The organism is Streptomyces sp. NPDC056452, assembly GCF_042796085.1.
GTDB lineage: Bacteria > Actinomycetota > Actinomycetes > Streptomycetales > Streptomycetaceae > Streptomyces.
Genome location: NZ_JBHTRI010000008.1, coordinates 57,672 through 115,342, shown reverse-complemented (window position 1 = coordinate 115,342; position 57,671 = coordinate 57,672). Strand labels below are relative to the sequence as shown.

The window sequence follows — 57,671 nt, the reverse complement described above, 5'->3', positions numbered from 1 at the left end:
GAGGGCCTGGAGCTCGGCGCGGACGACTATCTGCCCAAGCCCTTCGCCTTCAGTGAGCTGACCGCTCGGGTACGGGCCCTGGGGCGCCGCACCACGGTCGCTCTGCCGCCCGTCCTGGAGCGGGCCGGCATCAAGCTCGACCCCAACCGCCGCGAGGTCTTCCGGGACGAGCAGGAGATCCAGCTGGCCCCGAAGGAATTCGCCGTGCTCGAGGTGCTGATGCGCAGCGAGGGCGCGGTCGTCTCGGCCGAGCAGCTCCTGGAGAAGGCCTGGGACGAGAACACCGACCCCTTCACCAACGTGGTGCGTGTGACGGTGATGACCCTGCGGCGCAAGCTCGGGGAACCTCCCGTCATCGTCACCGTGCCCGGCTCCGGATACAGGATCTGAGCGCCCCGTGGCAGCCTCCCCGGCGCCCGTGAAGGCGCCTCCGAAGCCGACCTGGGAGCCCAAGCCGCAGGAGCCGCCGTACCCCTGGCTGCGCCCGACCATCCGGATACGGCTCACCCTGCTCTACGGCGGCATGTTCCTGATCGCGGGCATCCTGCTGCTCTCGATCATCTACATGCTGGCGGCACAGGCGCTGAACGTGGGCAGCGACCTGCCGTTCCGGATCGTCACCGGCCAGGTCACCAGCGAGGTCTGCGACCTGCCGAAGAATGCGAGCCCGGAGACCTTCAACGCCTCCATGAACGCCTGCGTCAACCAGCAGCGCCAGCAGGCGCTCGACTCCCTGCTGAACCGTTCGCTGCTGGCCCTCGTGGGCCTCAGCATCATCGCGTTCGCCTTCGGCTACGCCATGGCCGGCCGCGTCCTGTCCCCGTTGGGCAGGATCACCCGCACCGCACGCAGGGTGGCCGGGACGGACCTGTCCCGCCGGATCGAGCTGGACGGCCCGGACGACGAGCTGAAGGAGCTCGCCGACACCTTCGACGAGATGCTGGACCGCCTGGAGCGGGCCTTCACGGCCCAGCAGCGATTCGTCGGGAACGCCTCGCACGAGCTGCGCACGCCGCTCGCGATCAACCGCACCCTGCTGGAGGTGCACCTCTCCGACCCCGAGGCCCCTACGGAGCTCCAGCAGCTCGGCAAGACACTTCTCGCCACCAACGAGCGCAGCGAGCAGCTGGTCGAAGGCCTGCTGCTGCTCGCCCGCAGCGAGAACCAGATCGTCGAGCGCAAACCGGTGGACCTCGCCGAGGTCGCCGACCGCGCCATCGACCAGGCCCGCGCCGAGGCGGCGCAGAAGGCGGTGGAGATCCGTGGCGAGCGTGCTCCGGCCGTCGTCCAGGGCAACGGTGTCCTCCTGGAGCGGATCGCGCTGAACCTCGTACAGAACGCCGTGCGCTACAACGTGGCGGAGGGCGGCTGGGTGGAGGTCACCACGGAGCTCCAGCCCGGACAGGCGCTCCTGGTGGTCTCGAACACAGGTCCTGTGGTGCCCGCCTACGAGGTCGACAACCTCTTCGAGCCGTTCAGGCGGCTGCGCACGGAACGCACAGGCAGCGACAAGGGGGTGGGGCTCGGCCTGTCGATCGCGCGGTCCGTCGCGCGGGCGCACGGAGGCCGTATCATCGCGGAGCCCCGCGAGGGCGGTGGTCTCGTGATGCGCGTCACCCTGCCGGTCTGAGAGGCTTCGCGGTGTGAAGCCGCATTGGATCGCTCTGTTCGCTTTGGGCGGAATTTTCGGGCGCCAGTCCCGTTGACTCCCTGTGTGATCGATCACAGGAGCCATTTTCGGTCCTTCTACTCTCGGTGATCACGTCTCTGCCGGAAAGCCGGGAAACGTCCGGGTTTCCGGGGGTCGATATCACGGGAAGTACACGGGGTGGCACCCGTGAACTGCAGCAATCGGACCGTGTACGGTCCCCATCGCCACCCAAGCTGATCGCTCTCGGGAGATCCGGTTGGGTGTCGATTGAGTAACAGACCTTGATGTGAGGCAAAATCTCCGCCTCAGGTCGGGCACAAGTCCGGCCTCTCACGCGTTACGTGCGCTGAGACACCGCAGACACCCAAGAGGGGGAGAGCGACATGGCAACGGATTACGACACCCCACGCAAGACTGACGACGACGTGGACCAGGACAGCCTCGAAGAGCTCAAGGCTCGTCGGAGCGACAAGACGGCATCCGCCGTCGACGTGGACGAGTTCGACGCGGCAGAGGGCCTTGAGCTGCCCGGCGCGGACCTGTCCAACGAAGAACTGGCCGTGCGGGTCCTGCCCAAGCAGGCGGACGAGTTCACCTGCATGAGCTGCTTCCTGGTCCACCACAGGAGTCAGCTGGCGCGCGAGAAGAACGGCCAGCCCATCTGCCGCGACTGCGACTGAGGCAGGCCGGCCGTGGCAGGCGACACACCGTTCCGGAAGCGGCGCTTGCGGCGCACGAAGTCGTCGGAGGCGCATCAGGGCGGCACAGGCCCGGCAGAGGGCGCAAGCACTCCTGCCGAGCACCAGGCCGCCCTGCCGCCCTCTCCCGGCACATCTGACGACGAGCGGGGCCGGTCGGCCTCGCTCGAAGCGGTCCGGGCAGCGGCATCTCCGGAGATGCCCGGACAGGACGGCACGACGGAGCCCACGACCGGGGCAGGCCGTCTGAGAAGACTGAAACGGGGCGTACACAAGGGCGGGGAGAGCGCCAGAGCGGCGGTCGGCCAGCTGGCCGACCGGATCATCGACACGGCTCCCCGCATCCCTGTGCGCGACCTCGCCACACTGCGCAAGCAGTTCCCGGGACTCGGTCCCGAAGAACTCGCCGACAAGCTCGTCGCGGGCGCGTGCAACGCGACCGCCACCGTCGGCGCAGGTATCGGGGCGGCGGCCATGATGCCCGTACCCCCCGCCATGCTGGCCGAGCTGGCTGCCGAGATCACCGGCGTGGCAGCCATCGAGATGAAGCTCGTCGCCGAGCTCCACGAGGTCTACGGCCGGCGCCCGCCGGGCAACCTGGGGCAGCGCAGCACCGCGTATCTGACGTCCTGGACGGAGGAGCGCGGCATCGACGTGTCACGCCCCACCACGCTGAACGCGGCGCTGGGCGGGCAGATGAAGCGCGAACTGCGTCAGCAGATCATGAAGCGCATGGTGCGCGACCTGCCCAACCTCATTCCGTTCATGATCGGCGCCGCCGTGGGCGCGCTGATGAACCGCAGGGACACCAGGAAGCTGGCCGACCGGGTCAGGGCCGATCTGCGCAAGCAGCAGGTCACCTGGGACCGGCTCCCCGAGCTGCCCCCGCTGGAGCAGCCCGCGGTGCCCGCGAAGGAACTGCCGAAGGGGCTCGACGAGCCCGGCGTCTAGGGCCTCGGGCCGGGGCGCCCCGCCGGTGCCTCAGGCAGGGACACCCGCGAGGGCGGCCACCAGGGCCTGCGGCTCCCGGGTCGAGAGATAGACGTACGGCGTCGGGTCGTCCGGATCCGTGACCTTCACCCGCACGGCGGTCGGGATGTAGCTGCGCAGCAGCATGAAGGCGCGGGGATCCGCCTTGTACGAGCGCCAGGCGCGCGCCTCCTCCGCATCCAGTGCCTCGGCGTCGCCGAGCGCCGACAGCGGGATACGCGCGTCGCCCGCGACGAGGGCGCCGGCCACCACACGGACGCGCGCCGAGCCGTACTGGCTCACCACCACGGCAGCCGCGGCCGTGCCGCCGGCCAGCCCACCGAGCATGGGCAGCGTGCCGAGCGGCAGGAGCATCAGGGCACAGGCGACTCCGACCCCGAAGGCGATGAGCCACCACGTGCGGGGTGCGGTGAGACGTTCGTCGAAGGGCGGTGCGGAAGGCTGCATGGAGCCAAGCTTGGCACGGCGCGACCTGCGATCGGCCGCGCGGGTAAGGTCTGCGCCTGTGAGTGGAACATCAACACGTCTGACACCCCCGGCCGATGCCGCGAAGCCGGAACGGCACCCTGATGCCCCGGCGCCGGGCACGCTGCTGGGGTCGCACTACGAGCAATGCTTCGGCTGCGGCGATGAGCAGCCCCACGGGCTGCACCTGCGGGCACGGGCCGGAGAAGGTGTGAGCGTCACCGCCGAGTTCACCGTGAAGCCCGCGCACCAGGGTGCTCCGGGGCTCGCGCACGGCGGTGTGCTCGCCACGGCGATGGACGAGACCCTCGGCGCCCTGAGCTGGCTGCTGCGGGTGATCGCGGTGACCGGACGGCTGGAGACCGACTACGTCAGGCCGGTGCCGGTGGACACGGTGCTCTTCCTGGACGCCGAGGTCACCGCCGTGCACAGGCGGAAGATCTTCTGCCGGGCCACCGGCCGGATCGGCGGCCCCGACGGGCCCGTCGCGGTCCGTGCCGAGGCCCTCTTCATCGAGGTCAAGATGGACCACTTCATCGACAACGGCCGGCCTGAGGAGATCCGGGCGGCGATGGCCGACCCGGACCAGGTCAGGCGTGCCCGTGCCTTCGAGGTGAACCCGTGATGCGCCATCCCGTCGACGTACTGATCCGCCGGGTCGACCCGGACGTGCCGATCCCCGCCTACGGACACCCGGGCGATGCCGGTGCCGATCTGGTGACCACCCAGGCTGCCGAGCTCGCCCCGGGCGAGCGGGCGGTGCTCCCCACCGGGGTGTCGATCGCGCTGCCCGACGGGTACGCGGCGTTCGTGCACCCCCGCTCCGGCCTCGCAGCCCGCTGCGGAGTGGCCCTCGTGAATGCCCCAGGGACGGTTGATGCCGGGTACCGTGGGGAGATCAAGGTAATCGTGGTCAATCTCGACCCGCGCGAGACCGTGCGGTTCGAGAGGTTCGACCGGATTGCCCAGCTGGTCGTCCAGCAGGTCGAGAAGGTGCGCTTCCACGAGGTGGCGGAACTTCCCGGTTCGGCGCGGGCCGAGGGGGGCTTCGGGTCCACCGGCGGTCACGCCGCCGTGGACGGCGTCAGGGGCGGTAACACCCAGGGTGGGAACAGCTACGCTTCGGTCGTATCCGACCGGGAAGGACAGTGACGTGTTCGGACGTCGCAAGAACAGTGGTTCCGCCGAGGACACGGCGGACGAAGCGCGCGAGGCCGAGCAGGTCGCCGACGAGCTCGATGGCACCGACGGAGCCGCATCCGGCTCGCGCCGGACGAACCTTCCGCCGGCCCCCAGGCCGGACGGGCCGTGGGACATCTCCGAGGTCTCCCAGCCCGGTGAGGGACGGGTGGACCTCGGCGGCATCTTCGTGCCCGGAGTCGAAGGCATGGAGCTGCGGGTGGAGGTGGCCGGTGACGCGATCGTCGCCGCCACCGTCGTCCTGCGCGACAGCGCGGTCCAGCTGCAGGCCTTCGCGGCCCCCAAGAAGCAGGGCATCTGGGGCGAGGTCCGCGAGGAGATCGCCTCGGGCATCACCCAGCAGGGCGGGATCATCGACGAGGTCGAGGGCCCGCTGGGCTGGGAGCTGCGCGCGCAGGTCCCCGTACAGCTCCCCGACGGGAAGAACGGCGTACAGCTGGTGCGCTTCATCGGTGTCGACGGACCTCGCTGGTTCCTGCGCGGAGTGATCTCCGGTCAGGGTGCCGTGCAGCCGGAGGCGGCCGGACTCCTGGAGACGATCTTCCGGGACACCGTGGTCGTCCGTGGCGACGGCCCGATGGCCCCGCGCGACCCGATCGTCCTGAAGCTTCCCAACGACGCCCAGATGGTGCCGGAGGGTGTGCAGCAGGAGGACCAGGAGAGCTCGAAGTTCTCCGGCGGCATGGGTCAGCTCCAGCGCGGACCCGAGATCACCGAGGTGCGCTGAGCGACTCGCACAGCATGATTCGGCCGGTGGGCCGTACCCCTTGCGGGGTGCGGCCCACCGGCCATTGCCCGTGCGTGTGCCTCGTGCACATACTGGCGGCGACGAGAGCACGTACGTACCGGGGAGAGACATGACCGAGAGCGCCACCGGACAGAGCGGCACGGCAGTGGCCGAGGACCCGGCCGGCGGGCCCATGGTGCGGATCGAGGACCTGCACCGCTCGTACGGAACCGGCGCCGCCGCCGTGCACGCCCTGCGCGGCGTCTCCTTCGAGATCCCGCGCGGGGAACTGGTCGCGCTCAAGGGCCGCTCGGGCTCCGGCAAGACGACCCTGCTCAACCTCGTCGGCGGCCTCGACTCACCGGACAGCGGCCGGATCACCGTCGACGGTACGGACCTCTCCGAGCTCGGCGAGAACGGCCTGCTGGAGCTGCGCAGGGACCGGATCGGCTTCATCTTCCAGTCGTTCGGCCTGATCCCGATCCTGACCGCGGCGGAGAACGTCGGGGTGCCGATGCGGCTGCGCCGGGCGGAGCCGGGGGAGCGCGAGGACCGGGTGGCGCTGCTGCTCTCCCTGGTGGGCCTCGGCGACCACGCCCAGCAGCGCCCCGGCGAGCTCTCCGGCGGCCAGCAGCAGCGCGTCGCCATCGCCCGCGCGCTGGCCAACCGGCCCGCGCTCCTGATCGCCGACGAGCCCACCGGGCAGCTGGACGCGGAGACGGGCCTTGCGGTCATGGAGCTGCTGCGGGCCGTGGTGCGCAGCGAGGGCGTCACCGTTCTCGTCGCCACCCACGACGCGCAGCTGCTCGGCTTCGCCGACCGGGTCCTGGAGCTCAGTGACGGGCACATCGTCGAGCAGGTGTGAACAGCGGGCACCCCGCGGGGCCGCATCAGAATCCCGTCAATACGGACCCTGCGTCCGCCCCTGGTCCCATATGCCGGAAATTCTCGGGGTAGCTTCTGAAGCAGCCGCCGGATACACGGCGGCCGGTCAGAGAAGACAATGGGGCCATGGCACGCGGCAAGCTTCGGATCTACCTGGGTGCGGCACCCGGCGTCGGCAAGACGTACGCGATGCTGTCCGAGGCGCACCGCCGGGTGGAACGGGGCACGGACTGCGTCGTCGCGTTCGTGGAGCACCACGAACGGGAACGCACCGAGGTGCTGCTGCACGGCCTCGAACAGATCCGCCGGCGCGAGATCGAGTACCGGTCCGTCGTTTTCACGGAGATGGACGTCGAAGCGGTTCTGGAGCGGGCCCCCGCCGTCGCGCTGGTGGACGAACTGGCCCACACCAATGTGCCGGGCTCACGCAACGCCAAGCGCTGGCAGGACGTCGAGGAGCTCCTGAAGGCCGGCATCGATGTGATCTCCACCGTGAACATCCAGCACCTGGAGTCGCTCGGTGACGTCGTCGAGTCGATAACCGGTGTACGGCAGAAGGAGACCATCCCCGACGAGGTGGCACGCCGGGCCGACCAGATCGAGCTTGTCGACATGTCGCCCCAGGCGCTGCGCCGCCGCATGGCGCACGGCAACATCTACCGGTCCGACAAGGTCGACGCGGCCCTGTCCAACTACTTCCGCCCGGGCAACCTCACCGCCCTGCGCGAGCTGGCCCTCCTGTGGGTCGCCGACCGCGTCGACGAGTACCTCCAGCAGTACCGGGGCGAGCACAACATCCGCACCACCTGGCAGGCCCGCGAACGCATCGTGGTGGGACTGACCGGCGGCCCCGAAGGCCGTACGCTCATCCGCCGCGCGTCCCGGATGGCGGCCAAGGGCTCCGGCAGCGAGATCCTCGCGGTGTACATCGCCCGCAGCGACGGGCTGACCTCCGCGTCGCCCAAGGAGCTCGCGGTCCAGCGCACCCTCGTCGAGGACCTCGGCGGCACCTTCCACCACGTCATCGGCGACGACATACCCTCGGCGCTCCTCGAATTCGCCCGGGGCGTCAACGCCACCCAGATCGTTCTCGGCTCCAGCCGCCGCAAGGCCTGGCAGTACATCTACGGCCCCGGAGTCGGCGCCACCGTCGCCCGCGAGTCCGGACCCGACCTGGACGTCCACATCGTCACGCACGAAGAGGTCGCCAAGGGGCGCGGCCTCCCCATCGCCCGCGGAGCCCGGCTCGGGCGCACCCGGATCATCTGGGGCTGGACGGTCGGCGTCCTCGGACCGGCCCTGCTCACCCTGCTGCTGCTCCGCCTGGAGAACGGCCCGGGTCTCGCCAACGACGTCCTGCTCTTCCTCTTCCTGACCGTCGCGGCGGCCCTGCTCGGCGGACTGGCGCCCGCGCTGGCCTCGGCCGCCGTCGGCTCCATGCTCCTGAACTACTGGTTCACCCCGCCCACCCACACGCTGACGGTGCAGGACCCCGAGAACTTCGTCGCCATCGTGATCTTCTTCGCGGTGGCCGTCGCGGTCGCCTCCGTGGTGGACCTGGCGGCGCGCCGCACCCATCAGGCGGCACGGCTGCGCGCCGAGTCGGAGATCCTCTCCGCCCTGGCCGGGAGCGTCCTGCGCGGCGAGACGGCCCTGGACGCCCTGCTGGAGCGGGTCCGAGAGACCTTCGGCATGGAGTCCGTCGCCCTGCTGGAGCGGCAGAGCGACGTGGATCCGTGGACCTGCGCCGGATCCGTCGGCCCCGCCCCGGTGGCCCGGCCGGACGACGCCGACGTCGACATGCCGGTCGGCGACAACATGGCGCTCGCCCTCTCCGGCCGGGTACTGCCCGCCGAGGACCGCCGGGTGCTCGGAGCGTTCGCGGCGCAGGCCGCGGTGGTCCTGGACCGGCAGCGCCTGGTGGGGGAGGCCGAGGCGGCACGCCGGCTGGCCGAGGGCAACCGGATCAGGACCGCGCTGCTCGCCGCCGTCAGCCACGACCTGCGTACCCCTCTGGCGGCCATCAAGGCCGCCGTGAGCTCGCTGCGAGCCGACGACGTCGCCTGGTCCGACGAGGACGAGGCCGAGTTCCTCGCGGCCATCGAGGACGGCGCCGACCGGCTGGACCACCTGATCGGCAACCTCCTCGACATGTCCCGCCTGCAGACCGGCACCGTCACCCCGCTCATCCGTGAGATCGACCTCGACGAGGTCGTGCCGATGGCCCTCGGAGGAGTACCCGAGGGCAGCGTCGACCTCGACATCCCCGAGACGCTGCCGATGGTCGCCGTCGACCCCGGGCTGCTGGAGCGGGCCGTCGCCAACATCGTGGAGAACGCGGTCAAGTACAGCCCCGGCCGGGACCGCGTCACGGTCGCCGCCAGCGCCCTGGGCGAACGCGTCGAGCTGAGGGTGGCCGACCGCGGCCGAGGTGTCCCCGACGAGGGCAAGGAACGCATCTTCGAGCCCTTCCAGCGCTACGGCGACGCCCCGCGCGGCGCGGGAGTCGGCCTCGGGCTCGCCGTTGCCCGGGGCTTCGTGGAGTCCATGGGCGGAACCCTCGGGGCCGAGGACACCCCGGGCGGCGGACTCACGATGGTCCTCACGCTCAAGGCGGTACCCGGACAGGTCGGCGTCGGCCCCGGCCTGCCCGCCCAGGTCACCTCGTGAACCCCTCGGGGCGGAACCCCACCTCGTACACATGTTCAGGAAAGGCAGGATCGAGATGACCCGGGTGCTTGTGGTCGACGACGAGCCGCAGATCGTACGCGCCCTCGTGATCAATCTGAAGGCGCGCAGGTACGAGGTGGACGCGGCGCCGGACGGGGCGACAGCCCTGCAGCTTGCCGCCGCCCGCCATCCCGACGTCGTCGTCCTGGACCTCGGACTGCCCGACATGGACGGCGTCGAGGTGATCAAGGGCCTGCGCGGCTGGACACGTGTGCCGATCCTCGTGCTCTCCGCCCGCCACACCTCCGACGAGAAGGTCGAGGCCCTGGACGCCGGCGCCGACGACTACGTCACCAAGCCGTTCGGCATGGACGAGCTGCTGGCCCGGCTGCGCGCGGCGGTGCGCAGGGCCGAACCGGTCGGCCAGGACGGGGCCGACGACCTCGTGATCGTCGAGACACAGGGCTTCACCGTGGACCTGGCGGCGAAGAAGGTCCAAAGGGAGGGCCGCGATGTGCGGCTCACCCCCACGGAGTGGCACCTCCTGGAGGTCCTCGTCCGCAACGCCGGCCGGCTCGTCAGCCAGAAGCAGCTGCTCCAGGAGGTGTGGGGGCCCTCCTACGGCACCGAGACCAACTACCTGCGGGTCTACATGGCGCAGCTGCGCCGCAAGCTGGAGGCCGACCCCTCGCACCCCAGGCACTTCGTGACCGAGCCGGGCATGGGCTACCGCTTCGAGAAGGGCTGAGAACGGGGTCCGGGGGCGACCGTTGTCACCCGTTCGGGTGGCACCCCCTCGGGCCAGCCCTTACCACAGGAGACCGGTACCCTTCGGGTATGAGCGCTGTTCCCCGATTCGAGAAGGCCGGCAGGGCCGAGAAGCCGTCCGGCCGCTTCCGCCGCATGCTCGACCGGCTGTCCAGTTCCCAGGAGGACCTGGAGTCCGAGGAGCTGCAGGAGGACACGCACGCCTCGGGTTGCACGCGCATTTCCGAGTGCTCGGACCGCCAGATCGTCAAGGTGGCTGGTACCTTGCGGACGGTCACCTTGCGCCCGCGCGCCGGAGTGCCCGCCCTGGAGGCGGAGCTCTTCGACGGCACCGCGCCGCTCGACGTGGTCTGGCTGGGCCGGCGTTCCATCATCGGCATCGAGCCCGGCCGCAAGCTCATAGCCTCGGGCCGCATCGCCATGAGTCACGGGCGCCGGGTGCTGTTCAACCCCAAATACGAACTCCGACCACTCGGCAAGGAGTAGCCGGTGACGTCTCTCGACAAGCCGACGCCCGACACGGACCAGCCCCACAGCACCGACCAGCCGGCAGCCGACGCGAAAGCGGTCACGGAAGCCGCGCTCTTCGAGGCCTTCGGCGGCGTGCGCGGCATGGTGGAGACAGTCCTTCCCGGGCTGCTCTTCGTCACGATCTTCACCGTCAACAAGGACCTGAAGGCCTCGGCCATCGCCGCGCTGGCACTGTCCCTGGTGCTCGTCGTCGTACGGCTGATCCGCAAGGACACCGTCAAGCACGCCTTCAGCGGTGTCTTCGGCGTCGCCTTCGGTGTGGTCTTCGCGATGATGACGGGCAACGCCAAGGACTTCTATCTGCCGGGCATGATCTACACGCTCGGCCTGGCGCTCGCCTACCTCATCACGACCCTCGCCGGGGTCCCGCTGATCGGACTGATCCTCGGTCCGGTCTTCAAGGAGAACCTCTCCTGGCGCACCAGGAACCCCGGTCGCAAGAAGGCCTATGCCAAGGCCAGCTACGCGTGGGGGCTGATCCTGCTCGCCAAGTGCGCGATCCTCTTCCCGCTGTACTGGTGGGCCGACACCACGCAGCTCGGCTGGGTGCTGGTCGCGCTCAAGATCCCGCCGTTCCTGCTCGCGGTGTACCTGACCTGGGTCTTCCTCGCCAAGGCGCCGCCGCCCATCGACGTCTTCGCGGAGATGGAAGCGCAGGAGGAGGCCGAGAAGGCCCGCAAGGACGCGCAGAACGCCCGGGCCGCCGAGGCCCGCAACTACGAAGTCTGACCCGGCCCGTACGCACTGAACACGTGAGGGGCCCGGAACCGTGACACACGGTTCCGGGCCCCTCACGTGTGCAGTGCCTCAGCTGTCGGAGGGCTCGCGGCGGACCGACAGCAGGTCCTCCAGCTGCTCCTCACGGGCCTGGGCGGCCACGAACAGCAGCTCGTCACCGGCCTCCAGGGTCTCCTCGGGGCTCGGCGTCAGGACGCGCGTACCGCGGATGATGGTGACCAGCGAGGTGTCCTCGGGCCAGGCCACATCGCTGATCGGGGTGCCGGCCAGCGCCGACTCCGGGGGCAGCGTCAGCTCGACGAGGTTGGCGTCGCCGTGGCTGAAGCGCAGCAGCCGGACCAGATCACCGACGCTCACCGCCTCCTCGACCAGGGCGGACATCAGACGCGGCGTGGAGACCGCGACATCGACCCCCCAGGACTCGTTGAACAGCCACTCGTTCTTCGGGTTGTTGACCCGGGCGACGACCCGCGGAACGCCGTACTCGGTCTTGGCGAGCAGCGAGACGACCAGATTGACCTTGTCGTCGCCGGTCGCGGCGATGACCACGTTGCACCGCTGCAGCGCCGCCTCGTCCAGCGACGTGATCTCGCAGGCGTCCGCGAGCAGCCATTCGGCCATCGGGACCCGCTCCACCGAGATGGCGGTCGGCGCCTTGTCGATCAGCAGCACCTCGTGCCCGTTCTCCAGGAGCTCGGCCGCGATGGAACGCCCCACCGCGCCGGCCCCGGCAATCGACACGCGCATCAGTGACCGCCCTCCTCAGGACCTTCGGCAAAGGCCTCCTCGACCTTCGCGATCTCGTCCGTACGCATCATCACGTGGACCAGATCGCCCTCCTGCAGAACCGTCTGCGACGAGGGCAGAATGGCCTCGCCCAACCGGGTGATGAACGCCACGCGGACGCCCGTCTCCTCCTGCAGCGTGCTGATCTTGTGGCCGATCCAGGAGGGCGTCGTGTGCACCTCGGCGAGCTGGACACCACCGCTCGGGTCGCGCCACAGCGGCTCGGCACCCGACGGCAGCAGCCGTCGCAGCATCTGGTCCGCCGTCCAGCGGACCGTGGCCACGGTCGGGATGCCGAGACGCTGATAGACCTCGGCACGCTTCGGGTCGTAGATGCGCGCCGCGACGTTCTCGATGCCGAACATCTCGCGGGCCACCCGGGCCGCGATGATGTTGGAGTTGTCGCCGCTGCTCACCGCTGCGAACGCACCGGCCTCCTCGATCCCGGCCTCGCGGAGGGTGTCCTGGTCGAAACCGACCCCGCTCACCCGCCGGCCGCCGAACCCGGAACCGAGCCGGCGGAACGCCGTGGGGTCCTGGTCGATCACGGCGACCGTGTGCCCCTGCTGCTCCAGGGTCTGTGCGAGTGCGGCTCCGACTCGGCCGCAGCCCATGATGACGATGTGCACCTTGCGCCTACCTCGCAGTCCTGGTCGTCCGGATGACCTGCGAAAACACCCTGCTCACACTTCTCTCTCAGCTTGCGGGGCAAACAATGGGGCAACCACCTTCGGTGTTGCCCGGGGATGAGCTTATGCGGCGCCGCATCCACTGCCTCATCCGAGTGTGCGTACGCCGAGGCCGGAACGGCAAAGGGAACCCCGCGGGGGCCGTACGGCGAGGCCCGCGGGGGCTGGACCGAGAGGCCCGGGGAGCCCTCGCCCGGCCGCTCGCCCCGCAAGGATTCCGTTAAGGATTCCATGGACTTTTCCGGTGAGGGCGGGTAATTATGAAGGATTTACGGGCACCGAGGGGGTGGTGCTTCGGCGGCCCGTCTTCACAACGCTTACGATCCTCAGCGTGTCCAAACTGACCGACGTGCCCAAACGGATCCTGATCGGCCGGGCGCTGCGCAGCGACAAGCTGGGAGAGACACTCCTCCCCAAGCGCATCGCACTCCCCGTCTTCGCATCCGACCCGCTGTCCTCTGTGGCGTACGCCCCGGGAGAAGTCCTCCTCGTACTGTCCATCGCGGGCGTGTCGGCCTACCACTTCAGCCCGTGGATCGCGGCAGCCGTCGTGGTCCTCATGTTCACGGTGGTCGCCTCCTACCGGCAGAACGTGCGCGCCTACCCGAGCGGTGGCGGCGACTACGAGGTCGCCAACACCAACCTCGGCCCCAAGGCCGGTCTGACCGTCGCCAGCGCCCTCCTCGTCGACTACGTCCTCACCGTCGCCGTGTCGATCTCCTCCGGGGTGGAGAACCTCGGCTCCGCGATCCCCTTCGTGGTCGAGCACAAGACGCTCTGCGCCATCGCGGCCATCGTGCTGCTGACCCTGATGAACCTGCGGGGCGTGAAGGAGTCCGGAAAGCTCTTCGCCATCCCGACGTACCTCTTCGTGGCGGGGGTCTTCGCCATGATTCTCTGGGGCGCGTTCCGCGGGCTGGTCCTCGGCGACACCATGCACGCACCGACCTCGGACTACGAGATCAAGCCCGAGCACCAGGGGCTGGCCGGCTTCGCCCTCGTCTTCCTGCTGCTGCGGGCCTTCTCCTCCGGCTGTGCCGCGCTCACCGGTGTCGAGGCGATCAGCAACGGCGTGCCCGCGTTCCGCAAGCCGAAGAGCAAGAACGCCGCGACCACGCTCGCGGCGATGGGCCTGCTGGCCGTCACCATGTTCTGCGGCATCATCGGCCTCGCGATGGCCACCGACGTGAAGATGGCCGAGAACCCCGCCAAGGACCTGATCCACAACGGTGTCGCGGTCGGCGCCGGCTTCGTCCAGGACCCGGTGATCTCCCAGGTCGCCGCAGCGGTCTTCGGCGACGGAACGTTCTTCTTCGTGCTCCTCGCCGCGGCCACCGCCCTTGTGCTCTTCCTGGCCGCCAACACCGCGTACAACGGCTTCCCGCTGCTCGGCTCGATCCTGGCCCAGGACCGCTACCTGCCGCGTCAGCTGCACACCCGCGGCGACCGGCTGGCCTTCTCCAACGGCATCGTGCTGCTGGCCGGTGCCGCGATACTGCTCGTCTGGATCTACGGGGCCGACTCGACCCGGCTGATCCAGCTCTACATCGTCGGCGTCTTCGTCTCCTTCACGCTCAGCCAGACCGGCATGGTGCGGCACTGGAACCGGCACCTGAGGAACGAGCGGGACCAGGCCAAGCGCCGCCACATGATCCGCTCGCGCGCGATCAACACCTTCGGGGCCTTCTTCACCGGGCTGGTCCTCGTCGTCGTCCTGGCCACCAAGTTCACCCACGGCGCCTGGGTCGCGCTGCTCGGCATGGTGATCTTCTTCGGGACGATGACCGCGATCCGACGGCACTACGACCGCGTCGCCGAGGAGATCGCCGCCTCCGACACCCCGACCGACGACACCATGCGGCCCTCCCGCGTGCACTCGATCGTCCTCGTCTCCAAGCTCCACCGCCCCACCCTGCGTGCCCTCGCCTACGCCAAACTGGTCCGCTCCGACCACCTGGAGGCGCTCTCCATCAGCGTCGACCCGGCCGAGACCAAGGTGCTCAAGGAGGACTGGGAGCGGCGCGGCATCAACATCCCGCTGAAGATCCTCGACTCGCCCTACCGCGAAGTGACCCGCCCGGTCATCGAGTACGTGAAGGGCCTGCGCAAGGACAGGCCCCGCGATGTGGTCAGCGTGTACATCCCCGAGTACGTGGTCGGTCACTGGTACGAGCACCTGCTGCACAACCAGAGCGCCCTGCGGCTGAAGGGCCGACTGCTGTTCACGCCGGGCGTCATGGTGACCTCGGTGCCCTACCAGCTGGAGTCCTCCGAGGCCGCGAAGCTGCGGGCCAGGAAGCGCGCGGACTGGACCGCTCCGGGATCGGTACGCCGAGGCCCTGTGGAGCGGCGGAACAAGGAAACCGGTCACAAGGGCTGACTCGGTGCAACCGTTCGTGGTAAGCGGCCGGGCGACATCCACGTAGACTCGTGGGTTGTTGTCCGGCCGCTTTCCCCTTGATCTCTGGAGCCACCCCCTCATGCAGAACGAATCCACATCGTCGCTGGCCGGGGAGTCTCTGATCGGTCGGGAGTACGAGGTCGAGGTCGGCCCCGTGGCACACGGCGGTCACTGCATCGCGCGCACCGCCGAGGGCCAGGTCCTCTTCGTACGGCACACCCTCCCCGGTGAGAAGGTCGTGGCCCGGGTCACCGACGGCGAGAGCGACTCACGCTTCCTGCGCGCCGACGCCGTCCAGGTGATCGAGGCGTCCAAGGACCGGGTCGAGGCCCCCTGCCCCTACGCGGGCCCCGGCAAGTGCGGCGGCTGCGACTGGCAGCACGCCAAGCCCGGCGCCCAGCGCCGCCTCAAGGGCGAAGTGATCGCCGAGCAGCTGCAGCGCCTCGCGGGCCTCACCCCCGAGGAGGCCGGCTGGGACGGCACCGTCATGCCGGCCGAGGGCGACAAGCTACCGCCGGGCGAGGTGCCCGCGTGGCGCACCCGCGTCCAGTACACGATCGACGCGGACGGCCGGGCCGGGCTGCGCAAGCACCGCTCGCACGACGTCCAGCCGATCGACCACTGCATGATCGCCGCCCCCGGGGTCTCCGAGCTGGGCATCGAGAAGCGCGACTGGCCGCAGATCGCCTCGGTCGAGGCCATCTCCGCCACCGGCTCGCACGACCGCCAGGTCATCCTGACCCCGCAGGAGGGCGGCAGGCTGCCGCTCGTCGAGCTCGACAAGCCGGTCTCGGTGCTCCGCGTCGAGGAGAAGGACGGCGGCGTCCACCGCGTCCACGGCCGCGCCTTCGTCCGCGAGCGCGCGGACGACCGTACGTACCGCGTCGGCTCGGGCGGCTTCTGGCAGGTCCACCCGCAGGCGGCCAACACCCTGGTCCGCGCGGTCATGCAGGGCCTGCTGCCCCGCAAGAACGACACCGCCCTGGACCTGTACTGCGGTGTCGGCCTCTTCGCCGGCGCGATCGGCCAGCGCATCGGCGAGAAGGGCGCGGTGCTCGGCATCGAGTCCGGCAAGCGCGCCGTCGAGGACGCCCGCCACAACCTCCAGGACCTCGACCGCGTCCGCATCGAGCACGGCAAGGTCGACCAGGTCCTCCCGCGCACGGGCATCACCGAGTGCGACCTCATCGTCCTCGACCCGCCCCGCGCCGGTGCCGGCAAGCAGGTCGTCAAGCACCTGTCGGGGCTGGGCGCACGCAAGATCGCCTACGTGGCCTGCGACCCGGCGGCGCTGGCCCGGGACCTGGCGTACTTCAAGGACGGCGGCTACAAGGTCCGCACGCTGCGGGCGTTCGACCTGTTCCCGATGACTGCGCACGTTGAGTGCGTGGCGATTCTGGAGCCGGTAGTAAAGGGCGCCTGACCTGCTGTTTTGCTGTTTGGATGGGTTGCTCGACCTGTTTCGCTCTGCGCAACGGGTCGAGCAGGCGACATGACCCTTCTAAGCCACCTGACCTGCGAATTCATGAGGGATGGGATTGCAGCGGTGACGTCCTCAGACTCTCTTCCGGAAATTCTTGACGCTCGGATGGCGCTCGCAGCGAAAGGCTAAAGTTGCCGCACCTCTTCGGCTATTGCTGTGCTGACGGATGATCCGCACGAGGAGGAATCCGCGCGCACGGTATGGGACTCCTGGTGTCAGCAGTCGCATGGCCCGGGCCCGGAGCAAAGTCGTGTCTAGTGCCGGACGGGCCCGGACCCGGAGCCCAGTCATGTCCCGCGTCGCACGAGATGACTGTGGCGCTGCTGAACTCCGTTGGTGATGTACTGGTCAGCTGCCAAGCTCGTGTGGGTCTGGCTTTCCGCTTCCTGACGTCGGAAGTCGTGAGGTCCGACTGGAATTGCAGCCGAGCATTCATCACCACTGGCTGGCACAGAACTTCCCGCCCCGCCAGCCGTTGGCTCGGTATCCACGACATCAGCGCTGTCCCGGCCGACGCGTCCAACCTCCGCAAGCTGGCTGACAGGTAGATGGCTGCACTGGGCTTCCACTCGCGCCGTCCCGCTGCCGCCCCTCAACTACAGCAGGCGACTTGGCCCGCTGGTTGCGGACCCTGCGGAAGATGGAGGCTCGGGTGAGAGTGAGCACCAACCGCGCCCGCTCCACCCGGCGCTCGATCCCTCCGCCACGCGACGCGGACCCATGCGCGCGTGCCGCCACCACCGGGCTCGTGGCCTCGGGCATGTTCGCTTTGCCAATGGGCGGGCAAGAACCTGCAAGGCGTGGACTTTCGGCGACGCTCGGCAGTCACAGAACTTTGCCCGACCGCGTGGTGGCTTGCGCCTTGCCACGAGTCGAGTCTGGCGCTGCCGAGGGAGCGGCAGGGCCAGAATCTCAAGCTCCCCGCAACCTCTTGGGGTGCTCGACTGCTGCACGGTCGTGAAGGTCTCGTGTGGCCTCTTCACGGAGGGGCTGTCGAATGCTGAACATGCTTCAACCTGCAGGGCAACGCCCTCCGTTGGCCCGCTAAGGACTCTTGCAAACGTGACTTCAATCACGGGATGGTCGTCCGGTTTGGCGTGTGACGCCAGCATTTTCCCTCTGGATATTCACCTGTCCACTACATAAAGTCCCCATCAGGTCCCGCTCTCAGTGGATCTTCATCTCCTTGGAGCCGGGGTGGGTTTTGTGTGGAGTCATGTGTCTCGCCGACGTCGGGCGATGGCGTCAACTGCGCTGCTCAGCATGGTTGTCGTGATGCTGCCAGCTTCGACGGCTGCTTCCACCGGTGATGCCCCTGCGGCATGGGCAACCGCATCCGAACCTGATACTGGAGAGGCAGGCGTAGCGGCCGCGAGAGCCGCCGCGAAACGAACCGGCCAGCCGGTTGAGGTCCTGTCGCTGCGAGCCGAGAGCAGCGATGTCTTCGCCACCAGTGACGGAAATCTGGAAGCGCGCGAGTACCTACGTCCCGTGCGAGCCCGCGTGGATGGCGAGTGGAAGCCTGTGGACACCGACCTGGCGCAAGCCGTGGGCGGTGGAGTCGCACCCGAGGTCACTACGGTCGGCCTAACGTTTTCCGGCGGTGGCGACATGCCTCTGGTGAAGATGACGAAAGCAGGCCGCGAGCTTGCTCTCTCGTGGCCGGGAGAACTGCCGGCACCTGAGCTGAACGGTGCGACTGCCACCTACCGCGACGTGCTCCCGGACGTGGACTTGCGGATGCAGGCGCAGGAAGACGGTTTCACTCAACTCCTGGTGGTCAAGACCGCGGCTGCGGCAGAGAACGAGGCGCTGTCGATGCTGCGTCTGAAGCTTGCCGCTGAGGGAATGGACGTCAATGAGACGCAGGACGGAGGTCTCGAGGCGGTCGACAAGGGTGCGCAGGGGGCAGTCTTCGAAGCCCCGAAGCCGATGATGTGGGATTCCAGTACGGGACCTGCCGCAGCAATGACCAAGGACGCCGAAGACGTGCCTGAACGCGAAGCGCGAGCCGCTGACGCTGAGGCAGCATCGTCGACGGAGCCGACGGCGGGGGAGTCGGGAGCGCTCGCACCGGTAGAGGTGGACGTGCCGGCCGGCCGCGACGAACTGGTACTGACGCCGGACGCCGAACTGCTGCGGGGCCCGGACACCACATACCCCGTGTTCATCGATCCGCAGTGGTACTCACCCAGAGCATCGTCATGGACGATGGCATCCAAATACTGGGCATCGTCGCCGCAGTGGAAGTTCAACGGTGAGTCCACGTCAGGCATGGGCTACTGCAACTGGTCCTACTGTGCTCCGAACGACACCAAGCGGATCTTCTACCAGATACCGACGTCGAAGTTCGCGGGCAAGTCGATCCTCTCGGCGGAGTTCGTCGTCCGGAACACCTGGTCCGCCTCGTGCTCGGATCGGAGCGTCGAGCTGTGGAGGACGAAGGGCATCTCGTCGTCGACCACCTGGAACTCGCAGAACGCTTCGGGTTTCTGGATCGAGAAACTGACATCCTCGTCCTTCGCGTACGGCTACGACGGTTGCGCTGCCAAGGACGCAGAGTTCAACGTGCGCACCGCGGTGCAGAAGGCGGCCAACGACAAGGCGTCCTCGCTCACGTTCGGGTTGCAGGCTGCCAGCGAGACCGACGGCTACGCCTGGAAGCGCTTCTCCGACAAGGCATTCCTCCGGGTCAAGTACAACCTTGCGCCGACACAGGTCAAGATGTCCCAGCTCACCATGGAATACGGGGGCACCTGCAAGCGACCGGAGAGCGCCCCGCGTGTACGCACCCTCGGCAAGGTGTACGCGAACAACATCACAGACCCGGACGGCGACAACGTCGCCGTGCAGTTCCAGGCGATGTGGGACACAGGCGATGGACAGGGAGCGATCGCCAGATGGAAGCCCGCACTGACGTCCTACAAGGCGTCGGGTTCGAGCTTCGTGGTCAGCCTGCCCACATCGATCCCGCAGAACAAGACGGTGAACTGGTACGTACGCAGCTATGACGGGGCGCAGTACTCACCGTGGTCGTCGGCAGGCGATCCGACGGGCTGTTACTTCGTTTACGACACCACCGTTCCCAAGGCACCCGCCATCACCTCGGGCGACTACCCGGCATCAGACCCGGAGAACCCGGATGATCCTTGGTTCGACGGCGTAGGACGTTACGGTTCGTTCCAGATCAAGGCAGCAGACAGCGACGTCACCAAGTACTGGTACGGAATCAACGGCGATCCCTCGTCGAAGAACGTCATCACCACCGCAGCCGGAGCGGCGCAGGCCGTGAAGGTACTGCCGTCGAAAGCCGGACTGAGCTTCATCACCGCGCAGGCATTTGATGCCGCCGGCAACGGCTCGGAAGTGCGGACCTACCAGTTCAGAGTGAAGGCAGGTCAGCCAGAGAGAGCGAACTGGAAGTTCGACGATGCTGCTGACGCGACCTCCGCTTCTGGAGGCTCTGGGGCGAGGACGGCAAAGCTCTATGGAGGAGCTACCCCCGGTGCCTCAGGCACAATCGGGACAGCAGTTCACTTCGACGGCACGAGCGGCTATGCAGCGACGGACATACCTACGGTCAACACAGCCAACGGCTTCAGCGTCTCGGCATGGGTGAACCTGGACAAGATGCCCACGGACGCTGCAGTAGTGGCTGCACAGCCCGGCAACTATTCCCCGGGGTTCGAGCTGTACTACTCGAAGGGGTATGACCGCTGGGTCTTCAACCAGTACACCTCCGATACGGCAGGTGCCTCCATCGTCCGGGCTATGGCCCCCGTTGCCGGCGGAGTGACAGCCGGGCGATGGACCCACCTGGTCGGCGTCTACTCAGGTGGTGCGAAGGAGCTGCGGCTCTACGTGGACGGGTCTCTGGCCGGCAGCACCCCGTACACCACGGCCTGGGACGCGCGCCGCGGGCTCCAGATCGGGGCAGCAAACCTGCTCGGCACCCCGACCAACTACTTCCCCGGCAGCATCGACGACGTCCGGATCTTCGACAAGCCGGTCTCCGACGCGGAGGTCACCAACCTTCATCAGAAGAAGCCGATCGGCGGTGGGCGCACCGCCCGCGCGATCTTCCCGCTGGACGAAGCCGCCGGAGCCACCGAAGTGACCGGGCATGCAGACACCCAGAACCTGACACTGGCGGGTAACGCCAAGCTGGGCGCTGCTGGAGTGAGCGGCCGGGCGCTGCAACTGGACGGCGATGGAGACTACGCGCGCACGGCAGCCCCTCACGTGGACACAGAACGCCCCTTCACAGTCTCGGCCTGGGCGAAGCTGGACCGACTCCCCAACACGGGCGCCACGGTCGTCGCGCAGCTCGGGGTGAACAGGCCGGGCCTCGAGCTGGCCTACTCCAAGACCAGCAATCAGTGGGGATTCTTCCAATACTCCGCGGACGTGGTGGGCGCAACCCAGATCAGAGTTGTGCAGCCCCAGGGAACAACTGCACGCGTGGGCGAGTGGGCGCACCTCGTCGGTGTGCATGATCCAACTGCCGGCGCCCTGACCCTCTATGTGAATGGCGAGAAGGCGGGGACGGTCGCTCAGACCAATTCGTGGTATGCGGGCAAGCAGGTCCAGGTCGGCGCTCTGACCATCGACGGCGGCAACATGATCCAGCACTTCCCCGGGCAGATCGACGACATCCGGTTCCTGGACCGGGTGGTCGCTGCCGAAGAAGTGCAGCAGTTGTTCCGGCAGAGCCCGATTCTCAAGGGCCGTTGGAACTTTGAGGAGACGGGCACGGGAACTCCGGTCACCTCTCCGGACTCCACTGTCGAGAACCGCCCCATGAACCTGCACGGGGGCGCCCAGCTCGGAGCCGGCACGGTCGACTTCAACGGTTTGCAACTGGACGGCGTCGACTCCTACGCGGCAACCCCGACCATGCCCGTCGACACGGGAGCCAGTTTCACCGTCACGGCCTGGGCCCAGGCAGCGGCTCTGTCCGATCACAGCATGTCCGTGGTGAGCGCCGAAGGCACCACTCGCAGCGCGTTCGATGTGCGCTTCCAGCCCGAATCCGGGGATGCCGTTGGTCCGGGGAGATGGGAGCTCAGCCTTCCAAGTAGTGACAGCTCCACAGCACCGGTCAAGGCAGCGGCAAGCACTGAGTTCTACGACGTCCGCGACTGGAATCATCTCGCGGTGGTATACGACGGCTTCGCCAAGGAAGCCCGGCTGTACGTTAACGGGGTCCTCCAAGAAGTGGCCTGTGGTGATGCGGACGGGGATGGCAGCGCTGACGACGGAGCCTGCCAGGACCTCATCGCGTGGGCGGACAACGTGCTGACCTTCAAGGCGTCCAAATCCATCCAGGTCGGGCATGCCTCGGGGGATGCCACGGGCGAGTACTTCGCCGGTTCGATCGACGATGTATGGGCTTTCCAAGGCGCACTGAACGACATCCAAGTCGGCCTACTGGCTGGATCCCTGTTCGACGTCCCTACAGAGGTTCCTAACGGCAGCTGACCCCTGCACAGTCAGCGGGCCAGGCACGTCAGCAGTGCCCGAAACCTTGAAGCTTCAGTCCCGCGCCGCAGCCCGACAGGCACCCGGCGCCCGGCAGTGATGGACACCTTTCACATGGAACTCTCGAAAGCGTTCACCCCCAAGAACAGGGCATTCCGTCGAGCATCGCTAACAGTCTCCGCAGTCTTGGTAGCCACGCTGCTGCAGACGGCCGCAGCGCAGCCAGCGTCGACCACGTCTACTGCGGTAAGCAATCTGCCTGGGCTTCCAGCGGCAGAGAAGCCCGTAGCGAGAGGCCGCGGGGTCACGGTCAAGCCGCGCGTAAAGAACAAGGGGCCCAGAGTGCCGGCGGGTGCCCCGCGGGCCGGGCAACCTGACCCTGCAGAGGTCACGCTGACCCTGCCGCCGTCAGGTGCCAAGGGCGCCGAGCGCTTCACCTCTGCCAAGGGGCAGCCTATTGCTGTCGGCCGGGCTCAGGGCAAGGCTGATGCGAGCGTGACGACGGGACGCGCTCCCCGCACGGTGAAGTCGGAGGTGCTTGAGGGTAAGAAGGCTGAGCGAGCCGGGATCGATGGCCTGCTGTTCACCCTCAGGGCCGGCGAGCCGGCCCAGGCCACAAGCGCGTCAGCCGAGAGCACGAAGCAGCCGGTCGCTGTGGCGGTCGACTACGCACAATTCAGTGAGCTCTTCGGTGGTGCCTACGCGTCACGTATAAGCCTTGTCCAGCTGCCCGTGTGCGTACTCACCACGCCAGAAGTGAAGGCGTGCCGGTCCGGAGAGCCTGTTGCCGCTGTCAACGACACAGAACGCAAGACGCTGACCACGGAGTCAGTAAGCTTGCAGGTCGGAGCCCCCACGGTCCTGGCCGCGACTGCCGCGGCCGGCGGTGACAAAGGGGACTACAAGGCGACTCCGCTTTCTCCGTCCTCCACGTGGAACACCGCACTCAACACCGGCGACTTCACATGGTCCTACGACATGGAGGTCCCCGAGGTACCGGGGGCGCTGAAGCCGAGCGTCGGGCTTTCCTACTCATCCGGCGCGATAGACGGTCGAACCGGTGGGACGAACAACCAAGGTTCATGGGTGGGCGATGGGTTCGACCTATGGCCCGGCTTCATCGAGCGCAGCTACAAGCCTTGCGCCGATGACGGGGTCAAGAACGCGGACGGCAACAAGCCCGGCGACATGTGTTGGGCTTACGACAACGCGACCATCTCCTTCAACGGCTCCGGCGGTGAACTGGTCCCCGCGGGCAACGATGAGTTCAGGCTGAAGCGCGATGACGGTACTCGGATCAAACGTCTGGAGTCGGCTGACCGAGGCAACGGCGACAACGACGGCGAGTACTGGCGCCTCACCTCGCCAGACGGAACGCGCTACTACTTTGGCTACAACCGTCTGCCGGGCTGGAGCACAGGCAAGAGCACGACCGACTCCGCCTGGACGCTTCCCGTCTACGGAAACGACTCCGGCGAGGAATGCCACGCGGCGACGTTCGCCGACTCGTGGTGCCAGCAGGCATGGAGGTGGAACCTCGACTACGTCGTCGACACGTACGGCAACGCGATCAGCTACCACTACACCAAGGAGACCAATTCCTACGGCCGCAACCTGAAGTCCGAGGACGACACCCCGTACACACGTGGTGGATACCTCACGCGTATCGACTACGGACAGCGGACCCCCGACCTGTATGCGGCCAAACCCTTGGCACAGGTCGTTTTCGACAACTCAGAGCGCTGCATACCAGTGACCGGTGTCACCTGCGCCGCCGATACGATCGACACCAAAGCCTTCTACTGGTACGACACCCCGTGGGACCTGAACTGCAAGGCCGAGACCACCTGTGACAACGGCCGGCTGTCACCGTCCTTCTGGACCCGCAAGCGACTGACCGACGTCACCACACAGGTTCTCAAGACCGACGGCACCTACGGCAAAGTCGACTCCTGGAAGCTCGGCCACCGATGGGGTATGGCCGACACGGACTACCAGCTCCTCCTCGACAGTGTCCAGCACACGGGTCAGTCAGCGACCCCGACCATCACCCTGCCGAAAACCACTTTCTCCTACACCCAGCTCGCCAACCGGCTGGACAAGACAGGGGACGGATTCGCCCCGTTCATCAAGGACCGACTCTCCTCGGTGGACGACGAGTCCGGTGGCCAAATCAGTGTGAACTACACGGCTGCCGCCTGCGACTGGAACGCGCTGCCTACTCCAGCGACGAACACCACCCGATGCTTCCCCCAGTACCTCGGTGGCAGCGACACCGACCCCGCAGAACAACACTGGTTCAACAAGTACGTCACCAACTCCGTCACAAGCACCGACCGCACCGGTGGAGCGCCCGACCAGGTCACCACATATCAGTACCTCGGCAACGCGGCCTGGCACTTCGACGACGATGACGGCTTGACAAAGGAGAAGGAAAAGACCTGGTCCCAGTGGCGCGGCTACGGCCAAGTCAGGGTTCAGACCGGCGGACAGGGCGGCGCCGCCGCCATGAAGTCCCAGGAAGACCACTACTTCCTACGCGGCATGGACGGTGACCGGGCCACCACGACCGGCGGCACCAAGAGCGTCTCGGTCAGCGTCGGCACGGATGAGGGAGAGCCGATAACCGACCATGAGTCGGCGAACGGCTTCCCGTACAAAACAGTCACCTTCGATAAGCCGGGTGGCAAGGTACTGGAAAAGACGGTGGACAGGCCCTGGCACCACCAAACTGCCGAGAAGAAACGCAGTTGGGGCACCGTCACGGCCAATCTCACAGGGACCGCGAGTGCAAAGACCTGGACCTCCCTCGACGGCGGGGCCGGCTCCCAGTGGCGCATAACCTCCACGGCCAACACCTACGAAACAGTGGCTGGGCGGGTCACCGAGGTCGATGACCGCAGTGACAACTCAACCGCAGCCGACAACCAGTGCACACGCACCACGTATGCCACGAACAGCACCGACAACATCCTGTCGCTGCCGTCCCGGGTCGAGACCGTAGCCAAGGCATGCGACGTTGCACCCGACCGGGCCAAGGACGTCATCTCTGATGTGCGCACCGCCTATGACGGCGGCGCGTACGGAGCCGAGCCCACCAAGGGTGACGCCACCGCTACAGCCACGCTGAAACAGCACGACGGGACCAAGGCCACCTACCTGGAGGGCGGTGCTACGTACGACTCCTACGGCCGTCAGCTGAACATGACTGACCTGACCGCGAACGTCACAGCGACCGGTGACGCGGCCCCAGTTCGAACCGTGCGCAACGACGGACGGACCACCGTCACCACTTACACCCCGGCCACCGGGTTTGCCCAGCAGACCAAGGTGACCACACCACCAGCTGTCTCGGGAAACAGCGGAACCTCCCAGACCACCACCTCGGAACACGACCCCTTGCGCGGCCAACCGCTACGGGTTTCGGACACCAACGACAAGGTGACCGAGTTCGCCTACGACGCACTCGGCCGCTCGGCAAAAGTCTGGCTCGCCAATCGGTACACCTCGCAAACGCCGAACTACGCGTTCACCTACACCATCACCGACGGCAAACCGGTCGCCGTCGCGACCAGCACCCTGAACAACACCGGCGGCCAGATCACCGCCTACACCCTCTACGACGGCTTCCTGCGCGAACGCCAGACCCAAGCTCCGGGCCCGGACGGCGGCAGCCTCCTTGCAGACACCTTCTACGACGAGCGCGGACTGACCGCCAAAAATTTCAGCACCTACTACATCACGCAGGCCCCGTCGACCGAACTGTTCGCTCCCGCTGACGCGCTGAGCGTGGAAACACAGACCCGAAACCTCTACGACGGCCTCGGCCGCATCACCGAGTCCCGGCAGATAGCGGGCAACGGCGACGGCGGCCAAGTCCTCGGCAGCACCCGCACCATCTACAACGGCGACCGCACCACTGTCATCCCCCCTGTTGGCGGCACCGCCACCACCACACTCACCGACGCCCGGGACCAGACCACCGAGCTGCGCCAGCACCACGAACGCACCCCCGACGCTGAATACGACACCACCCGCTACGCCCACACGCCGAGCGGCAAGCTCGAAAAGGTCACCGATCCGGCCGGCAACTCCTGGACATACACATACGACCAACTCGGCCGCCAGGTACGCACCACCGACCCAGACAAGGGCATCACCGACAGCTCCTATGACGACCGAGGGCAACTCCTCTCCACGACGGCCGCCTCGACCACGGCTGCCCGCAGTACCCTCCACCACACCTACGACAACCTCGGACGAGAGACCGAGCTGCGCAAGGATTCGGCGACCGGCGCAAAGCTCGTCGACTGGACCTACGACACGATCAGCGGAGCCAAGGGTCAGCTGGCCTCCACCACCCGCTATGTGAACGGCAGCGCATATACCAGCTCCGTAAGCGTCTACGACCCGATCTACCGGGCCACCCGCACAGCGATCACGATCCCCGCGGCGGAAGGAGCGCTGGCGGGCACCTATCAGACGGCCTCGGTCTACAAGCCCAGCGGCTTGCTGCAGAGTGTCAACTACTCCAAGGCAGGCTCTCTGCCGGGCGAGGTCATCACCTACAGCTACGACGACGTCCTGCGCCCTACCGGAGTCACAGGACAGGGCTATAGTGCTGCGACCAGCTACAGCCTCACCGGCAAGCCGCTGCAAGTGAAGATGACCAACGGTGGCACCGGTAAGCAGACTCAGGTCACCAACACCTATGAGTGGGGCACTCAGCGTCTGGCCACCAGCCGCGTCGACCGGCAAGACATCGCAGGTGTGGACAAGCACGCCACCTACCGCTACGACGAAGCGGGAAACGTCCTGTCCGTCGCGGACGTCTCCCGTTCGGGCACCGACACCCAGTGCTTCACCTACGACCACCTGCATCGGGTGACTCAGGAATGGACAGAGCCAGCCCTCACCTGCACGAGCGCACCCGCGGCGGGGAAGGTCGGTGGCCCGGCGCCCTACTGGAACTCCTACACATATGACAAGGTCGGCAACCGCCTCAGCGAGACCGCGCACGACCTGACGGGCGACCAGGCCAATGACACCGAGCACACTTACGCCTACCCCCCGGCTGGTGGGGCGAAGCCACACGCCCTGACCTCGGTGACCAGCGTCGGTCCGACGGTCACCTCGCGCGACAGCTACGCCTACGACGAGGTAGGCAACACGACCAGCCGCACAGTCGCTGGCACTACGCAGACGCTGAGCTGGGACTCCGAGGGCCACCTGGCCACGGTCACCGAGCCTGTGGAAGGCGCCGCTGACAAGACCACCGCGTATCTGTACGACGTCGGCGGAAGCCGCTTGATTAGCCGCACGGACAGCGAGACCACGCTCTACCTCGGCCACACCGAGACCGTCCTGCCCAAGGGCTCGACGGTACCGAAGGCCACTCGGTTCATCGACCTGGGCAACGGCCAGCAGGCCGTCCGTAACGATAACGGCAGCATCGCCTTCACGATCGGTGACCATCACGGCACCGGCCAACTCGCAGTCGACGCCTCAAGCCTCGCCCTCACCCAGCGCCGCACCGACCCCTTCGGCAGGGCCCGCGGCGATGTCCCGACGAGCTGGCCCAGCACCAAGGGCTTCGTTGGCGGCACCACCGACACCAGCACGGGACTGACCCACCTCGGTGCCCGCGAGTACGACCCGAGCATCGGCCGATTCATCAGCGTCGACCCGATCATGGACCTCGCCGACCCGCAACAGATCAACGGCTATACCTACGCCAACAACGCTCCGGCCACCCTTTCCGACCCCACTGGCCTGCGTCCGGACGGAATCTGTGGCGGTAACAGCAGCACGTGCGTGCCAAGCAACTCGGTATCAAAAACTACTGTCACCTACAACGAATCCTGGACCAAGAAAAAGAGCGGCTGGTACTGGAAGAAGTACGACGAAAACAAGGCCGGAAAGCGCTACTACACCCGTGGGTGTCTCGGCTGCAAGAACTGGATCGACAGGACCCGGGTCATACCTTGGACCGAAGTCGTCGAAGCTGTGGGAATCTTCGTCCCCGTTCTTGGGCCGGCCGCTGATGCCGTCCTAGGAATCAACGATCTCATTCAGGGGAACTACCAAGCGGCAAGCGAGAGAGCAGCAAGTGCCGTTCCTCTAGTAGGTGAGGCGCGGCTAGCGAAAAGCCTGCTCAAGAAGACTAGATGTGAGCCCAACAGCTTCGTGCCCGGCACGAAGGTGTTGATGGCTGACGGCAGCACCAAGCCGATCGAGGAAGTCAAGAACGGCGACAAGGTCCTGGCAACCGACCCCAAGTCCGGCAAAAGAAAAATCGAGACCGTCACTGCCGAGATAAAGGGCGAAGGAACCAAGCGCCTGGTTGAGGTCACCATCGATATCGATGGTGACCAGGGCTCCAGCACGGCAAGCGTCACCGCCACTTACAACCACCCGTTCTGGGTCCCGGATAACGGTGAGTGGATCGACGCCACCGATCTTGAATCCGGCCAGTGGCTCAAGACCAGCGCCGGCACCCGGGTCCAGGTCACTGCCATCAGTCGCTGGACGGCCCAGCAGTCCACCGTCTACAACCTGACCGTCAGCGACCTGCACACGTACTATGTTGTGGCCGGGGCCGCATCGGTCCTGGTCCACAATTGTGGCGGGTACGGAGAGCTCGACGAACATGGGCGAGCCACCGGTATCAGCGTCACGCTTACCCGGGACAATATTGGTGGCACGACCAATCCCAGCGTCGATCCAGCCGGCTGGGTCAGCGGAATGGGATACAACCGCTCCCACCTCTGGGGTGCGCAGCTCGGTGGCTCGAACCGTGACCCCCGGAACTTCGTAACGCTGCATCAGTACGCCAACCATCCAGGGATGCGACGTCTGGAGAATCGAGTGCGGAGGGCCGTCGAGAGGGATGGGCAGACTGTGCAGTACACCGTCACGCCGATCTATGCACAACATACGGGTGCCGGCCCGGCCAATCCGTATCCGCTCGGTGTGACCATCCGCGCCAACGGATCAGGGGGACTTGACATCTTCCAGACAGTTCTGAACAGGCCAAGGCGATGAACGCGCATATCCAAAGGTTGATCCGACTGGTGGCTCCCCCGCAAGGCGCCGCACGTCCCCGAGAGTGGGGTGATGTTGCCCGAGAGCTGGGAATCCGGCTGCCAGCGGACTATCGAGAACTGATCGATACCTACGGCGGGGGGTGCTTCGACAATTACTTGTGGCTTCTGGAGCCTGATTGCCCAAAGCGTCCCTACGACCTCCTCTCCTCCGTCGAAGAGCGTAACGAAGGTTTCGAAATGCTTTGGGAGGAGGGTGAGGAGAAGCCAGCGCAATTGTTGGAGGCGCCCGAAAGCAGGCTCATCCCTTGGGCCTCCACGGACAACGGAGAGTTCATCTACTGGCTAGCGTCGACAGGGACTCACCCTGATGGATGGACAGTGATGGTGAACGAGGCCAGGGGTGCCTGGTGGGAGCATTTCGAGGTGGGCTGTGCGGAATTCCTGGTATCGCTCCTGGCAGGGGAAATCAGGTCGGAGATCCTCTCCACTTCCTTCCCATTGCCGGATCACGAGTTCAGGTCCTTCGCGAGCTTCTGACGGTCGGAAATGGGCCGTCCTACTACTTCACGAGAAGCCCCGCCCTTGTAGGCGTTTTCTAGGGATCGTCGCAACACGTGATCGGTTGTGTCAAGCGGCCAGTAGTTTATGCAGGCGCTCGGCTGGAGTTTTCCAGCCGAGCGTTTTGCGTGGGTGGTCGTTGAGCTTCGTGCGTACCGATCCGTTTCACCCTCTGCCGCGACGTACGTCCCGTGCGAGCCCGTGTGGAGGGTTTGGAGTGGTTCTACCAGTTTGCCAGGTGGAAAATTCCGCTCAGGTACGGGTTGTTGTCGGCTGGCGGGCACAGCTCCTGATGGCGACCGGCCAGATGGTGCAGGGCTTGGCGTGTGACCCGGCGCCCGGTGTCGGTGGGGACGGCCCCGCTGGAGGAACTGGCATTCTCGGCCCGTTCATGGTTGTCAGCCGTGACGCTCGTTTGACGCTCCAGGCAGTCACACGCAGGACGGCGGGCTGAGAAATGGTCTCTGCCCTGGGCATTTCCATCACGTGCTCAGGCCGACATCTTTCCGATGACGCATCACGTGGAGTGCGTCGCCATCCTTGAACCCATCGCAAAGGCCTCCTGACCTGCGGTTTGTGTGTGCATCAGGTGCGGGGTGGGCGCTGCGGGCGGTCTCTCGACGCCGACGTGACGCTCGTCCCGATGGGCCGCCTGATGCTTCGCGCCGCCGGTCGGACGGTCTGTTGGCTACGGGGCGAGTGCCACCGAACTTCTGCCGGGACCACAATGAAGTGTGTGGGCATCGCTGCCACGGAGGTGCTGGAGAGCACGGCCGTCGGAGACTCCGCGGCGGTGCCGCGGTGCCCGATTCCGCTCCGGGGCCAGGGGCGGATGAGTGAGCGCCTACGAAGGGACCGACATGAGTGTCGGAGAGAAGGCCAGAGCCAAGGCCGAGCAGGTTGTCGGGAAGGCCGTCAGGAAGGCGGCCCACGCGGTGGGCAACGAGACCACCGCAGCCAAGGGAGCCGCACTGGAGGCTCGGGGCAAGGCCCGGGACGTCAAGGAGAGGTCGAAGGACAGCTTCAGGCGCTGACCACGCCACGTCGTGGGCGGAGGCGGTGCGAGGATCGAGCGGGTTCGTGCGCCGGGCGGTGCGCAGCCGGGCTTGTCGCTGCAGTGGCTTGCCCCCAGCGCACATCGCGTCACACCGGCCGGCTCCTGCGGACGATCCCAGCGGGGTGAGCGGCGGACTGCTCGGCTCGATCGCGGGTTCGAAATTTCGGACTCCGTTCGGAAAATCTGGTTGCCACGAACACTGGAGAAGCGGTCGGCCTTGCCGACACCGTCCGGCAATCCGGCCCGTCCCGGAGCCGTAGGGCTGTCCCTCTGTACATCGCGGCCGTTCGATTGGTTTGACCTGCGGGTTTCACCCGTGGGGTCCCACGAATGTTTCGGAACCACCTGCGAATCATGCGAGAAGCATTGACGCCGCTCGCCGGTTCCCTATGATTCAGCTTGCTCGACACTTCGACCCTTGTTCGGCATCCCGAACATATCGGGTCTCTCCACTCGTACAGCAGAGCACCTACGGGTCACGCCCGCCGGAACGCCGAACCGCAAGGAGTGCGCCGCGTATGCGTATGTCATGGCCACCTCAATTCCTTATGTCGACAGTCCGGACCACCTCTGACGGGGTCGGCCGGAACCGCTTACTCGAGGTTGGGGAAGTCCCCGTGCACAGTGGAAATTTCAGCCGCAGGCCTCTGTCCGTGGTGCTTGCCGCCGCGGTTGCGACCTTGGTCGCGTTGGCGGCGTTGCTCGTCGCCAACCCGGCTCAGGCTGCTACCAGTGGCGCCTTGCGCGGAGTTGGCTCGGGGCGGTGTCTCGATGTGCCGAACGCCGGCCAGGCCGACGGCACCTACCTGCAGATCTACGACTGCTGGAGTGGGAGCAATCAGCAGTGGACGTCGACGGACAGCAACCAGCTGACCGTGTACGGCAGTAAGTGCCTGGATGTCCCGGGCCACGCCACCGCGGCCGGTACCCGGGTGCAGATCTGGAGTTGCTCCGGCGGTGCGAACCAGCAGTGGCGGGTGGGCTCCGACGGCACGATCGTCGGCGTGGAGTCCGGGCTGTGCCTGAACGTCACGGGCTCCGGTACGGCCAACGGCACGACGGTGGAGATCCAGGCGTGCAACGGTGGCAACAGCCAGAAGTGGACCGGCCTGTCCGGGACGACGCCCCCGCCGGGCGACACGTGCACCCTTCCGTCGACCTACCGGTGGACGTCGACGGGTGTTCTGGCGCAGCCCGCGAACGGTTGGGCCGCGCTGAAGGACTTCACCAGCGTGATGTACAACGGCAAGCACCTGGTCTACGCGTCGAACGTGTCGGGATCGTCGTACGGCTCGATGAGGTTTGCTCCCTTCACGAACTGGTCGGACATGGCTTCGGCCGGCCAGGCCGGGATGAGCCAGGCCGCAGTGGCACCCACACTGTTCTATTTCGCGCCCAAGAACATCTGGGTGCTGGCGTACCAGTGGGGCGCGTCGGCCTTCGTCTACCGCACGTCCGGCGACCCCACCGATCCCAACGGCTGGTCCTCGCCGCAGCCACTCTTCACCGGCAGCATCTCCGGCTCCGGCACCGGCCCGATCGACCAGACCCTGATCGGTGACGGCCAGAACATGTACCTGTTCTTCGCCGGTGACAACGGCAAGATCTACCGGGCGAGCATGCCGATCGGGAACTTCCCGGGCAGCTTCGGCTCGTCGTACACGACGATCATGAGCGACTCGACCAACAACCTGTTCGAGGGGGTGCAGGTCTACAAGGTCCAGGGCCAGAACCAGTACCTCATGATCGTTGAGGCGATAGGTGCGAACGGGCGCTACTTCCGCTCGTTCACGGCCTCCAGCCTGAGCGGTTCGTGGACCCCGCAGGCGAGCAGCGAGAGCAGCCCCTTCGCGGGCAAGGCCAACAGCGGTGCCACCTGGACCAATGACATCAGCCACGGTGACCTGGTCCGCAGCAACCCCGACCAGACCATGACCATCGACCCCTGCAACCTGCAGTTCCTCTACCAGGGCAAGTCCCCCACCGCGGGCGGCCCCTACGACCAACTGCCCTGGCGGCCGGGTGTCCTCACCCTGCAGCGCTGAACCGCCTGATCCACGGTGATCGCGATGTGGTGCGGTCCGCCGGCGCGTAGACGAGCGGTTTACGGCGTGGGCAACCGCACCACCTGGCCGACGCTCGCCGCGTGGAGGAACCCCAGCCGTGCGTCGGATGGGGTTCCTCTTCGGGTCGAAGATGCACTCGGCTGACCGTCGGCGCTGCTCGGAGCAGGTGTCCCGGCTGCGGCTGGGCCGCCGCGTGTCCCATCAACGGCCGAGGTCGACTATCTCTCTGCCTAGCGCATGGAAATCTATGACGGCGAGAGTAGACATTGGGTGGTGTGGTGGCTATGGTTTCTCTCGTAGCCGAGATCGAGCAAGGCCCGGCAGACATGAACTGCCAGGCAGCAGTACACGCAGTTGCAGTGCGCAGGACGGTGCGGTGGTGGAGTTCCGAAGCCAGGGTGGTTGCAGGACGGCGACGGGGCTGACGACCGGACCGGGCGGCCCGAAGGATCAGGGGCTGCCGTGAGCAGGACCTGCAGTTCACGCAGGAGCAGTTCAGCAGGTGCAGTTCGCGGTACCAGCAGTGCGGTTGTCAGTGGTTCCTCGGTAAAGGCGTCGGCTGCGGGCGCGCGTGCCGGGAGGTTCGGCAGTGGGGTTCCAAGCCGGAGCAGGTGCAGGACGGGCGACGGGGCTGGCTGCCGAAGAGTGGCTCTGCCACCAGTAGTTCGCAGTACCAGCAGTACGCAGGTCTCATTCGGTAAGCAGTTCATCCAGAGGGAAAGAACGGAGGAGCCCAGCGCCATCAGGATCGCCCGGGCGGACATCGCAGGGCCCGGGTACCGCAGGACATCGATAGTGAGGTGGTCTCCGGTCAAGCAACCGCGATCCCCGCGTCCCCGACAGCGTTCAGGTCGGGTATGCGGAAACAGAGGGCCGGCGCAGTATCAGGGCCGGTAGATGGTGTAGAAGTTCCTTCGGGGCCCTGGTGCCAGGACGGCACCAGGGCCCCTCAACGCGTTCCGCAGAGAGGTGCAAATGACAGTAAATGACTCGTTCGGCCGTCTCGATGACGACGACTACCCCGCCTACACCATGGGCCGGGCCGCCGAGATGCTCGGCACCACCCAGGGATTCCTCCGCGCCATCGGAGAGGCCCGCCTGATCACCCCGCTCCGCTCCGCGGGCGGCCACCGCCGCTACTCCCGTTATCAGCTGCGCATCGCCGCCCGAGCCCGGGAACTCGTCGATCAGGGCACCCCCATCGAGGCCGCCTGTCGCATCGTCATTCTTGAAGATCAGCTCGAAGAAGCCCAGCGCATCAATGCCGAATACCGCAGGGCCGCCGGGCCGTCCGCGCCGCCCGTGTCCTGAGACGGTGCGCCCCGGTTCTTTCCGAAACGCTGTGCTCCGGGTGGATTAATAGTTGTGACCGCGAGGTGAGGGTTTAACGTGCCGTGCCGGGAGCGTTTTTACCGCACCGAGCAGAATGTAATTGTGTAGCTTACACCGGCGCAAATGGCATGCTACTGTCGATCTCAGTTGCAGTCATGGTTCCCGAACTTCAAGCGCCTCCAACGGTACTTCAACCGTTGGAAGCGTTTTTGTATTTCCGGTCATTCCGGGAGGGGTGTCATCGCGGCGACCCGGCATCCGCGTATCGCGGGTTCCGGCTTACTGCCTCCGAAGGAGATATGACATGGCGTCCGGCACTGTGAAGTGGTTCAACGCGGCAAAGGGTTTCGGCTTCATCGAGCAGGATGGTGGCGGTGCCGATGTGTTCGCCCACTTCTCGAACATCGCCGCCGAGGGCTTCCGTGAATTGCTCGAAGGCCAGAAGGTCACCTTCGACATCGTGCCGAGCCAGAAGGGCCCGACGGCCGAGAACATCGTTCCCGTCTGACGCCGACGCGCGATGTCCGGCTCTGGCCCGCCCCCCGAAGGGTGCGGGCCAGAGCCACACATACCTCTCGTGGACTCGCGTGTGGGAATGTCTTCGCCCGCAGGTAATATCTTTCGCATTCCATTCGGCTCGTCACTCCCCGCGAAATGCCTTACGTGGCGGGAATTCTTTGGTACGTGCCCTGTCGAGGAAGGTTCTGAATGACCCCCGAACCTACGGACGACCACAAGTTCCGCCGCCGGACCAACGGCCCCGCATTCGGCTCACACACCGATCCGGGCCGGAGCGGCCGCGAATCGTCGGCCCCGAGTGAGGGAAAGCCCGTGGGCACGGATATCCGTCGCAGGAACAACATCACCGTCACCGGCCGTGTCGACGGGCCGGTGCTCCTGCTCGCGCACGGGTTCGGCTGTGACCAGAACATGTGGCGCCTGGTGGTTCCCCTGCTGGAAGGGGACTTCCGGCTGGTGCTCTTCGACTACGTGGGCTCCGGCCGCTCGGACCCTTCGGCCTGGAGTGAGCAGCGCTACAGCTCGCTGGAGGGCTACGCCGCGGATGTGTTGGATGTCTGCGAGGAGCTGGACCTGCGGGATGTGATCTTCGTGGGACATTCGGTCAGTGCCATGGTCGGGGTTCTCGCAGCAGCCGAGGCGCCCGAGCGGTTCTCCCGCCTGGTGATGGTGGCTCCGTCGCCCCGCTACATCGATGAGGACGGGTACCGGGGCGGGTTCGGCGCCGACGACATCGCTGAGCTGTTGGAGTCGTTGGAGTCGAACTACCTGGGATGGTCGGCGGCGATGGCTCCCGTGATCATGGGCAACGCGGACCGGCCTGAACTCGGCGAAGAGCTGACCACATCGTTCTGCGCGACGGACCCGGAGATGGCTCGGGTCTTCGCCCGCACGACGTTCCTGTCCGACAGCCGCGAAGACCTCAAGACGGTCGCGGTGCCGACGCTGGTCCTGGAATGCCAGCAGGACGTGATTGCCCCCCGCGAGGTCGGCGCCTACGTCAACGACGCGATCCCGGGCAGTCGCCTGGTCACGCTCGAGGCGACGGGGCACTGCCCCCAACTGAGCGCACCGCAGGCCACCGCGGTGGCGATCACAGACTTCATAGGGGTGGCCCGCTGATGCACCGCAGCGATCAGCATCCGGACAGGGGGCACGGCAGGGAAGCGACAGACGTGGCCTTCACTTCCCTGCTGGAGGACAGCGCGGAGGAGCTGTACGAACAGGCTCCCTGCGGCTACCTGTCGACGCTGATGGACGGCACCATCGCGAAGATCAACACCACACTCCTGGAGTGGCTCGGTCTTTCGCGGCATCAGGTGGTGGGCCGGATGCGGTTCGCCGACCTGCTCACCGTGGGCGGCAAGCTCTACCACGAGACGCACTTCGCCCCGCTGTTGCAGATGAACGGCGAGGTCAGCGGTATCGCCCTGGACATCAAAATCACCGACGGGCAGCGAATGCCGGTGCTCGTCACCTCGAAGGTGAAGACCGGCGACGACGGCGGACCGCTACTCGTCCGCACCACGATCTTCGATGCCCGCGACCGCCGCGCCTACGAGACCGAGCTGCTGCGCGGACGCCAGGCTGCCGAAGAAGCACGCCGTCAGGCCGAGGCCGACCGCGAAAGACTCCAGGAAGCTCTCGCCGTGCTGCAGCAGAGCCTGCTGCCCGCCGAACTGCCCACGATTCCGGGCCTGGAAGCCGCCTCCTACTATCACACCGCGTCACCGGAACTCCTCGGCGGAGACTTCTACGACCTGTTTCCCCTCGACGCGGACCGGTGGGCGTTCTTCCTCGGCGATGTGTGCGGCAAAGGCCCCCAGGCCGCCGCGGTCACCTCACTGACCCGCTACACCCTTCGGGCGGCGGTCCTGCACGATCCGGACCCCGTCACGGTTCTGACCACCCTGAACACCGTGCTGCACGAGCGGTACACCAGCGGCGACACTCGCTACTGCACCGCGATATTCGGCGTCCTGCACCCGGGTGACGAGCACGTCAGTGTGCACCTGGCCTCCGGCGGCCACCCCTCCGCACTGATCCAACGCGCCGACGGCACCGCGCACTACCTGCCCACCCCCGGCGGCATGCTCATCGGCGTCCTGCCCCAGGCGCAGTTCACATCTGCCCGGACCCGGCTCCTGCCCGGCGACACCCTGCTGCTCTACACCGACGGCCTGACCGAAGCCCGCACCGGGCCCGGGCGTGAGCTCTACGGCGACGACGCCCTGCGCACCTTCACGGCCGAACAGTCCGCCGCTGGGCCCGAGGCCCTCATCACCGCTCTGGCCGCGCTCCTCGCCGGCTTCGGCGACGGACTCGACGACGACACCGCGCTACTCGCCCTCGGTGTGCCCGCCCTGCTTCCCCAACCCGCGAGCACCACCTGAGATGAGCCGACTGACGATCACCGTCCACCGGACAGGCACCGGCCCCGTACTGGAGATCACCGGTGACCTCGACCATGCGACGGCACCCGAACTCCGTCAGGCCGTGGACCGCCTCACCCTGGCCAACGGCCACCTGCTGGTCCTGGATCTGACCGGCCTGCAATTCGTCGACTCCAGCGGCATCACCGCTCTGCTTGCCGCACGCAACCTGGCTACGGAACAGGGCGGCGACGTGGCCCTGGCCGCTGTCCCGGCCGACACCGCGCGGATCCTGCGTATCGTCGGCCTGGACCGGGTCTTCACCCTTTACCCCGATGCATCGACCGCCACAGACGGTCCGACCGCATGACCCGTCTCCGCCGCAGCCGGGAAGCAGCCACCGGCCGGTGCCGCAGTGCGCCTGTTGCTTTGCTTCCATCTGCCCCCGGCACGCGGGGTTGCCGTAGAACCCGTTGATGCACAGGGGAGTTGGACGCCTTCCCGGCACGGGCAGTCGGACTGCCGGTGCCGGAACCCTCACCCCGTTGTGCGTGGGCTCACTTGACGGGTTCGAGGCACAGGGTGAAGTCCCGGCCCGCGCCGCCCTGGGTGTAGCGCTGGTACTCGCTGTCGCAGTTTCCGTCCGTGCCGGAGGCGCGGCTGACGACCTTGAACTGGGCTTCGGGGGTGCCGCAGTCCACGATCTCGAACTCGGGATCGCCGACCGATATCACCGCGGTGGCCGACGCGTTGCCGGCGTGCAGGCAGTCACCCGCGTCGGCGGTCGACGCGCCCCCGAACCAGGTCGTGTAGCCGCCGTACACGACGACGCCGGCCACGACGACGGTGACGACTCCCCTGAGGACGCGTTTGACGCTCGAGCGGCGGGCGGGGACCGGCGCGGCGGGTTGTCTGTAGGGGTTCTGGCCGGGCGGCGGCGGAGTGGTCATCGGGTTCCCTTGAGGAGTCGTGGGCAATGTCGATCGGCGGCAGAAAATACCACCATTGACCGACACTGAGACCTCCCTGCGACTCCCGGGGTTCTCCATCACCGGATACGGCGGATACAAGGAACTCGGCATCGCTTTGGCCGTCCTCGGGCTCTCCGTCGTCCTGTGGTTGTACCGCACCAACGTCCAGGACCGCCGTACGAGCAAGGTCAGTGCCCCAGGCCCGCCGAGGCGATCCCGCACGGTGCCCGGGACCGGTTCGACGCGGTCGCCGGGCAACCCGCCGACCCCGGCCTCAGCGGCCAACCGCAGTCTCCCGCTTGATGCGTGACAGCTTCTCGGGGTTGCGGACGGCGTACAGGCTGATGATCCGGCCGTCCTCGATGCGTACCGCCAGGACGCTGTCGATCTCGTCGCCGAGGCAGAGAAGCAAGGCCGGGTGGCCGTTCACCTGCGTCGGTCGCAGCGCCCGGCGACCGTCTCCCGGCCCGAGGGCGATCCGGCCCAGAACTCTGGCCACCGCCACGGCGCCCTCGACCGGCTCCAGCGCGGCCGGCACGACTCCGCCACCGTCGGTCAGCAGGACGACGTCGGGCGCGATCATGTCGAGCAGACGCCGCAGATCACCCGTTTCGAGCGCCTGCTGGAACGCGGTGAGCGCGTCGCGTGTCTCGGCCGGGGACACGACGGCCCGGGGCCGGCGCGCCGAGACATGGGCCCGTGCACGATGGGCGATCTGCCGGACCGCGACGGGCGTCTTGTCGATGGCCTGCGCGATCTCGTCGTACCCGAGATCGAAGACGTCGCGCAGCACGAAGACGGCCCGCTCGGTCGGCGCGAGCGTCTCCAGCACGAGCATCATCGCCATGGAGACGCTGTCGGCCAGCTCGACGTCGTCGGCGACATCGGGAGCTGTCAGCAGAGGTTCGGGCAGCCAGGGGCCGACGTAGGACTCCTTGCGCCGGCGCAGCACGCGCATCCGGGTCAGCGCCTGGCGTGTGGTGATGCGGACCAGGAAGGCGCGAGGGTCCCGGACCGTGGCGTGGTCGATGCCCGCCCAGCGCAGCCACGTCTCCTGAAGGACGTCCTCGGCGTCGGCCGCGGAACCGAGCATCTCGTAGGCAACGGTGAACAGCAGGTTGCGATGGGCGACGAACGCCGCGGTGGCGGAGTCCGTACCCCCGGCGCGAGGGCTGTGCCCGCTCACGCCGGTCGCCGGCTCGGTGCGCTCGTCCATCGTCGGCTCCCGCCAGTCGCGTCCTGTCCGTCTCATGCACAAGTCGCCGCTCCTCACGTCCTTGTGACACAGAAGCGTGGTGGCCTGCGTCACATCGCTGTGCTGTCACAGCACCGGGCCGGCGGGCGACTCATGGGCATCAGGACGCTGCCCGGCTGGTCCGGGCGGCCCACGATCCCACGAGCGAGGACGTTGTGATGGAACCCCGTATGAACCTGTTCGAGAACGAGACCGGTGCCAGGATCGGCAAGCGGATCTTCGCCGTGAGCCAGGTGATCCAGGAGTCGCCGCTGCCCAAGTCCACCCAGGAGCTGGTGCAGTTGCGCGCCAGCCAGATCAACGGCTGCGGCTTCTGCGTCGACATCCACGGCAAGGACGCCGCAGCCGCAGGCGAGACCGCGGCCCGGCTGAACCTGGTCGCCACCTGGCGTCACTCCACCGTGTTCACCGAGGCCGAGCGGGCCGCGCTGGCCCTCACGGAGGAGGGCACCCGCATCATCGACGGCTACGAAGGCGTTTCCGACGAGACCTGGGCCCAGGTCCGCAAGCACTACGACGAGGACCGGACCGTCGCGCTGGTCGCCTTGATCGCCATGATCAACGCGACCAATCGGCTCGGCGTCATGCTCAACAATCAGGGCGGCGCCTACGAGCCCGGCGATCTCGCCGCCATCGCCGGCTGATCACCGTCGACGCCGCCGGGCCGGCCCGCGATCGTCCGATCTCCGGGTCGGCCCGGCGGCAGGGCCGACCCGCCGGTCCCGTAGGACGACCGGCGACACTCCGCCGAGTCCGACTCGCCTCAGTCCTTCGGCAGGCCCACGCGCCGTAGCCAGGACTCGACGTCGGCGCCGGCCTTCCGGACCTCCTCGCCGCGCACGGCGAGTCCTTCACCGATGGTGGCCCCGGGGCAGGAGTCCGCGTAGTCGCGCTCCGTACTGCCGAGACCGCTCATCGCGTACGTCGTGACAGGGAGGACGGTCTTCCCACCGAAGTCGAACGCATCGGTGAACGTCGACATGATCAGGGGGGCGCGAACGTTCCAGATGGGACTCGCCAGCAGCACCGTGCCGAACCGGTCGATCGAGTCCGGGAGTTCGGCGATCGCGGGACGGGCATCGCCCGCCTGCTCGCGGACATTGCGTGCGACGGTCTCCTCGTAGTCGTCGGGGTAGGGGTCGACGGCCTTGATGCGGTGCACGGCGCACCCGATGCGCTCGCTGATCATTCGGGCGAGGACCTCGGTGTTGCCCGTCCTGAGATCGGTGCGCCCGCCGTAGTAGTAGTTCTCGCCCGGCCGGGAGAAGTAGGCCAGCAGCACCCGCTGACCCGGCGTGGCGGACGGGGCGGGGCGCCCGGTGGTCTTCGTGTCCGCCGGTGCGCTCCCGCCGCCCGTTGAAGAGGAGCAGCCGGCTCCCGTCATGACGGTCGTTCCTGCCAGAAGTGCGCCGCGAAGCAGCGCACGGCGTCCTGTCCCGGCCGGCGGGCCTGTTCGTATGTCGGTGATCTTCTGCTCCCGGGGCATTTCAGTCGGTCAGTCGCCGCTTGCCGAGCTGGCCGGCGACGGCCGGGTCCCGGTGGTCGAAGAACAGGGAACTGCCGGTGTCCAGGCCGGCGATGGAGGCCATCTGGTCGTCGGTGAGCTCGAAGTCGAAGACGTCGAAGTTCTCGGCCATGCGGTCCGCGCGAACGGACTTGGGGATGGTGACGATGTCGCGCTGGATCAGCCAGCGGAGCACGACCTGGGCGACGGACTTGTCGTGCGCCTTGCCGATGTCGCTGAGGACGGGGTCGGTGAAGAGGTTGTTCCTGCCTTCGGCGAATCCGCCCCAGGACTGGATCTGAACGCCGTGCTCGCGCATGACGTCCTGGTCGGCGGTGCGCTGGAAGAACGGGTGGGTCTCGATCTGGTTGACCGCGGGCGTCACCTCGTTGTTGCTGAGGAGGTCGACGAGGCGGTCGGGGTAGAAGTTGGCGACGCCGATCGCCTTCGCACGGCCCGCGTGGTGCAGCTTCTCCATGGCCCGCCACTGCCCGTACACGTCGCCGAAGGGCTGGTGCATCAGGTACAGGTCGAGGTGGTCGAGGCCGAGCTTGCGCAGCGACGTTTCGAAGGCGCGCTCCGCGTTGTCCTGCGCGGGCGCGTCCTGGATCCACAGCTTGGTGGTCACGAACAGGTCCTCGCGAGGGATGCCGCTCTTCCTGATCGCGCGGCCGACGGCCTCCTCGTTGCCGTACGCGGCGGCGGTGTCGAGCAGCCGGTAGCCGGCGGCGAGGGCGTCGGTGACGGTCCGCTCGGTGTCCTCCGGCGGGATCTGGAAGACGCCGAAGCCGAGGATCGGCATCTCGACGCCGGTGTTCAGGGTGACGGTCTGCACGGGGGTCTCCTAGATGCGATGCGATGCGATGCGATGCGGGTGGTGCGGGTGGTGCGGGTGGTGCCGTGTGGGGCCTGCACGCCCGGGGCGTGACGGTCAGAAGGTGATGAGGGCCTTGAGGACGCGCCGGTCGGCCATGTCCTGGTAGGCGGCGGGGACTTCGTCCAGGGAGATGGTCCGGTCGAAGACGCGGCGTTGGCCGTCATGGAAGAAGCCGGGCACGGAGGAAGCCGGGCCCGTACGGCGCAGGTCAGCGTTCGAGCATCTGCCGCTGGGCCTCGGTATGGGTGTCACCTGCGGCGGGCGGCAGGCTGCTGAGCTTGTCGAGCTGTTCGGCGGTGAGCTCGACGCCGTCCGCGGCGGTGTTCTCCTCGACCCGGGTCACGCGCTTGGTGCCGGGGATCGGGGCGATGTCGTCGCCCTGGGCGAGCAGCCAGGCCAGGGCCACCTGCGCCGGCGTGGCGCCGACCTCGGCCGCGATGGCCTTGACCTCGTCGGCCAGGCGCAGGTTGTGCTGGAAGTTCTCGCCGGTGAAGCGCGGGTTGTCGCGACGGAAGTCGGTGGCGTCGAACTGGTCGGCGGAGCGGATCGTGCCGGTCAGGAACCCGCGGCCGAGCGGGGAGAACGGCACCAGGCCGATGTTCAGCTCGCGCAGCACCGGCAGCACCCGCTCCTCCACGCCCCGGGTCCACAGGGAGTACTCCGACTGGACGGCCGTGACCGGTTGGACGGCGTGGGCACGGCGGATGGTGTCGGGGCCGGCCTCGGACAGACCGAACGCGCGGACCTTTCCCTCGGCGATCAGCTCGCCCACCGCGCCGGCCGTCTCCTCGACGGGAGTGTTCGGGTCGACCCGGTGCTGGTAGTAGAGGTCGATGTGATCGGTGCCGAGACGACGGAGCGATCCTTCGACGGCGGTGCGAATGTTGGCCGGGCCGCTGTCCAGGTTCCACGCCCCGTCACCGGCATGGGAGACGAGACCGAACTTCGTCGCCAGCACGACCTCGTCGCGACGGCCCTTCAGGGCCCGGCCCAGAAGCTCCTCGTTGGTGTACGGGCCGTAGATCTCCGCAGTGTCGATGAGGCTGACACCGAGCTCCAGCGCGCGATGCACGGTGCGCACGGACTCCGCCTCGTCCGTCCCGGACCCGGTGTAGCCGTGCGACATCCCCATCGCACCCAGACCGATCCGCGACACCTCCAGATCACGCAGCTTGATGGTTTTCATGGTTGTTTCTCCCATTTGTTTGGTTCCTGATGCAGTCTGCTCCGTGGCAGCGCGGCTTCTCCGCTCACACGCGGGCGCCGGGGCGGAGCAGAAGTGCGCCGTCGAACCGGCGGAAGGTGTGAGTGGGCCCGTCATCCACAGTGCCGCTCCGGGCGCCGAACAGGCAGGCCGGGTTTTGCAGGGGAGCGGCCAGCGGGGGTGTGACAGGGCCCCCCTCGCGCATGCCCTCCCGGTGGCGGCGGGGCGACACTGGCACCATGGCACCTGAGCACACGAGCGGTGACGAACTGGCGCGATTCCTGCGCGCCCGCCGCACCCAGACCAGTCCCGGCAGCGTCGGCCTCACACCTGGGCCCGGCGTGCGCCGCACACCTGGACTGCGCCGCGAGGAGCTGGCCACGATCGCCGGGATCAGCATCGACTACTACACCCGCATCGAACGCGGCAAGGAGACCCGGCCCAGCTCCGCGGTGATCGACGCCCTCGCCCGCGCCCTCCGTCTCGACGACGCCGAGCACCACCACCTGCGTGAGCTCGCCGCCCGCGCGGCCCATCACGCTTCCGAGCCGCCGCTCCCGCCGAGCCGGACGGTCCGCCCGCACCTGAAGCTGTTGCTGGAGACGATGCGGCCGAATCCGGCCTACATCGTCAGCCGGAGCATGGACCTGCTCGCCTGGAACACCGGCGGCCTGGCCCTGTACGCGGGAATGGCCGACTGGCCCGCCAACCAGCGGAACCTGGCCCGCTACCTCTTCCTCCATCCCACCGCACGCGAGTTGTTCCCCGACTGGGACACGCAGGTCCGCGGCTGCGTGGCCCGCCTCCGCGCCGAGGCCGGTATGAACCCCGACGCCCCCGACCTCGTCACCTTGGTCGGCGAGCTCCTGCTCAAGAGCCCCGACTTCGCCAGGCTCTGGGAACGCTACGAGGTCATGGGACGGAAGAAGGTCCAGAAGACCTTCCACCATCCTCAGGTCGGTGTGATCACCCTCAGCGGGCAGAGCATGCACATCGAAGGCACACCGGGCCAGCGCCTCGGTGTCTACACGGCCGAACCCGGCTCACCCGATCACGACGCGATGCTCCTGCTCGACATGACCTCGCCCCGGCCCGCCGGGCGTTCGCACACGCAGGCCGAGCAGAACCCGCCCACACAGCCCTGATCGGTTCCCGTCGCCCGAGCCGGCGTCCGGCTCCCGGTGAGACCTCGTGCACTCGGTGCGGCGATGGCGTAGTCAGGCGCGCGGTCCGGCGCCGTGCAGCAGGGTGTCGATGATGCGGGCGGCGAGGGTGTCGGTGTCGACGTCGGTGTCGTCCGGGCTCCCGTGCAGGGACTCCCCGAGCAGTGCGTAGTAGACGCGCCGTACCCAGTGGAGGTCGGCTGCCTCGTCGATGAGCTTGTCCGCCCGGGCCCGTTCCAGCACGGTGATGCAACGCCGGCCGATGTCCTGGTGGAGGGCGGCTGCTTCGCTGTCGGGATCAGCCGGGAGCTCCAGCGCGAACGTCCAGGCGCTCTTCACCTCCAGCACATTGGCCGTGATCCGGTGCAGCGCCACCAGCGGGGGAGCGGTGTCCGGTCGGCCGTCCTCCACGGCTTGGGCGAGTTGTCGGGCGGCGGACGAGGCCAGGGCCTCGATCAGCGCCTGCCGGTGAGCGAAACGCCGGTGGATGGTCGTCCGGGCCACCCCCGCCGCGGTCGCGATCTGCTCCATCGACGCGCCGGGATCCGTGGAGAGCACGCGTTCGGCCGCCTCCAGGATCGCGCGCACGCTGCGCTCCGCGTCCGCCCGCAGCGGCCGTGCGGCTGTCTCACCCATGACGCCTCCCGCTCATCCAGTGCTCCGTGAAACGATACACCGTTGCGTCATCTTTGAAGTAGCTGCATCAGTGCTGTTGCAGTTATGTGGAAAGTGAGTACGCTCCTGTCTCGGTTGTTCGTCGAGTGAAGGAGTCTTCCCATGCACAGTGCAGCGCTCGTCACCGGTGCCTCATCCGGGCTCGGCGCGGAGTTCGCCGCGCAGCTCGCCGCCCGCGGGCACGATCTGATCCTGGTGGCGCGTTCCGAGGACAGACTCACGGCCCTCGCCGAGCGCCTGACCGCGGAGCACGGCATCCGCGCCCATGTCCTGGTCCAGGACCTCGCCGAGCCCGATGCGGCCCGTAGGATCGCCGGCCGGCTCGCCGCCCGTGGCCTGAGCGTCGACCTGCTGGTCAACAACGCCGGGTTCGGCACGTGCGGTCGCTTCGAAAACATAGCCGCCGACCGTGACCACGATCAGCTGATGGTCAACGTCGTCGCGCTCGTCGACCTCACACACGCCCTGCTCCCCGGCATGCTGGAGCGCGGCACCGGCGCGGTCGTGAACGTCGCCTCCACCGCGGCCTTCCAGCCCTCCCCGTACTTCGCCGTCTACAGCGCGGCCAAGGGCTTCGTCCTGAACTTCGGGCTCGCCCTGCGCCAGGAGTACCGCGGCCGTGGCATCCGCGTGCTCACTCTGTGCCCCGGCCCGGTCGACACCCCCTTCTTCGATGCCATCGGCACCCGCAAGGCGGCCGTCAACGGCTCGATGACCACGCCGGAGCCGGTTGTCCGTGCAGCTCTGCGCGCACTCGACCGCGACCGCGGCTACGTCACCCCTGGGCTCGGCAACGCCCTGGCCGCGCATCTGCTGCCGCGCAGGCCGCGCACCCTGGTCGCCGCCATCGCCGAGCGTGTCACCCGCAAAGTCCTCAGCCCCTCGGGCGCGGCCCCGCAGCCGAAGGAGTACGCCGCATGAGTTCCTCCACCGTCCCGGCCGCGGGAGCCGCCGCCGCGATGCTGCTCGTCGGCACCTCGACGGCCGTCTCCGCGACGATCGCCGACTACCCGGTCCTCAGCGGTCAGGCACTGCGCTACGCACTCGCCGCGGCGATCCTCCTCGCCGTCGTACGCCACCAGCGCTTACCCCGCGTCGGCCTGACGCCCCGTGACTTCCTGCTCCTGGCGGCGCTGGCCGCCACCGGTCTGGCCGGCTTCAACATCTTCCTGGTCGAGGCCACCCGGCACGCGAGCCCCGCCATGATCGGCACCGTGGTCGGAGCGATCCCCGTCGTCCTTGCCCTTGCCGGGCCGTTGACGCAACGCCGCAGACCGGCCGCCCGCACCGTCGGCGCCGCCGCTGTCGTGACCCTGGGCGCCGCGGTCGCCGCCGGGCTCGGTGGCGGCAGTCTGCACGGCGTGCTGCTGTCACTGGGAGCGCTCGCCGGCGAAGTCGCCTTCTCGCTGCTCGCTCTTCCCCTGCTGCCCAAGCTCGGGCCCTTGAGGGTCGCCGCCTATCCGGCGGCACTGTCCGTGCCCATGCTGCTGGCCGCGAGCCTCGCCCTGGACGGCGCGAGCTCCCTGCGCCTGCCCACCTCCACCGAAGCGGCCGCCTTCGGCTACCTCGGCGCACTCGTCACAGCTACCGCCTTCTTCCTCTGGTACGACGCGCTGCGCCGACTGGGCGCCGAACGTGCCGGACTCTTCGCCGGACTCGTCCCGGTGGGTGCACTTCTCACCACCCTCGCACTCGGGCTCGGCGAGGTGGGGCCCGCAGACGTGATCGGAGCCGTGCTCGTCGCCGCAGGCGTCGTCATCGGGCTGCGGGGGCCGGTGCCCGCCGGCGGGGCGGGGCGGGGCGGCCCTCGTGCCCGGCGGCTCCGACGGGAGGGCGTCACGGATGCCGCCGAGGCACGCGGCTCGGTCAGGCAGGCAGCCATCCCTTGCGTACAGCTTGGATGCCCGCCCGGAAGCGGGTCTCGGCCTTCAGGTCCGCCATCATTCGGCTGATCCTGCGACGGACCGTGTGAACGTGCAGGTCAAGCCGGACTCCGGGTCCGTCCGGCTGCCGTGTCGGTCAGGCCCCAGCAGCGCCTCGTAGAAGGCAAGTTCGCTGTCTCCCAGGCCGGGGGTCCGCCACTGCCCGCTCGCCTGATCCATGCCTTGATCACACCCTGACCGGCCCGGCCGGGTCATGAGGAGCGCCATGCAATCGAAGAAAGACGTGAACCCTCCGGGCAGGGCCCGGAGGGTCGGCGGGACGGCTTCGGGGCCGTCCCGTGTCCTGGCGGGAGCCGGGTGTTGCGCCGGCTCCCGCCAGGACGGGTCGCGGGGGTGACGTCAGGACAGTTTGAACGTGGTCATCTGGTGGATGGCGTTGTTCGGGCTGAGGACGCGCGAGCCAAGCTCCTGAGCCATGCGGTCGTAACCGTTGATGTCGAAGTTGAGCGAGATCATCTCCTCCGCCCCGTCACCGTCGAGGTCCACCGCGAGGTACTCGCGGCCCCCCGAGGCGCTGCCCGTGCCGAGCGAGCCGCTGAAGGCGCCCCCGCTGGTGAGGATCGCAGGGTCCCAAACCCCTACGCCGCCCTCCATGCCACCGGCCAGCAGCTTCCGCCCGCCGGGACCGGTGATGAACTGCGTGGTGCGCAGCGGTGCGGAGGTCGAACCCTTGCCGTTCTGGCCGTCGGGGCCGAAGATCCGGATGGTGCCGAAGCTCGTGGCGAGCAGACCGTCGCTGTCGTCACCGGTGAAGAAGTTGCCGTGCGACCAGGGGCTGCCGGTCTGCTTCTGGTGCAGCAGCTCGCCGGTGCGGCCGTCCCGGATCTCCACGATGACAGTGGCGCTCGCGGCCTCCGTCGAGCTGAAGTCGGGCGCGGCCGACACGATCCACGTGTAGGCGACCGCATGCCCGTCCGCGTAGGGGATCTTCGGCGAGGCGAAGACGCCGTGGTCGAGCAGTGCGCCGTGCAGCTTCCCGTCCACGGCCACGGCCGGGGCCTTGGGGGCCGCCGTCCAGCGCACCGCACCGCTCCTGCCGTTGAGCGCGACACCGTCCGCCACGGCTTCGTCGAGGTTCAGCGCGCCGACGCTGGTGTACTGGGCGTACACCTGGCCGTCGGCGACCGTCGTGTCGGAGAAGACCACGTCCCCGGCGCTCGCGGGCGCCGCGTACGTCCACATCTTCTTGCCGGAGCCCTTGTAGGCGCGCAGCGCGTCGGTCGGGACGAGGACCTCGGCCTTGCCCTTGCCGTCGACATCGGCCACGGTGACCGAGCGGACGTACGCGCCGCCGCCGTCGATGGTGCTCAGGACCTTGCCGGTACGCCCGTCGAGGACGACGGTCGCGGTGTCCGCGGCGACGATGACCTCAGGGTTGCTGTCGCCGGTCACGTCGCCGGTCTCGATGGCGTGCACCTGACCGGGGACCGTGGCCTGCCACAGCTTCTTCGGCGTGCCGTCGAGCAGCGAGGTGCCGGAGTAGGCCCACACGCCGCGTGACGTGCCGCCGGCGACGACGTCGGGCTTCTTGTCACCGTCGACGTCGAGCGCCTTGGCGGACGACAGATCGCCCTGGAGCGGTGTCAGGCGCTGCTGCGTGCCCTTGCCCAGGTCGAAGTCGCGGACGTTCTGCTCCAGGTCGACGACCCGGACGTGCGCGCCGCCCTTGTCGCTGAACAACTGCTGGAACATCGGCGAGGCGGAGTTGTCCTCGTGCTCCCAGCGCACGTCACCGTCGCCGTTGAACACGGTGAGCCTGGCAAGTCGGCCACCGCCGGAGTTGTCGGCCGTGAAGACCGCCTTGTCGCTCTGCGAGGAGGTGACCAGGCGGCCGGCCGTCACGTCAAGACGCCAGGTGCTGGCGCCGTCCCCGACGTTGTCCGCATCCCGCTTGACGGTGCGCGACCACAGGGCGCTGTCCGGGCTGTTGCCGTCGAGGACCCGGACCGTGCTCGCGTTCACGTAGAGCAGGGGGTCGAAGGTGGACTCGGCGACCACGTACTCGGTCTTCGCGTCGCCCCGCAGGTCGCCGACCGTCATGGCCGTCGGCAGAACGTTGGACCGGCCGTCCAGGGTGGCGCGTGCGCCACCGCCCAGGGCGTACGAGGCGATCTCGTAGCGCACGCCGTCCGTGGAGTCGGTCTGCTCCAGGGCGACGACCCGCTTGCGGGTGGCATCGAGGTGCAGCTGGCGGCTGTACAGGGTGCTGTCGCTGTGCCAGGTGACGGACCCGTCGGCCGCGTCCATCACGAGGGTGCGGCTGCTGCCCGGCGCCGTCGCCGTCTTCCGCAGGTTCCAGGAGGCCGCGAGCCTGCCGTCACCGGCGTCCTCCAGCGCTCCCCAGGAGCCCCCGGTCTGCTGGGTGTCGTACGTCCACGTCGACGCGGGGGTCAGCGTGCCGTCGGCGTACGAGAAGCGGATCCCGCTGAGCGTGGCCGTCTCGGCCGCCGGGGCGTTCTGGTTGTACGCCGGCGTGTTGGCGACGAGCAGCGTGCCGTCGACGACCTTGACCGCGGTGACCTGCGAGTAGACCTTCGACCAGAGCGTCCTGCCGCTCTTGCCGTCGAGGACCGTCACGAACGTGCCCGTCGGCAGCGAGGAGCCGGGCGAGGTGAACGGCCGGTAGGGCGAACTGCCGACGCTCGCCGAGAAGACGACGTCGGGCGTGCCGTCGCCGGTCAGGTCGGCGGTGTCGAAGCCCTGGTCGGAGGCGGCCGTGAACGGGCTCACCGCGTTGTAGCCCATCAGGATGCGCGCCGGGTACGGCTCGGTCTGCCACACCCGCAGCGGCTTGACCTGCCAGTCCGCGTACAGGGACGCGTTGGTGCGCGCCCAGGCCGTGGTGCCGTCGGCCTTGTGCAGCTGCACGTTGCCGAGGCTGTGCAGGGTGAAGTAGCTGCCGTCGGAGCCGGCCGGGACGGTCGCGCCGACGCCGCGGACACCCTCCAGGGCGGACTTGCCGGTGAAGGTGACGGGGGTCGCCGCGGTGGTCCCGGAACCGGAGCCCGCCGTGGCGTCGGACGAACCGGTGTCGGCCGGGTCGCCCTCCTGGTCACCTGCGTTGACGGACTTCAGGCTGTCGCCGTAGACGTCGACCTGCACGCGCTCGGCCAGTGTCTCGGCCTGCTGGCTGGTCAGCTTCATCGCAGAACCGTCGTCGCCGGCGGCGAGCGCGTGCGGCGCTGCCGTCAGGGCGAGGCCGGCCGCGACCAGGCCGGAGGCGAGCCGGAGGGCCCGCCGGGAAGTGTGGGTTCTCATCACTAGGCTCCCTGGGCGATGCGGATGGCCGAGCCGTTCGTCAGCACCGACTGGTTGAAGGAGTACTGGAGGGCGTCGGTACCGGACTGGTTCTCGATGCCGACGGTGGCCTTGCCACCGTTGCCCGGGACGGTCTGGTACTGGAAGGTGATCGCGCCGGTGGCCTCGTCGAAGACCGCCTCGAAGGTGACGCGGGTCGAGGAGCCGTCGGCGACGAGGGCGTTGTTCCACACGACCGCGAAGCTGCGGGCGCCGATCCTGCCGGTGGTGGCCGTCTGCACGCTCGACTTCTTGTCGAGGGTCAGGTCGTCCCAGAACGGGGCGACGACGCCGTCGGGCTTCGCCGTCGACGGCAGGGCCGTGTTGGTGTAGTCGCCGACGCGCGGCGCCAGGAAGTTGATCATGCCGTTCGTGGTCACGGCGGCGCTGGAGTACGAGACGCCGTACAGCTTCACCGGGAAGGGCAGCGCGATGTTCTTCGCGTCCTCGTCCCCGCTGAGGGCGACCTTGTCGGCGCCCTTGATCCAGGAGTACGTGCCCGGGGTGCAGGTGTTGCCGTGGAAGTCGGCGCGGGCCGGCAGCCGGACGCTTAGCGACTCGTCGCCGTCGACGGTCAGCGCGGTGGTGCGCACACCGTTGCACAGCACGGGCGCGGCGGGCGTCGTGGTCAGCGAGTACGAGCCCTCGGCGACCTGCGGCAGGGTGAAGCGGCCGGACGCGTCCGTGGTGACCTGGGGTACCGGGACGCCGTCGACGGCGACGGTGGCCTTGGCGAGCGGCTTGCCGGTGACGTCGAGGACGGTACCGGTCACGGGGTGCATCGGGACGGCGTCGAGCGTGACGTCCTGCGTGAGGTCCTGGCCCTCGGTGACGTCGAGGCCCTTGACCGAGCCCATGGCGTAGCCGTAGCCGCCGTACGAGATGTCGTACGTGCCCGGGGCCAGGGTCAGCCGGTAGGAACCGGCGGCGTTGGTGGTCGTGGTGCGGTTGGTGTCGGCGTTGGTCGCCTTCACGGTGACGCCGGACAGCGCGGAACCGGCCTCGGTGGTGACCTTGCCGGTCACGGTGCCCGCGGTGTGCGGGGCCTTGTTGACGGAGGCGAGGATGTCGAGCTTGCCCTCGCCCCACACGTTGTTCATACCGGCGGTGCCGCCGCAGTGCGTGTCGTCGACGTCCGTCGCGCCCTCGTTGAGGAGCGCGCGGGTGCCGTCGATGTCACCGATGAGGGCGGGGGCCGACGACCACAGCAGGGCCACGGCGCCCGCGACGTGCGGGGTCGCCATCGACGTACCGTTGATGGCCTTGTACGTGCTGCCCGGCCAGGTCGAGCGGATGTTGACGCCCGGGGCCGAGATGTTCGGCTTCGCCGAACCGTCGACCAGCGACGGGCCGAAGCCGGAGAAGTTGGCGATCTTGCCGGTGGAGTCGTAGGCGCCGACGCCGTAGGCGGGTGCCTGCGCACCCGGGGCCTTCGTGGTGGAGCAGGTCGTGCCGTCGCCGTCGTTGCCGGCGGCGAACGCCTCGAAGATCCCGGCCGCGTTCCATGCCTCGACGATGTCCTGGTAGAACGTCGTGTTGCCGCCGCCCCAGGAGTTGTTGACGATGTCGGGGGCCAGGTCGGGACGCGGGTTCTGGCCGTCGCGGTCGGTCGGCGCGAGGATCCACTGGCCGGCCGCCAGCAGCGACGCGTCGGAGCAGGAGGACGTCTCGCAGCCCTTCGCGGCGATCCACGTGGCGTTCGGCGCGACGCCGATGCCGTTCGCGGCGACCATCGTGCCCATGGTGTGGGTGCCGTGGCCGTTGTTGTCGCACGGGAGGCCGCTCGTGCCGCACTCGCCGGTCGGGTCGTAGAAGTTGTAGTCGTGCGTGAAGCTGCCGTCGCCGTTGTTCCCGCGGTAGTTGCCGACGAGGTCGGGGTGGTCGAACTGCACTCCCGAATCGACGTTGGCGATGACGATGCCCTCGCCGCGGTTGTTGTACTGGGACCAGACCTGATCGGCCTTGATGTCCTTGACGCCCCACTCGGGGGTGCCGTCCTCCTCCGTGGTGGCAGCGGCGGCCTCGACCCCGCTGTCCGCGCTCTCGATGTCGTCGAGCCTGTAGTGCTGCTCCTTGACGATCTTCGCCACGTCCGGGCGCTTCGCGAGCTCGTCGACGAGCTGCTTGTCACCGCTGACGTAGACGGCGTTCGCTATCCAGAAGTCCTGGTGGCCGACCTTCTTCCTGTCGAGGAAGGTGTTGAGCGAGCGCTGGCTGTCCGAGGCCTTGGCGCGCAGCTTGCCGTACGCGGACTTCGCCCGGTCGTGTGCGGGCCTGGTCTTGGCAGCAGACAGGTCGGCCTGGTCCTTGAGGACGACGAAGAAAGATGCTTCGCCGCCCTTGTCCACGGCTGTCAGCAGGGACGAGTCGATCTTCGGGGAGGGCGCGTCAGCTGCGGCTGCCGCTGTGGCCGCGGGCAGCGGGCCGATCAGCAGGGTGGTCGCGGTGAGGGCAGCCGCCGCCCACGCGGCACGTCGGTGCCGGGGCAGTCGTGGCAGGTGCATCGAGGTAAACCTCCGGAAACGGTACGGAGCCCGGACGCTAGGCAACTGCCGTTACTCGGGTATTACAGGGCGCCGTGGAGTGCCGGCGGCCGAGGACAACGCCGCCGATGTGTGCACCCGGGCAGGGTGTCCAAAGTGAGCGCCCTGCGGGCTTCGGTGCGCAGGGCGAGCACCACGAGCGGATGGACGGGGGCGGCGCCGGCTGCCCGAGCAGGGCGCCCTCGAGGCCCGGTAGCTCGGCTACCGGGCCTGACGGCCGAGGCGAGGGTGCGGGCACCGGACGGAGCCGTACGCCGGGTGCCCTAGCCGCTGACCACCTTGTCGTAGCGCAGAGCGACATAGCCCGAAGCGGCGTGGCCCGCGATGCGGCCGTCGGTGCCACCGCTGAGGTAGTCCTGACCGCGCATCATGTCGTCGTTGGTGTTGGCCTCGTGGATGTACGAGAACTTGCCTGCCGCCTTGTCGACCCACTTCTCGAAGAGCACCACGTGCCCGTCCTGGGTGTTCAGCGCGTCGCCGGGCAGGAGGTCGGACTTCGAGATGGTGCTGCTGGTACCCGGCAGGCTGTAGGTGGTGTAACTGGTGCCGGCGTGCCAGGTCATGGAGACGAAGCCCGAGCAGTCGGTGCGGTAGGTGTGGTCGCCGTCCGGGTCGGAGGCGTACGCGCCCTGGTTGTAGGGGATGTCGCGGTTCAGCCAGTTCACGGCTCGGCTCATGATCTCGCTGCGGGCGATCTGACCGCCCCGGCTGGACGGCGTGGGGGTGGGGGGCAGCGGCTGCTGGTAGGTGCAGTCGTTGGCGAAGGCCGAGAGGAGGCTCTGCGTCCAGCCGCTCGCATCGACCGGGTCGTCGGAGTGGTAGGCGATGTCGCTGCCCTTGCCGTCGGTGGGGTCGGCGTCGTGGTACCAGTACATACCGCCGTTCGTACGGCCGTAGTAGAGGCCGCCGCCGGGTGAGACCAGGCTGTCGACACCGGACCAGCCACTGCTCTTCAGCTCTGAGCGCTCCCAGTCCCCGACGCCGTTGATCTGGTAGGAGAGGAGCCTGCCGTCCGCCGTACTGGCGAGGAGGACGTCGTCGCCGACGGCCGCGAGGGTCTTCAGGACGAAGCCCTCGTCGATCACGACGTGCTTGGCGATGTGGGCGGGCCCGCTGGGCTTGGCCTGGGACACGTTGTAGCGGTGGAGTTGGCCGTCGACCGTGCCGTAGAGGTGGCCGGCCCCGTCGTACGTCATCTTGTCGAAGGTCCAGCCGTTGTCCCAGATCCGGGTGACACCGGCCAGGACGAGGGCGTTGTTGTTGGTCTGGACGTCCACCCGGTAGAGCTCACCGGCCGTCGAGGTCACCAGAACGGTGTTGAAGTTGAGGGTGGCCATGGCCTTGGGCGTGAAACCGAGATCGGTGCCGATCAACGTCTTGACCCGGTCACCGGTGTTCGGGGATATCGCGGTGTAGGTGAGGCGTCCGTCGGGAAGCGTCCCGTAGACCGAGACGTCACCGCCACAGATGGCGGCGGCCTGGGCGGGCGCCGCAGTGAGCGTGACGAGACCGAGGGTGGTGGCGCCGCATGCGAGGGCAGCGGTCAGACGGCGCTTGCGGGACGTCGAGAGCATGGGATTCTCCGATGTAGGGCAGCCCTGACGTAGGCGCGTCGGGCTGGGGCGGTGAGAAGAAGGAGGAGGTGCGATGCCGGCAGGCGAGCCGTGTGCCTCGCCGTTCCGGTTGCGGAAGTCCTCGGCCGGGGCGGATCCCGGCGAATTGCTCACGGGCGCATGAACTGCCCGCTCAGTACCAGTTGTTGTTCACGAAGTGGGTCCAGGCACCGCAGGGTGTGCTGTACCGGCCGTCGATGTAGGACAGGCCCCACTTGATCTGTGTGACGGGGTTGGTGCGCCAGTCGTCGCCGAAGGCGTCCATCTTGGAGCCGGGTAGCGCCTGGGGGATGCCGTAGGCCGTGGAGTTCGGGTTGTCGGCCCAGTAGCGCCAGCCGCTCTCCTTGTCCCAGAGCTGCTCCAGGCAGTTCCATTGGGTGGTGCTGTTCCACGCGCCGCCGTCGTGCTTGTTCATCAGGTCGCGGCCGACCGCCTTCACGGCTGGGATGTCTGTACCGTCGAGCGGGTCGATGGTGGTCGTGCAGCTGAAGGTCTCCGGCTGGGCGGAGAGCAACTGCTGGGTCCAGCCGCCCGTGTTGACCGGGGTGTCGTTGTGATAGGCGATGTCGGTGCCCTGGCCGTCGGCCGGGTTCGCGTCCTTGTACCAGTACATGGCGCCCGTGGTCTCGATGCGGCCGTAGTAGAGGCCGCCGCCTGGCGAGACGACCTGGTCGAATGCGGACCAGCCGGATGCCTTGAGGTCGTCCCGTTCCCAGCTGCCGTCGCTGCTGATCTTGTACGAGAGGAGCGCGCCAGCCATGGTGGTGGCAAGGAGACGGTCGTCTCCGACGCCCGCGAGGGTTTTCAGGACGAAGCCGGTGCCGATCTCCTTGCGCTGGCCGATGTGGGCAGAACCGGTCGGCTTGGGCTGCGAGACCAGGTACTGGAGGAGAAGGCCCCCGGCCGTGGTGCCGTACAGGTGGCCGTGGCCGTCGTAGGTGAGCTTGTCGTGGGTCCAGCCGCTGTCGAAGAGCTTGACGGGCGGACGCTCCAGGACGAGGGAGGTGTTGTTGGTCAGGACATCCAGACGGTAGAGCGCGCCGCTGGTCGACGTGACGAGGACGGTGTTGAAGTTGAGAGTGGCTATCGCTCGCGGCTCGAATCCGAGGCCCGCTCCGATCAGTACCTTCTTCAATTCGCCCGTGGCAGGCGTGATGGTGCTGAAAGTGAGGCGACCGTCGGGCAGGACGCCGTAGATCGAGGCGGTTCCGCCGCATGTGGTCGCGGCCTGTGCCGCCGGTGCGGTGGCCACGGAGGTGAGCAGGCCGGCGCCGAGGAGGCCGGCCAGGGTCGCGAGAGTCGTCTTGCGGGCAGTTCTGCGGAGAGCGGTGGGCAACGGTGTTCCCCCCAAGGAGCGGAAGCTCGGTCGGCCGGGCGTGGAGCTCTGCGGCGGTCGCCTGTCGGAACGCGGCGATGCCGTCGGGCCCGGTGCGGGCGTGTCAGTGGAGCGGTGCGGCGACGGTGTAACCGTGCGCGCGCAGCGGCGTGCGGGCGCTGGTGAGGATGGCGTGGGCCTGGCCGAGAGCGGCGGCTTCCGAGGTGGCCCGCAGGAAGAAGTAGAGGTCCATGCCGTCGTCGGAGGCCTTGGCCCGCAGGTGCTCGAGTCCGTGCGCCGCGGTGGTGTGGGCCCATACGAGGTCGGTGAGGACGGCGGGCACGCCGTGGGCGGCCTGGGGCGGACCCGCGAGCGTGGCTCGGATGACGTGCACGTGCTCTAGTCCCAGTTGATGCTGAGGCCCGCGGACTCGGGCACCGTGTCCCAGTTGATGCTGCCGGGGGCGGCGGCGCTGACGAGATGGCCTTCGGCGCCGGTCGCCGAGGTGGTGACGGCGACGCAGCAGAGAAGGGCGAGGACGGCGACGGTGCGGGCGGTGCGGGACATGATCCCCCCAGGATCGGAAGTCTGGATGCGGTTCCTTCGGTGTGCCGTGCCGCGCGCGCTGTTCCGGACCGTCCGTGCGGCTCTGGCCTTGAGCCGGGGACTCTCGCCCCGCCGTTCCGGTGAGCACCATGCTGCTGCCTCCGGAACCCGGCGGGAAGGGATTCCTGCTGTCCCCAAGAAGCCTTGGCATGTTGGTGACAGCCTTCGCCTACGATCACGTCAGGCGCCGCCCGGGGAGGGCGGCCGGACTTCAGCTGGGGGGCCGAAGGACATGCTGCAGGCACTGGGTCTTGGGGCGGACGCGGAAGCCGTGTACCGGGGGGTACTGGCGGACCCGTCGGGCGGGATCGCCGAACTGAGTGCCCGTCTGGGGCGCACGGAGGCGCAGGTGCGCGCGGGACTGGATCGGCTCGTCGATCTCGACCTGCTCCGGCCTTCCCGGGACAGTCCCGGTGCGCTGCGCGCGGTGAGACCCGAACTGGGCCTGGAAATACTGCTGTTCCGGCAGGAGGAGGAACTGGTCCGGCAGCAGCAGGAGATGGTGCGCAGCAAGGCGGCCGCGGCGCAGCTGGTCTCCGAGTTCGCGGAGCTCCGGCCGAACACCGAAGTCGACGGCGCGGAGCGGCTGGTGGGTATGGACGCCATCCAGGACCGGCTCGAACAGCTCGCCCGCGGCCTGGAGCGGGAGTGCTTGGCGATCCTGCCCGGCGGCGCGCTCTCGTCGGCCAGCCTGGATGCGTCCCGGCCACTTGACGAGCGCGCGCTGGCGCGAGGCATCGAGATGCGTTCGGTGTACCAGGAGAGTGCCCGCAAGGACCCGACGACGCTGTCCTACGCCCGTTGGCTGACCGAGCAGGGCGGGCAGGTGCGCACCAGTCTGCTGCTCCCGCCGCGCCTCCTGGTGTTCGACCGTACGATCGCTGTGGTCCCCATCGACCCCGAGCACTCGCGCCTGGGCGCGCTGTGCACTCGCGCCCCGGGTATCGTCACCTCGCTCATCACCTTGTTCGAGCAGACGTGGAACGCTGCTGTCCCGCTCGGGGCGGACCGTCCCAGTGCCACCGACACGCGGCCGAGCCAGGCAGAGCTCGAGCTGTTGAAGCTCTTGGCCTCCGGCATGACCGATGAGGCGGCAGGCAAACGTCTCGGGGTCTCGTTGCGCACCGTCAGACGACAGATGTCCGCTCTGATGGAACGCCTCCACGCCAGCAGCCGCTTCGAAGCCGGTCTCAAGGCGGCGCGGCAGGGCTGGATCTGAGGGGAGCGGGGCTGATCGCACAGCGTCTCGCGCGTGAGGCGGTGAGGGGGGGGGGCCGGGGCCCGGAGCCCCGACCCCCTCATGATGAACCGTCGGCGATCGGCCCCCGCCCGTCCTGGTGTGTACGCCCGGGAGACGGTCCGCTCCGTGCGGTCCGTGTTCCGGATCGCGATGCTCAGTGAGACCGGGAGGCGCGGGTGTCCGTCCGGCCTGGTGCGAGCCGGGTGCGGCCGCGACCTCAGCGGTGAGCGTGGGGTTTCCGGGGCCGGGTCAGGTGAGGCGGCCGAGGATGTCCTGGGACTCGACGAGTCCTTCGTCGCTGGGCTCCTTGCCTTCGCCGAAGCGGCGTGCGGCCTGGCGGGCACGCAGGTCG

The 57,671-nt window shown here is 68.0% G+C and carries 47 protein-coding genes (2 of these 47 cut by a window edge); 30 read left to right on the top strand and 17 right to left on the bottom strand.

What is annotated here, in order from left to right:
- The 4 genes from ACFQ6X_RS10620 to ACFQ6X_RS10605 all read left to right on the top strand — a co-directional run.
- Positions 1–390: the 3' portion of a response regulator transcription factor gene (locus ACFQ6X_RS10620; RefSeq protein ID WP_329206664.1), read on the top strand. It extends 264 nt beyond the left edge of the window; only the last 390 of its 654 coding nucleotides appear in the window; its start codon lies off the left edge, out of view; it ends in the stop codon at positions 388–390.
- 7 nt (positions 391–397) lie between these two features.
- Positions 398–1,630 carry a sensor histidine kinase gene (locus ACFQ6X_RS10615; protein WP_383179044.1) on the top strand — a complete coding sequence of 411 codons (1,233 nt, stop codon included), beginning with the start codon at positions 398–400 and terminating at the stop codon, positions 1,628–1,630.
- 404 nt (positions 1,631–2,034) lie between these two features.
- Positions 2,035–2,331: a DUF4193 domain-containing protein gene (locus tag ACFQ6X_RS10610; protein ID WP_003965732.1), complete on the top strand. Its 297-nt coding sequence runs from the start codon at positions 2,035–2,037 to the stop codon at positions 2,329–2,331.
- Positions 2,332–2,343: 12 nt separating this feature from the next.
- Positions 2,344–3,300 carry a hypothetical protein gene (locus tag ACFQ6X_RS10605; protein WP_383179039.1) on the top strand — a complete coding sequence of 319 codons (957 nt, stop codon included), beginning with the start codon at positions 2,344–2,346 and terminating at the stop codon, positions 3,298–3,300.
- A 30-nt stretch (positions 3,301–3,330) separates the two neighbouring features.
- On the opposite strand, the gene ACFQ6X_RS10600 is transcribed toward ACFQ6X_RS10605, so the two are convergent.
- Complete coding sequence (locus ACFQ6X_RS10600; RefSeq protein ID WP_329206660.1) at positions 3,331–3,786, bottom strand: DUF3093 domain-containing protein; 456 nt, start codon at positions 3,784–3,786, stop codon at positions 3,331–3,333.
- 58 nt (positions 3,787–3,844) lie between these two features.
- On the opposite strand from ACFQ6X_RS10600, the gene ACFQ6X_RS10595 reads away from it, so the two are divergent.
- The 8 genes from ACFQ6X_RS10595 to ACFQ6X_RS10560 all read left to right on the top strand — a co-directional run bounded on the left by ACFQ6X_RS10595 (position 3,845) and on the right by ACFQ6X_RS10560 (position 11,314).
- Positions 3,845–4,429 (top strand): PaaI family thioesterase, encoded by a 585-nt coding sequence (locus ACFQ6X_RS10595; protein WP_383179036.1) that lies wholly within the window; start codon positions 3,845–3,847, stop codon positions 4,427–4,429.
- A complete protein-coding gene (gene dut, locus ACFQ6X_RS10590; RefSeq protein WP_329215010.1) occupies positions 4,429–4,956 on the top strand; it encodes a dUTP diphosphatase in 528 nt (175 codons plus the stop codon). Before ACFQ6X_RS10595 ends, dut begins: the two co-directional genes overlap by 1 nt.
- Before the next feature lies 1 nt (position 4,957).
- Positions 4,958–5,731, top strand: a complete 774-nt coding sequence (locus ACFQ6X_RS10585; RefSeq protein WP_383179032.1) for a DUF3710 domain-containing protein — start codon at positions 4,958–4,960, stop codon at positions 5,729–5,731.
- A 130-nt stretch (positions 5,732–5,861) separates the two neighbouring features.
- Positions 5,862–6,596 (top strand): ABC transporter ATP-binding protein, encoded by a 735-nt coding sequence (locus ACFQ6X_RS10580; RefSeq protein ID WP_383179029.1) that lies wholly within the window; start codon positions 5,862–5,864, stop codon positions 6,594–6,596.
- Positions 6,597–6,742: 146 nt separating this feature from the next.
- Positions 6,743–9,286, top strand: coding sequence for a DUF4118 domain-containing protein (locus tag ACFQ6X_RS10575; RefSeq protein WP_383179026.1), 2,544 nt, complete (start codon positions 6,743–6,745; stop codon positions 9,284–9,286).
- A gap of 55 nt (positions 9,287–9,341) precedes the next feature.
- Positions 9,342–10,034: a response regulator gene (locus tag ACFQ6X_RS10570; protein WP_329206650.1), complete on the top strand. Its 693-nt coding sequence runs from the start codon at positions 9,342–9,344 to the stop codon at positions 10,032–10,034.
- 155 nt (positions 10,035–10,189) lie between these two features.
- Positions 10,190–10,540, top strand: a complete 351-nt coding sequence (locus tag ACFQ6X_RS10565; RefSeq protein ID WP_383179311.1) for an OB-fold nucleic acid binding domain-containing protein — start codon at positions 10,190–10,192, stop codon at positions 10,538–10,540.
- 3 nt (positions 10,541–10,543) lie between these two features.
- Positions 10,544–11,314 carry a DUF3159 domain-containing protein gene (locus ACFQ6X_RS10560; protein WP_383179022.1) on the top strand — a complete coding sequence of 257 codons (771 nt, stop codon included), beginning with the start codon at positions 10,544–10,546 and terminating at the stop codon, positions 11,312–11,314.
- A gap of 78 nt (positions 11,315–11,392) precedes the next feature.
- Here ACFQ6X_RS10560 and ACFQ6X_RS10555 read toward each other — a convergent pair whose 3' ends face one another.
- Positions 11,393–12,070 (bottom strand): TrkA family potassium uptake protein, encoded by a 678-nt coding sequence (locus ACFQ6X_RS10555; RefSeq protein ID WP_329206646.1) that lies wholly within the window; start codon positions 12,068–12,070, stop codon positions 11,393–11,395.
- The gene (locus ACFQ6X_RS10550) at positions 12,070–12,738 is read right to left on the bottom strand and encodes a TrkA family potassium uptake protein (RefSeq protein WP_329206645.1); all 669 of its coding nucleotides are present in this window, start codon (positions 12,736–12,738) and stop codon (positions 12,070–12,072) included. The genes ACFQ6X_RS10555 and ACFQ6X_RS10550 overlap by 1 nt, the downstream gene beginning before the upstream one ends.
- A 391-nt stretch (positions 12,739–13,129) precedes the next feature.
- On the opposite strand from ACFQ6X_RS10550, the gene ACFQ6X_RS10545 reads away from it, so the two are divergent.
- The 12 genes from ACFQ6X_RS10545 to ACFQ6X_RS10490 all read left to right on the top strand — a co-directional run bounded on the left by ACFQ6X_RS10545 (position 13,130) and on the right by ACFQ6X_RS10490 (position 37,483).
- Positions 13,130–15,178: an APC family permease gene (locus tag ACFQ6X_RS10545; RefSeq protein WP_383179018.1), complete on the top strand. Its 2,049-nt coding sequence runs from the start codon at positions 13,130–13,132 to the stop codon at positions 15,176–15,178.
- Between the two features lie 100 nt (positions 15,179–15,278).
- Positions 15,279–16,622 (top strand): class I SAM-dependent RNA methyltransferase, encoded by a 1,344-nt coding sequence (locus ACFQ6X_RS10540; protein ID WP_383179015.1) that lies wholly within the window; start codon positions 15,279–15,281, stop codon positions 16,620–16,622.
- Between the two features lie 1,323 nt (positions 16,623–17,945).
- Entirely contained in the window at positions 17,946–22,163 is a 4,218-nt protein-coding gene (locus tag ACFQ6X_RS10535) for a LamG-like jellyroll fold domain-containing protein (RefSeq protein WP_383179012.1), read from the top strand.
- Between the two features lie 342 nt (positions 22,164–22,505).
- The gene (locus ACFQ6X_RS10530) at positions 22,506–29,207 is read left to right on the top strand and encodes a polymorphic toxin-type HINT domain-containing protein (protein ID WP_383179009.1); all 6,702 of its coding nucleotides are present in this window, start codon (positions 22,506–22,508) and stop codon (positions 29,205–29,207) included.
- Positions 29,204–29,746, top strand: a complete 543-nt coding sequence (locus tag ACFQ6X_RS10525; protein WP_383179006.1) for an SMI1/KNR4 family protein — start codon at positions 29,204–29,206, stop codon at positions 29,744–29,746. The genes ACFQ6X_RS10530 and ACFQ6X_RS10525 overlap by 4 nt, the downstream gene beginning before the upstream one ends.
- Before the next feature lie 881 nt (positions 29,747–30,627).
- A complete protein-coding gene (locus tag ACFQ6X_RS10520; RefSeq protein WP_383179003.1) occupies positions 30,628–30,801 on the top strand; it encodes a hypothetical protein in 174 nt (57 codons plus the stop codon).
- 640 nt (positions 30,802–31,441) lie between these two features.
- Positions 31,442–32,869, top strand: a complete 1,428-nt coding sequence (locus ACFQ6X_RS10515; RefSeq protein WP_383179000.1) for a non-reducing end alpha-L-arabinofuranosidase family hydrolase — start codon at positions 31,442–31,444, stop codon at positions 32,867–32,869.
- Positions 32,870–33,865: 996 nt separating this feature from the next.
- The gene (locus ACFQ6X_RS10510) at positions 33,866–34,201 is read left to right on the top strand and encodes a MerR family transcriptional regulator (RefSeq protein WP_383178997.1); all 336 of its coding nucleotides are present in this window, start codon (positions 33,866–33,868) and stop codon (positions 34,199–34,201) included.
- Positions 34,202–34,526: 325 nt separating this feature from the next.
- Positions 34,527–34,730: a cold-shock protein gene (locus ACFQ6X_RS10505; protein WP_383178994.1), complete on the top strand. Its 204-nt coding sequence runs from the start codon at positions 34,527–34,529 to the stop codon at positions 34,728–34,730.
- Positions 34,731–34,930: 200 nt separating this feature from the next.
- Complete coding sequence (locus ACFQ6X_RS10500; protein ID WP_383178991.1) at positions 34,931–35,863, top strand: alpha/beta fold hydrolase; 933 nt, start codon at positions 34,931–34,933, stop codon at positions 35,861–35,863.
- The gene (locus ACFQ6X_RS10495; RefSeq protein WP_383178988.1) at positions 35,863–37,134 is read left to right on the top strand and encodes a PP2C family protein-serine/threonine phosphatase; all 1,272 of its coding nucleotides are present in this window, start codon (positions 35,863–35,865) and stop codon (positions 37,132–37,134) included. Before ACFQ6X_RS10500 ends, ACFQ6X_RS10495 begins: the two co-directional genes overlap by 1 nt.
- A gap of 1 nt (position 37,135) precedes the next feature.
- A complete protein-coding gene (locus tag ACFQ6X_RS10490; RefSeq protein WP_383178985.1) occupies positions 37,136–37,483 on the top strand; it encodes an STAS domain-containing protein in 348 nt (115 codons plus the stop codon).
- Positions 37,484–37,670: 187 nt separating this feature from the next.
- On the opposite strand, the gene ACFQ6X_RS10485 is transcribed toward ACFQ6X_RS10490, so the two are convergent.
- Positions 37,671–38,063 (bottom strand): hypothetical protein, encoded by a 393-nt coding sequence (locus ACFQ6X_RS10485; protein ID WP_383178982.1) that lies wholly within the window; start codon positions 38,061–38,063, stop codon positions 37,671–37,673.
- A gap of 55 nt (positions 38,064–38,118) precedes the next feature.
- Between ACFQ6X_RS10485 and ACFQ6X_RS10480 the strand changes: the two genes are divergently transcribed.
- Positions 38,119–38,394 carry a hypothetical protein gene (locus ACFQ6X_RS10480; RefSeq protein ID WP_383178979.1) on the top strand — a complete coding sequence of 92 codons (276 nt, stop codon included), beginning with the start codon at positions 38,119–38,121 and terminating at the stop codon, positions 38,392–38,394.
- Here ACFQ6X_RS10480 and ACFQ6X_RS10475 read toward each other — a convergent pair.
- Positions 38,359–39,300: an RNA polymerase sigma-70 factor gene (locus tag ACFQ6X_RS10475; RefSeq protein WP_383179308.1), complete on the bottom strand. Its 942-nt coding sequence runs from the start codon at positions 39,298–39,300 to the stop codon at positions 38,359–38,361. The two genes, ACFQ6X_RS10480 and ACFQ6X_RS10475, sit on opposite strands and share 36 nt — an antisense overlap.
- 197 nt (positions 39,301–39,497) lie before the next feature.
- Here ACFQ6X_RS10475 and ACFQ6X_RS10470 point away from each other — a divergent pair, with 197 nt between their 5' ends.
- Entirely contained in the window at positions 39,498–39,983 is a 486-nt protein-coding gene (locus tag ACFQ6X_RS10470; RefSeq protein WP_383178976.1) for a carboxymuconolactone decarboxylase family protein, read from the top strand.
- A gap of 119 nt (positions 39,984–40,102) precedes the next feature.
- On the opposite strand, the gene ACFQ6X_RS10465 is transcribed toward ACFQ6X_RS10470, so the two are convergent.
- The 4 genes from ACFQ6X_RS10465 to ACFQ6X_RS10450 all read right to left on the bottom strand — a co-directional run bounded on the left by ACFQ6X_RS10465 (position 40,103) and on the right by ACFQ6X_RS10450 (position 42,906).
- A complete protein-coding gene (locus ACFQ6X_RS10465; protein ID WP_383178973.1) occupies positions 40,103–40,723 on the bottom strand; it encodes a flavodoxin in 621 nt (206 codons plus the stop codon).
- A 103-nt stretch (positions 40,724–40,826) separates the two neighbouring features.
- Positions 40,827–41,678 carry an aldo/keto reductase gene (locus tag ACFQ6X_RS10460; protein WP_383178970.1) on the bottom strand — a complete coding sequence of 284 codons (852 nt, stop codon included), beginning with the start codon at positions 41,676–41,678 and terminating at the stop codon, positions 40,827–40,829.
- 96 nt (positions 41,679–41,774) lie between these two features.
- Positions 41,775–41,900, bottom strand: coding sequence for a hypothetical protein (locus ACFQ6X_RS10455; protein WP_383178967.1), 126 nt, complete (start codon positions 41,898–41,900; stop codon positions 41,775–41,777).
- 28 nt (positions 41,901–41,928) lie between these two features.
- Positions 41,929–42,906, bottom strand: a complete 978-nt coding sequence (locus ACFQ6X_RS10450) for an aldo/keto reductase (protein ID WP_383178964.1) — start codon at positions 42,904–42,906, stop codon at positions 41,929–41,931.
- Positions 42,907–43,163: 257 nt separating this feature from the next.
- Between ACFQ6X_RS10450 and ACFQ6X_RS10445 the strand changes: the two genes are divergently transcribed.
- The gene (locus ACFQ6X_RS10445) at positions 43,164–44,069 is read left to right on the top strand and encodes a helix-turn-helix transcriptional regulator (RefSeq protein ID WP_383178961.1); all 906 of its coding nucleotides are present in this window, start codon (positions 43,164–43,166) and stop codon (positions 44,067–44,069) included.
- 72 nt (positions 44,070–44,141) lie between these two features.
- On the opposite strand, the gene ACFQ6X_RS10440 is transcribed toward ACFQ6X_RS10445, so the two are convergent.
- The gene (locus ACFQ6X_RS10440; protein WP_329206578.1) at positions 44,142–44,723 is read right to left on the bottom strand and encodes a helix-turn-helix domain-containing protein; all 582 of its coding nucleotides are present in this window, start codon (positions 44,721–44,723) and stop codon (positions 44,142–44,144) included.
- Between the two features lie 141 nt (positions 44,724–44,864).
- Between ACFQ6X_RS10440 and ACFQ6X_RS10435 the strand changes: the two genes are divergently transcribed.
- Both ACFQ6X_RS10435 and ACFQ6X_RS10430 read left to right on the top strand, forming a co-directional pair.
- Positions 44,865–45,683 carry an SDR family NAD(P)-dependent oxidoreductase gene (locus tag ACFQ6X_RS10435; RefSeq protein WP_383178957.1) on the top strand — a complete coding sequence of 273 codons (819 nt, stop codon included), beginning with the start codon at positions 44,865–44,867 and terminating at the stop codon, positions 45,681–45,683.
- Complete coding sequence (locus tag ACFQ6X_RS10430) at positions 45,680–46,714, top strand: DMT family transporter (RefSeq protein WP_383178954.1); 1,035 nt, start codon at positions 45,680–45,682, stop codon at positions 46,712–46,714. Before ACFQ6X_RS10435 ends, ACFQ6X_RS10430 begins: the two co-directional genes overlap by 4 nt.
- A 330-nt stretch (positions 46,715–47,044) precedes the next feature.
- Here the strand turns inward: ACFQ6X_RS10430 and ACFQ6X_RS10425 are convergent, their stop codons facing one another.
- The 6 genes from ACFQ6X_RS10425 to ACFQ6X_RS10400 form a co-directional block, all read right to left on the bottom strand.
- On the bottom strand, positions 47,045–49,963 hold the full coding sequence (locus tag ACFQ6X_RS10425; protein ID WP_383178951.1) for an FG-GAP repeat domain-containing protein: 2,919 nt from the start codon (positions 49,961–49,963) through the stop codon (positions 47,045–47,047).
- Between the two features lie 2 nt (positions 49,964–49,965).
- Complete coding sequence (locus ACFQ6X_RS10420) at positions 49,966–52,506, bottom strand: S8 family serine peptidase (protein WP_383178948.1); 2,541 nt, start codon at positions 52,504–52,506, stop codon at positions 49,966–49,968.
- A 302-nt stretch (positions 52,507–52,808) separates the two neighbouring features.
- Entirely contained in the window at positions 52,809–54,119 is a 1,311-nt protein-coding gene (locus ACFQ6X_RS10415) for a hypothetical protein (RefSeq protein ID WP_383178945.1), read from the bottom strand.
- A 172-nt stretch (positions 54,120–54,291) separates the two neighbouring features.
- Positions 54,292–55,494: a peptidase S1 and S6 gene (locus tag ACFQ6X_RS10410; protein WP_383178942.1), complete on the bottom strand. Its 1,203-nt coding sequence runs from the start codon at positions 55,492–55,494 to the stop codon at positions 54,292–54,294.
- A 103-nt stretch (positions 55,495–55,597) separates the two neighbouring features.
- Entirely contained in the window at positions 55,598–55,867 is a 270-nt protein-coding gene (locus ACFQ6X_RS10405; protein WP_383178939.1) for a hypothetical protein, read from the bottom strand.
- A gap of 5 nt (positions 55,868–55,872) precedes the next feature.
- Complete coding sequence (locus tag ACFQ6X_RS10400; RefSeq protein ID WP_383178936.1) at positions 55,873–56,040, bottom strand: hypothetical protein; 168 nt, start codon at positions 56,038–56,040, stop codon at positions 55,873–55,875.
- Positions 56,041–56,311: 271 nt separating this feature from the next.
- Between ACFQ6X_RS10400 and ACFQ6X_RS10395 the strand changes: the two genes are divergently transcribed.
- Positions 56,312–57,298 (top strand): LuxR C-terminal-related transcriptional regulator, encoded by a 987-nt coding sequence (locus tag ACFQ6X_RS10395; protein WP_383178933.1) that lies wholly within the window; start codon positions 56,312–56,314, stop codon positions 57,296–57,298.
- Positions 57,299–57,568: 270 nt separating this feature from the next.
- Here the strand turns inward: ACFQ6X_RS10395 and ACFQ6X_RS10390 are convergent, their stop codons facing one another.
- Positions 57,569–57,671: the 3' portion of an oxygenase MpaB family protein gene (locus ACFQ6X_RS10390; RefSeq protein ID WP_383178930.1), read on the bottom strand. It continues 959 nt past the right edge of the window; 103 of the gene's 1,062 nt are visible here — the last part of the coding sequence; its start codon lies beyond the right edge, outside the window; its stop codon occupies positions 57,569–57,571.

What these genes read in the sequence shown, in the direction of transcription:
- ACFQ6X_RS10610 (WP_003965732.1), top strand. Translation starts at nt 2,035, where the DNA reads ATGGCAACGGATTACGACACCCCACGCAAGACTGACGACGACGTGGAC.
- ACFQ6X_RS10600 (WP_329206660.1), bottom strand. Translation starts at nt 3,786, where the DNA reads ATGCAGCCTTCCGCACCGCCCTTCGACGAACGTCTCACCGCACCCCGC.
- dut (WP_329215010.1), top strand. Translation starts at nt 4,429, where the DNA reads ATGCGCCATCCCGTCGACGTACTGATCCGCCGGGTCGACCCGGACGTG.
- ACFQ6X_RS10580 (WP_383179029.1), top strand. Translation starts at nt 5,862, where the DNA reads ATGACCGAGAGCGCCACCGGACAGAGCGGCACGGCAGTGGCCGAGGAC.
- ACFQ6X_RS10575 (WP_383179026.1), top strand. Translation starts at nt 6,743, where the DNA reads ATGGCACGCGGCAAGCTTCGGATCTACCTGGGTGCGGCACCCGGCGTC.
- ACFQ6X_RS10570 (WP_329206650.1), top strand. Translation starts at nt 9,342, where the DNA reads ATGACCCGGGTGCTTGTGGTCGACGACGAGCCGCAGATCGTACGCGCC.
- ACFQ6X_RS10565 (WP_383179311.1), top strand. Translation starts at nt 10,190, where the DNA reads ATGCTCGACCGGCTGTCCAGTTCCCAGGAGGACCTGGAGTCCGAGGAG.
- ACFQ6X_RS10555 (WP_329206646.1), bottom strand. Translation starts at nt 12,070, where the DNA reads ATGCGCGTGTCGATTGCCGGGGCCGGCGCGGTGGGGCGTTCCATCGCG.
- ACFQ6X_RS10540 (WP_383179015.1), top strand. Translation starts at nt 15,279, where the DNA reads ATGCAGAACGAATCCACATCGTCGCTGGCCGGGGAGTCTCTGATCGGT.
- ACFQ6X_RS10535 (WP_383179012.1), top strand. Translation starts at nt 17,946, where the DNA reads ATGGTTGTCGTGATGCTGCCAGCTTCGACGGCTGCTTCCACCGGTGAT.
- ACFQ6X_RS10525 (WP_383179006.1), top strand. Translation starts at nt 29,204, where the DNA reads ATGAACGCGCATATCCAAAGGTTGATCCGACTGGTGGCTCCCCCGCAA.
- ACFQ6X_RS10520 (WP_383179003.1), top strand. Translation starts at nt 30,628, where the DNA reads ATGAGTGTCGGAGAGAAGGCCAGAGCCAAGGCCGAGCAGGTTGTCGGG.
- ACFQ6X_RS10510 (WP_383178997.1), top strand. Translation starts at nt 33,866, where the DNA reads ATGACAGTAAATGACTCGTTCGGCCGTCTCGATGACGACGACTACCCC.
- ACFQ6X_RS10505 (WP_383178994.1), top strand. Translation starts at nt 34,527, where the DNA reads ATGGCGTCCGGCACTGTGAAGTGGTTCAACGCGGCAAAGGGTTTCGGC.
- ACFQ6X_RS10500 (WP_383178991.1), top strand. Translation starts at nt 34,931, where the DNA reads ATGACCCCCGAACCTACGGACGACCACAAGTTCCGCCGCCGGACCAAC.
- ACFQ6X_RS10495 (WP_383178988.1), top strand. Translation starts at nt 35,863, where the DNA reads ATGCACCGCAGCGATCAGCATCCGGACAGGGGGCACGGCAGGGAAGCG.
- ACFQ6X_RS10490 (WP_383178985.1), top strand. Translation starts at nt 37,136, where the DNA reads ATGAGCCGACTGACGATCACCGTCCACCGGACAGGCACCGGCCCCGTA.
- ACFQ6X_RS10485 (WP_383178982.1), bottom strand. Translation starts at nt 38,063, where the DNA reads ATGACCACTCCGCCGCCGCCCGGCCAGAACCCCTACAGACAACCCGCC.
- ACFQ6X_RS10475 (WP_383179308.1), bottom strand. Translation starts at nt 39,300, where the DNA reads ATGGACGAGCGCACCGAGCCGGCGACCGGCGTGAGCGGGCACAGCCCT.
- ACFQ6X_RS10470 (WP_383178976.1), top strand. Translation starts at nt 39,498, where the DNA reads ATGGAACCCCGTATGAACCTGTTCGAGAACGAGACCGGTGCCAGGATC.
- ACFQ6X_RS10465 (WP_383178973.1), bottom strand. Translation starts at nt 40,723, where the DNA reads ATGACGGGAGCCGGCTGCTCCTCTTCAACGGGCGGCGGGAGCGCACCG.
- ACFQ6X_RS10450 (WP_383178964.1), bottom strand. Translation starts at nt 42,906, where the DNA reads ATGAAAACCATCAAGCTGCGTGATCTGGAGGTGTCGCGGATCGGTCTG.
- ACFQ6X_RS10445 (WP_383178961.1), top strand. Translation starts at nt 43,164, where the DNA reads ATGGCACCTGAGCACACGAGCGGTGACGAACTGGCGCGATTCCTGCGC.
- ACFQ6X_RS10440 (WP_329206578.1), bottom strand. Translation starts at nt 44,723, where the DNA reads ATGGGTGAGACAGCCGCACGGCCGCTGCGGGCGGACGCGGAGCGCAGC.
- ACFQ6X_RS10435 (WP_383178957.1), top strand. Translation starts at nt 44,865, where the DNA reads ATGCACAGTGCAGCGCTCGTCACCGGTGCCTCATCCGGGCTCGGCGCG.
- ACFQ6X_RS10430 (WP_383178954.1), top strand. Translation starts at nt 45,680, where the DNA reads ATGAGTTCCTCCACCGTCCCGGCCGCGGGAGCCGCCGCCGCGATGCTG.
- ACFQ6X_RS10425 (WP_383178951.1), bottom strand. Translation starts at nt 49,963, where the DNA reads ATGAGAACCCACACTTCCCGGCGGGCCCTCCGGCTCGCCTCCGGCCTG.
- ACFQ6X_RS10420 (WP_383178948.1), bottom strand. Translation starts at nt 52,506, where the DNA reads ATGCACCTGCCACGACTGCCCCGGCACCGACGTGCCGCGTGGGCGGCG.
- ACFQ6X_RS10415 (WP_383178945.1), bottom strand. Translation starts at nt 54,119, where the DNA reads ATGCTCTCGACGTCCCGCAAGCGCCGTCTGACCGCTGCCCTCGCATGC.
- ACFQ6X_RS10400 (WP_383178936.1), bottom strand. Translation starts at nt 56,040, where the DNA reads ATGTCCCGCACCGCCCGCACCGTCGCCGTCCTCGCCCTTCTCTGCTGC.
- ACFQ6X_RS10395 (WP_383178933.1), top strand. Translation starts at nt 56,312, where the DNA reads ATGCTGCAGGCACTGGGTCTTGGGGCGGACGCGGAAGCCGTGTACCGG.